The organism is Pontibacter brevis (genome assembly GCF_054779655.1).
In genome coordinates, this window is sequence record NZ_BAAGXV010000089.1 from 56115 (window position 1) to 112923 (window position 56809).

Genomic DNA, 56809 nt, shown 5'->3' on the forward strand with positions numbered 1-56809 from the left:
AGCTCCACCAGCATAGCGTTCGTTTTCTCGTCGGTAGTCCAGTTCTCCAGGATCAGATCCTTGAACATGTTAACCTCTTCCGGAACCGCATAATTGCTTTCGTCCTTGTAAGGGTTTTTCTCCGGGAACAGCGCTTCGATGATGTTCTTTCTGGAGAACTTCGATCCTTTTGTCAGGATTTCATCACCGAATTTATGTCTGATACCCTGAGATGTTTTGCCTTCCAGTAAAGCAACAAGCTTGTCAGCCATCACATTTTTGATGCTGGTCAGCTCTTTGCTGTATTTTACCTTCAGCTCTTCAACCTCTTTCTTAGACTTGGCACGCAGGTTCTTGTCTTTCTTAGGACGAGAGAACAGCTTTGTCTCGATGACCACACCATTCAGTGATGGCGGCGCTTTAAGCGATGCATCTTTCACATCACCGGCTTTGTCACCGAAGATGGCACGTAGCAGTTTCTCTTCTGGTGTTGGGTCTGTCTCTCCTTTCGGCGTGATTTTACCGATCAGGATATCTCCTTCACGTACTTCCGCACCGATACGGATGATACCGTTTTCATCCAGGTTTCTTACCGCTTCCTCGCTTACGTTCGGGATTTCAGAAGTTAATTCTTCCTCACCACGCTTCGTCTCACGAACCTCCAGTTCGAACTCCTCAATGTGGATAGACGTGAAAATATCATCACGCACTACCTTCTCAGAGATTACGATAGCATCCTCAAAGTTGTAACCCTGCCATGGCATGAAAGCCACCTGCATGTTACGTCCGATAGCCAGTTCTCCGTTGTTGGTAGCATATCCCTCGCAAAGAGGCTCACCTTTGGTTACACGGTCCCCTTTTCTCACAATCGGAGACAGGTTGATACAGGTATCCTGGTTCGTTCTTCTGAACTTCACCATGTTGTAAGTAACATACTCTGCGTCGAAAGAAACAAGCTTTTCTTCTTCGCTCAGGTCGTACTTCACTACAATTTTGGTAGAGTCAACATAGTCGATTACGCCGTCACCTTCTGCAATAACCAGGGCTCTGGAGTCGATGGCTGCTCTTCTTTCCAGACCAGTACCTACGATCGGAGCCTCAGGCTTCAACAATGGCACTGCCTGGCGCTGCATGTTCGAACCCATCAGGGCACGGTTGGCGTCATCATGCTCCAGGAACGGAATCATAGATGCCGCTACCGATACAATCTGGTTCGGCGCAACGTCCATATAAGAATATGTCTCAGGAGCTTCCACAGGGAAGTCACCTTCAAAACGTCCTTTCACGGTTGGGTTCACGAAGTTACCGCCCTCATCAATCACGGCATTTGCCTGTGCGATGTGGTGCGTGTCTTCTTCCTCAGCTGTCAGGTACTCTACAGAGCCATCTACAACTACTTTACCTTCTACCACCTTACGGTAAGGTGTTTCGATAAAGCCCATGTGGTTCACGCGGGCGTGCACGCACAGGGAAGAAATCAGACCAATGTTCGGACCTTCCGGTGTTTCAATGGTACATAGACGGCCGTAGTGCGTGTAGTGAACGTCACGTACTTCGAAACCGGCACGCTCTCTTGACAGACCGCCTGGTCCCAGTGCTGATACACGACGCTTGTGCGTCACTTCAGCCAGCGGGTTCGTCTGGTCCATGAACTGAGACAGCTGGTTTGTTCCGAAGAACGAGTTGATCACAGAAGACAAGGTACGCGCGTTGATAAGGTCAACAGGCTTGAAGTCTTCGTTGTCGCGCACGTTCATACGCTCTTTGATGGTACGGGCCATACGGGCCAGACCAACACCGAACTGTGCGTAAAGCTGCTCGCCTACCGTTCTTACACGGCGGTTGCTCAGGTGGTCAATGTCATCCACCACCGCTTTAGAGTTGATCAAACCAATCAGGTACTTCACGATGAGTACGATGTCCTCGTTTGTGAGTACTTTCGCTTCCCAGTTTGTGTCAAGACCAAGCTTCTTATTGATTCTGTAACGACCAACTTCGCCCAGGTCATAACGCTTGTCTGAGAAGAACAGCTTCTGGATAATGTCACGCGCAGTTTCAACGTCTGGAGCCTCTGTGTTACGCAGCTGGCGGTAGATTTGCTCTACTGCTTCCTGCTCAGAGTTCGAGTTGTCTTTCTGAAGCGTGTTATATATAATCGCATAATCTGCGATGTTTACATTCTCGCGGTGCAGGATAATTGATTTTACACCTGAGTCAACAATGATATCGATGTCTTCCGGAGTAAGTTCAGAGTCGCGCTCCAGAATTACTTCGTTACGGTCAATCGATACTACCTCACCTGTATCCTCATCAACGAAGTCCTCCGTCCATGTTCTTAAAACACGTGCAGCCAGTCTTCTTCCCACAGCGTTCTTCAGGGAGTTCTTATCTGCCGGTACTTCCTCAGAAAGGCCGAACAGATCCAGGATGTCCTTGTCAGTACCATAACCGATAGCACGCAGCAGGGTTGTAACCGGGAACTTCTTCTTTCGGTCGATGTAAGCGTACATCACGTTGTTCACGTCTGTCGCAAACTCCACCCAAGATCCTTTGAAAGGAATGATTCTGGCAGAATAAAGCTTCGTTCCGTTGGTGTGCTTGCTTTGCGCAAAGAACACACCTGGTGATCTGTGAAGCTGCGATACAATGACACGCTCAGCACCATTAATCACGAAAGAACCTTTCTCGGTCATGTATGGGATATTACCCAGGAACACTTCCTGCTCGATTGTTTCGAAGTCTTCGTTATCCTCATCGTTGCAGATAAGGCGAAGCTTTGCTTTAAGTGGTACAGAGTAAGTCAGGCCTCTGTCAATACTTTCATCAACAGAGTATTTGGGAGGATCTATATGATAGTCGATAAACTCCAGTACGAAGTTTTCTCTCGAATCTGATATCGGGAAGTTCTCGGCAAAAACCTTGAACAAACCTTCCTGAGCCCTATTCTCTGCCGGGGTTTCCAACTGAAAGAAGTCCTGAAATGACTGCAGCTGAACATCTAGGAAGTCAGGGTAGTCAATGACCGGATTAATAGAGGCGAAATTAATTCGCTCTGTCGTTCTATTGTTAGCCAAAGCTTTTGGAATTTAGTTTATTAAAAAGAAATACACACACAGAGTCCAAAACAACTGTGGGCAAAAAAGGATTCAAGAAAACTTGAATCCATCTACAAACAGGAAAAGACCTGACACTTTTGTCAGGTCTACCTGTTATCGGTATGTTGATATAGTGGGATTATTTAACCTCCACTTCAGCACCAGCTTCTTCCAAAGATTTCTTCAGTGAGTCAGCCTCGTCTTTCGCTACACCTTCTTTAAGTGCTTTAGGAGCGCCATCAACTAATTCTTTCGCCTCTTTCAGACCAAGACCAGTTAACTCTTTTACCAGTTTTACAACTGCTAATTTAGATGCACCTGCTGACTTCAGGATTACGTCAAAAGAAGTTTTTTCTTCTGCAGCGGCTCCTGCTTCAGCACCACCACCACCTGCTACCATTACTGGGGCTGCAGCAGCTGGCTCGATACCGTACTCATCCTTCAGAATTGTAGCTAGTTCACTAACTTCCTTAACAGTTAAGTTTACTAACTGCTCAGCGAATGCTTTTAAATCTGCCATTTTTATTGAAAATTAAAGTTACTTATTGATTACGTTTTTTATAGATTATTCTTTTTCCGATAAAGTTTTCAGGATACCGGCCAATTTACCACCACTGCTCTGAAGCGCAGAAACAACGTTCTTCGCAGGAGACTGTAGTAAACTGATAACATCACCGATGAGTTCATCCTTAGACTTAATCTGTGTCAGTGCGTCCAGCTGCTCGTCGCCAATGAAAAGGCCGGCATCAATGTAAGCACCTTTCAGAAGTGGAAGCGGGTTGCCTTTCTTTCTGAAGTCTTTCAGGAGTTTAGCAGGGGCATTGCCTGACTCAGCTGAGAACAGGATACCGGAAGCGCCTTTCAAAACACCCTCAAGTGCGGTTGTATCAGCCTCTAAAGTATCTAGAGCTTTCTGGATTAGTGAATTTTTATATACTTTGTACTCCAGACCGCGGTCAAAGCACATTCTCCTGAACTGGTTGATGCTGGCTACACTCATGGTAGAAGCATCTGTGATATAGAAGTAGTTCGTGTTCGCGAACTTCTCACTCAGTTCATTTACGATTATCTCTTTTTCTTCCCTGGTCATTTTTCTTAGATAGCTGAGTTCTTGTCTACGGTTACGGCAGGGCTCATCGTGCTAGACATGGTGATGCTCTTGATGTAGGTGCCCTTTGCAGAAGCTGGCTTCAAACGGTTCAGTGTCTGAATCACTTCGTGTGCGTTAGCAGCAAGTTGTTCGGCAGAGAAAGAAGACTTTCCTACACTGGTGTGGATAATTCCGAATTTATCTACTTTGAAGTCGATTTTACCGGCTTTTACTTCTTTTACCGCTTTCGCAACATCCTGCGTTACAGTACCTGATTTTGGGTTTGGCATCAGGTTACGTGGTCCTAGGATTCTACCTAAACGACCTACTTTCGCCATTACAGCAGGCATGGTGATGATAACATCAACGTCTGTCCAGCCTTTTTCGATTTTCTGGATATAATCATCCAGACCTACGTAGTCTGCACCAGCGTCTTTTGCTTCCTGCTCTTTGTCAGGAGTAACCAGAGCCAACACTTTTACATCTTTACCTGTACCGTGTGGCAATGTAACAATACCACGTACCATTTGGTCTGCCTTACGAGGGTCAACTCCTAAGCGCACATCTATATCAACAGAGGCGTCAAACTTGGTGAAGGTAATGTCCTTTACTACTGAAGCGGCATCTGCTAAAGAATACTCTTTTGTAAGGTCAGCTTTTTCTAAAGCAGCTTTCCTCTTTTTTGAAATCTTTGCCATTTTCCTTTAACTTGTTATTCGTTCCACGGAGCATTACCAGAAACTGTGATACCCATGCTTCTAGCTGTACCGGCTACTTGTTTCATAGCGGCTTCCACTTTGAATGCATTTAAATCAGGCATTTTTGTTTCTGCAATTTCTCTGATCTGATCCCATGTTACAGATCCTACCTTGTTTCTGTTCGGCTCTTTTGAACCGCCCTTAAGTTTAGCAGCATCTAACAACAATACCGGAGCAGGAGGCGTTTTGATAACGAAGTCAAAAGACTTGTCTGCATAGATTGTAATCAGTACTGGTAACACTTGTCCAGGCTTATCCTGAGTTCTAGCATTGAACTGCTTACAGAACTCCATGATGTTAAGACCTTTAGAACCAAGTGCAGGTCCAATCGGTGGCGATGGGTTCGCGGCACCTCCCTTTACCTGAAGTTTCAGGTAACCTTTAATTTCCTTTGCCATTATATAATTTTACTACGATTCTTTTTCTACTTGCATGTAATTCAGCTCAACCGGGGTGTTTCTTCCGAAGATTTTCACCATTACGTTCAGCTTCTTACGCTCTTCAAACACTTCTTCCACTGTACCTGAGAATCCGCTGAAAGGACCATCCATCACTTTCACTATCTCTCCAACTACAAACGGCGTGTCCAGTACTTCTGCCTGCTCTTCTGCTTCGTCTACAGTACCCAGAATCCTGTTTACCTCTGACTGGCGCAACGGAACCGCTTTCTTTGTGGCAGAACCATCGTTAGCACCAAGGAAGCCAATAACACCCGGTGTGCTGATGATAATATGTTCTGCTTCACCATGAGACAAGTCTGCATGAATCAGGACATATCCCGGAAAGAAGCTACGCTCCCTGATTCTTTTCTTGCCGCCCCGCATCTCGTATACTTTCTCCGCCGGTATCAGCACCTGCGGCACATACTCCTCGAGGCCCTGTCTCATTATCTCATGCTCCAGGTAAGCTTTCGCTTTTTTCTCCTGGCCACTTACTGCACGTACTACGTACCACTTTAAATCAGCCATATTCCTAATTTAAAACTGGTTGTAGAACCACGTCAGCCCTGAATCAAATACAAAGTCCATGGCACCGACTACGAGAGCAAATATCAAAGAACCTATCAACACTAATACAGAACTCCTTTGTAATTCTGAATAAGTTGGCCAAGAGACTCTGTCTCTCATCTCCTCAACTGTTTCGTTTATATAGGTTGTTACTTTGCTCATCGCTTGGCTATACTGAGATTAAAAATTGCACGGGTGGAGAGACTCGAACTCCCAGCCAATGGTTTTGGAGACCACTACTCTACCAATTGAGCTACACCCGTAAAAAAATGCACGCCACTTTTTTCAAATGGAGTGCAAATTTATTCATTTTATTTATGAAATCAAACCCGTTCTTAAAAAATCTTTCCAAGAACGGGTTTGAAACATATTATTAGTCAAGGATTTCAGTTACCTGACCGGCACCTACTGTTCTACCACCCTCACGGATAGCGAAACGCAGACCTTTTTCCATGGCTACCTTGTTGATCAACGACACAGTGATTGTGATGTTGTCACCTGGCATAACCATTTCTACTCCTTCAGGAAGTTTGATCTCGCCAGTAACGTCTGTTGTTCTCAGGTAGAACTGTGGACGGTATCTGTTGAAGAATGGCGTGTGACGCCCACCTTCTTCTTTAGAAAGAACGTAAACCTCAGCTTTGAACTCCTGGTGCGGCTTCACTGAACCTGGCTTACAGATAACCATACCACGACGGATATCAGTTTTCTCTATACCACGAAGAAGAAGACCTACGTTGTCACCAGCTTCACCTCTGTCAAGGATCTTACGGAACATTTCCACACCAGTAACTGTAGACTTCAAGCCTTCAGCACCCATACCCAGGATGTCAACCTGCTCACCAGAGTTGATTACACCACGCTCGATACGGCCAGTAGCCACAGTACCACGACCAGTGATGGAGAACACGTCTTCAACTGGCATCAGGAACGGAAGGTCAACAAGACGCTCTGGAAGCGGAATCCAAGAGTCAACAGCAGCCATCAGTTCTTCGATTGTAGCAACCCACTTGGCATCGCCATTCAGGCCACCAAGAGCAGAACCCTGAATAACTGGAATGTTATCGCCATCGAACTCATAGAAAGAAAGCAGTTCGCGGATTTCCATTTCAACTAGCTCAAGAAGCTCTGGGTCATCCACCATGTCCACTTTGTTCATGAACACTACCAGCTGAGGTACACCTACCTGACGGGCAAGAAGGATGTGCTCACGAGTTTGTGGCATAGGACCATCAGTAGCAGCAACCACAAGGATAGCACCGTCCATCTGGGCAGCACCTGTAACCATGTTCTTCACGTAGTCAGCGTGACCTGGGCAGTCAACGTGTGCATAGTGACGGTTTTCAGTTGCGTATTCTACGTGTGATGTATTGATAGTAATACCTCTTTCTTTTTCTTCAGGAGCGTTGTCAATTGAAGAGAAGTCACGAAGCTTAGCAAGACCTTTGTTAGCCAACACTGTAGTGATAGCGGCAGTCAAAGTAGTTTTGCCGTGGTCAACGTGACCAATAGTACCGATATTTACGTGCGGTTTGGAACGGTCAAATGTTTCTTTAGCCATTGTATGATATTAAATTAAGGTTAAAACGTTTAAGTTTATGTCGCGCTTTTTAATTACACGTAACGGACTTTGAGCCAACGATGGGAATTGAACCCACGACCTCTTCCTTACCAAGGAAGCACTCTACCCCTGAGCTACGTCGGCTTCTAAGTTCATCCAGAATATTACAACCCTATTTACAGTAAAAAGGAAGCTCATCTGCATGAATTTCCTTCTCCAGTTAATCCGTAAATTAATAAGTCGTATTACCTATAACTTAAATGAGCGGGAGACGAGGGTCGAACTCGCGGCCTATAGCTTGGAAGGCTATCGCTCTACCAACTGAGCTACTCCCGCTTATTTTAATTTTGAATGACCTAATTTTGAATGATTGAATAAAAAGAACAAAGTCAGATTCAGTTACTCACTCATTCAGTTATTCAAAATTAGTTGTGGGGAGAGCAGGATTCGAACCTGCGAAGTATCACTACAACGGAGTTACAGTCCGTCCCATTTGGCCGCTCTGGAATCTCCCCGATTTCACTAATCAACAATAAATCAGCAAAACTTTTTCCTTAGATGATATCTTTAAGATGCCTTGCTTGTTCTAAGGAGATGCAAAATTAAGCGCTTTTTCTTTCAAGTCAAATAATATCGAAAATAATTGCGAATTATTTTTTCCACCCCCTAGCTGCCGTACATCTGCAAAAGGCGCTCATCCTTCTCGTTCTGGCGTATTTGCTGCAACAGTTCCTGCACCTCTGCCCTGTCCGACATCACCATAAGTGCCTGATAAGCAGCGGCACGCACATAGTACTGGGAGTGGCTCTGTGCCAGATTTCCCAGAAGTGTTATTGCCTCTGGTGTGTTGGCCTCGCTGTTCACGGCTAAGTACGCACCCAGGCTCTGCAATAAATAATAAAGCTGTGCTCCGTTCGCCTGCTTTACCTTTTGCATAAACCAATCATACTTTTCCGGGCCTCCCTGCACGGCATAAAACGAAGCCAGTGCCAACACAATGTCTTCATTTTTTTCTTTCTCGAAAGCTGCCAGCCGTTGTTTTGTATCCGCTGCACCGGTGCCGGCATACGCCAGTATACCTGCTGCTGCTGCCAGGTAAGAGCTATCCTGCATGGCCTGTTCGTACACCTGCTTGTGCTTTTCGCCGCTCCAGCCTGCAAGTGCCAGTACCGCATCTGCCCTTACTTGCCCCTTTTTATCCTGTAGTGCCATCTGCCTGATAGTACTTTCAACCGCTGCTGCCTGTTCCGGCTCTAGGTTGCTCAGGCTGTTAATAGCTGCGCTACGTACGCGCCAGTAGTTATCTTTAAGAGCGGTCTGGTACATTTGCAGGACTTCCGGCTTCTGCATACTTTCTTCAAGCTTCACCAGTGCTTCCAGCTTGGGTCCCAGCTGCTGGGCATTCTGAAACTGGTACACCAGCTCCTGCTCTGATTTCTCATGGTTTACCACCCCTAACAGCTGCTGCTCTGCATCAAAAAGCACAAACTGCGGTTCCGTTGGCACATTAAAGGTGAAGGTTTGCTGCGCTTTGTTTATGGTAACCGGATAAACAGTTTTTTTACCTCCAACCCAAACAGCTACCTGCAGGGGCAGCCTGTATATCGGTGCATAAGCCGTATCCTGTGTTTGCGTTACCTGCAGGCTTAGTTGCCCGTTCTGGTAGCTATCCTCTACTCTCAGCTCCGGGTGGCCGGGCTGCATAAACCACTGGTCAAAGAACCACATCAGGTCTCTACCTGTCACGTCCTCGAAAGCCATTCGCAGCTCTGCCACCTCCACGTCTGAGAACTTGTTCTGCGTAAGGTAACGGTTCAGCGAAGCCCACCAGGCCTCATCACCCACCTCCTTGCGGAGCATGTGCAGCACCCGTCCTCCCTTGGCATAGGAGTGACTGTCGAACATGTCTTCCCTGTCTTTGTAATGGTAGCGGATGATGGGCTCCCGCTTTGTCTCCGCCTCGTCCAGGTACTGGCTTAACTCATCCATCTGCAGGTAAGCGGCTTCGTCTTTCCCGAACTTATGCTCAGCCCATAAATATTCTGAGTAATTGGCAAAAGCCTCGTTCAGCGGCAGGTTAGCCCAGGATTCTGTTGTTACATAGTCGCCAAACCACTGGTGAAACAGCTCATGCGCAATAATGCCATCCCAGTTCTTGTCCAGCAGCTCGCGCTCATTCAGTTGCAGCGCCTCCATGAAGATAGAAGCCGAGGTGTTTTCCATTGCCCCTGAAACATAGTCCCGTACAACTATCTGGGAGTACTTTGCCCACGGATACTCTACTCCCAGTTTAGTGGAGAAGAATTCCATCATCTCCGGCGTATTGCCAAATATCTTCTTTGCTGTGCCCTTAAACTCCGGCTCCACGTAGTAATTCACTTCTTTGCCGCGCCACTTATCTTTCACCACGGCAAACTCGCCAACCGTCATCATAGCTAAATAAGGAGCATGCGGCAGGTCCTGCTTCCAGTAGTCTGTCCGGGTACCATCGGCGTTCTGGCGCGAGTACACAAACTCACCGTTAGAGAGGGTGATGTACTTTGGGTCTACTGTGATATAGATTTCCTGGGTAGCGCGCTCGTTCGGTGAGTCAATTGTCGGGAACCAGGCTGAGTTCGCTTCCGTTTCGCCCTGCGTCCAGATTTGCTTGGGCTTGTTAGGTTCGGCACCCAGCGGGTTTATGAAGTACAAGCCCTTGTCTGATGTGATGGCATCGCTACCTCCTGCCGGCAGTTCATTCGGCTTGGCCGTATAGTTAATCTCCACCACGTACTCCTCTTTGCGGGTGTACTGCTTGTTCAGGTTGATGGTCAGTTTCTGGCCGTCATAACTGTACTTCAGGGGCGTGCCGTCCATGCCCTTCATCAGGTTTACGCTGTGTATGTCCATGCCTTTGGCGTCGAGCACCAGCGTGTCCTGCGGGTAAAAGTATGGCTTCAGGCGGAGCTCGGCGGTCCCGTTCAGGTATTGCTTCTCCCAGTCAAAGCGCACGCGCAACTTTGTGTGCAGCAGGTCGTGAACCTTTGTACGAGACGGGTTGAAGGCATGCTTTTTAGGTGCCCACACCGGCACAGTGTCGGCTGGAGGCGCCACAGCTTCAGCGGTAGCCTCTGCACCTGTACTTGTATCTATAACAGCTTTATTGGCACTGCAGCCACCTGTAAAAGCCATAGCGGCAGCCAGGCCCACAATGCTCAAAAACCTATAATTCATGGTAGAATGTTTTAATTTTGATGTCAAGTTCTAAAAATACTCTGAGAAATCAACTAACTTTAAAGTCAAAACCATACGAACAAAGATGCTCCAGGTAAAAACCGCTAACGACAAAACATGGCAGGTTGGTATCAAGAATGACACTGTGACGCTGAATGGTGCCCCCTTCAACTGGGACATTTCCCCTATTGGCCCCAACACATACCATATCATAAAAGACGCCCGTTCGTATACGGCAGAACTGGTTTCTGCGAACTACGAGGAAAAGACTTTCACCTTTAAAATCAACGGTGTTTCACAGACCGTTCGTGTAAAAGACCGCTTCGACCTGCTGCTCGACAAGCTGGGCATGAGCGACGCCAATGCTAAAAAGGTAAACGATGTGAAAGCGCCCATGCCCGGTCTTATTTTAGAAATAAAAGTGAAACCAGGACAGGAGGTGAAGAAAGGAGAGCCTATCATGATTCTGGAGGCCATGAAAATGGAGAACATCCTCAAGTCGCCGGGCGACGGGGTGGTAAAGGAAATAAAGGTAGAGGAGAAACAGAACGTGGAAAAGAACCAGGTGCTCATCCTGTTCTAAAGATACAATACTAGAGTAGAGCGGCTGCCACGGTGGTCGCTTTGTTATGTAAGCGAGAATCTAAAACTAATACAGATAAATACCGTGAAGTATAAACGAATTTTGCTTAAGCTCAGTGGCGAGGCCCTCATGGGTGATCAACAGTACGGAATAGACTCTAACAGGCTGCTGCAATATGCACAGGAGATAAAAGAGGTTTCCAGGCTCGGGGTGGAAGTAGCTGTAGTAATAGGCGGTGGCAATATCTTTAGGGGTGTGCAGGCCGAGCAGGTAGGCTTAGACAGGGTGCAGGGCGACTATATGGGTATGCTGGCCACTGTCATCAACAGCATGGCGCTGCAGAGCGCCCTCGAGAAACTGGGCGTTTATACCCGACTGCTATCCGGTATCAACATCCAGCAGGTATGTGAGCCATACATTCGCCGCCGTGCCGTACGCCACCTGGAAAAGGGCCGCGTGGTTATTTTCGGCGCCGGTACCGGCAACCCTTACTTCACGACAGATTCAGCGGCCGCACTGCGTGCCATCGAGATTGAGGCGGATGTAGTGCTGAAAGGTACGCGTGTGGACGGTATTTACTCTGCCGACCCTGAAAAAGATCCGAATGCCGTTTTCTACCGAAACATCTCGTTCAAGGATGTATTTGAAAAAGGACTGAACGTAATGGACATGACGGCCTTTACGCTCTGCAAAGAGAATAACCTACCGATTATTGTATTTGACATGAACACAGGGGGCAACCTGAAGCGCCTTGTAGACGGTGAGGAAATAGGTACGCTGGTCACGATGGATGATATTGCGGACTCCCTGAGAGAGACGGCAGAGCAGCTACGAAAGAATGAACCGAAGCAGCACCCTGATAAAAAATAAAAATTCAGTATTTTTGCCAAAAAATTTCAGAACTACATTAAGTTAATTAGATATGACGGAAGAAATTCAGTTTTACCTCAGCGAAGCAGAGGAGTCTATGGACAAGGCTGTCCAGCATACCGGCTCAGAGTTAACTAAAATACGTGCTGGCAAGGCTTCCCCTGCTATGGTGGAGGACCTGCGTGTGGATTATTACGGTGCTCCCACTCCTATCTCTCAGGTAGCCAATGTAACTGCCCCTGATGCACGCACCTTGCTGATTAAGCCCTGGGAAAAGAATATGCTGGGTGAAATCAACAAAGCAATCAAAAACAGCGACCTGAACCTGAACCCGCAGCAGGAAGCTGATGCTATCCGTCTGAATATCCCGGCCCTGACAGAGGAACGCCGCCGCGAGCTGGTGAAGCAAGCGAAGAATGAGACGGAGAATGGCAAAATCAGTGTCCGCAACATCCGCAAAGACGTAAACGACTCACTTAGAAAACTACAGAAAGAAGGCACATCTGAAGACGCCGTGCGTGACGCCGAAGGGAGAGTTCAAAAGTTAACAGACGCACATATTGTACAGCTGGACGAGCTGCTCTCAAAAAAAGAAGCAGAAATTATGACCATCTAGTACCAAACAAGCATAAACAAAATCAAAACGCCTTCCTGATGGCTTCAGGAAGGCGTTTTGATTTTGCTGTCACCCAACAATAGTAGAACCAGCTTAAGATGGTGGCATAAACAGCCAACCCTTTCTCCTACTACTCTTCTAAATTCACTGGCTCAAAAGAAGTAAAAGCACTTTCGGGCACCTCCTCCAGTACCTTGATGTCCGTTATTTTGGCCTGCCCCCGGTCTCCTGACAGCTTGATCTGGCCATACGACTGGTAGTCTTTCCAGGGCATCACAAAGGCCGGCTCCGAATCATTCGCATTCCGGAAGAAAGCCCACTGCGTAACCAGGTGGGTGTTCTTGTCTACATAGACCTTGTATTTATTTTCGGGCGTAACCCCTACATTCTCGTACGTTAGCTGCAGCACATCAGCCGGCTGCCCTTCCTGCGTTGTCTCTTCTCCCAGGTGTTTCAGGGTAACGCCAGAATCCTTTAGCTTATAGGGCATCACCAGCCAGTAGGAGTCATTTATCCAGGCTTCTTTTCCTTTTTGCAGGTATTTTGCCAGCGAGTCTGGCTGCGTAACCTCAGCTCCATCTTTATATACCCTGCCCTCTCCTGTATTGATATTGACAAGGATTTTAGTATCATCCTTCACATGCTCTACCCTTACGTTGCCGGTTTGCTTGTCCCAGAGCAGCTTGCGGTTCCCAAAGAAGTTCCAGGAGATATACCGTGTATCGTCCCAGTTTTTGCGCCCGCCCTGCGCTGCCATCACAGAATCGGCTATCTGCACCGCTTTTGGATCAGACGCAGCCATGTTAAAGCCCTCCATCGGTGGGTTTTCTTCCTGTCCGGCAGGCTGGCACATCTGGAATAACATGAGAGAGGCAAGCGCACTTGCTTTTAAGAGAACCAGCAGATTCTTTTTCATAAGGATTATCTTCTTTTACCCAGCTTTACAAAATGGAACAAGTTCAGCAATCTAAGTATAAGCATCTAAATATAACAGCCTTGCCACCACAATTAACAACAAGTTGAACAAGTTCTCTGTCGTTTGAACTCATAAAGAATAAAGCCTCTCTGAAAACTCAGAAAGGCTTTATTAAAAGTTAAATTCCAGGCCCCTCAATTAGCAGAAGGACTCAGATCAACATTATCAAGGCTGTCCAACGCATCCAGTTCATCTGTGTTTTCTTCTATCATCTGCTTCAGTTCTTCTTCAATGGGCGCACTCTCTAAGAGAGCGAAGTACACAAAATCATCATCGGCAGCCTCCGGAAGGGTTGCCATGTTAGAGGCAATCACTTTCCAGCCAGCCTGGGCTAACTCATTCAGGCTGGTTTCAAATGCTCCAGCCGAATGTACCTGTACTACTTTATACTTTTTCATCCTAGAGTTTACGTGCAAAATGGCATTTTGATAGGTAACCTGCTGTTTTCGCTGCAGCCAACTGTGCTGGCAAAATAGCTTTCTTCACTTCCTGCACAGCACTACCTGCCAAACAGATATAAAACAAAGACCCCTGCGGCAAGGTTTACCGCAGGGGTCTTATAAATTCTTATAGCTTAGATTTATCCTTCCTGTAAAGGCTACTGGTACAGTTTGTGCACCTTTATGTATTCTGCCACCGCTTCTGGCACCAGGTAACGGATGCTCTTTTCTTCTTTGATGCATTTACGAATGAATGTAGCCGAAATGTCAAGAACAGGCGCTTTCACAAAAGTGACACCAGGCATGTCGGGTAGCTCGGTGGTTATAGAACCGGACCGCGGGTACACGTATACCCGATGGTATTCCAGTATGCGGTCCGAGTTCTTCCATTTAGGAAACAGCGGCAGGTTATCTTCCCCCATAATCAGCACAAACTCGTAACTCGGGTACTTTTCCTGCAAATAGGTAAGCGTATCGATAGTATAGCTGGGCTTGGGCATACTGAACTCGATGTTGGACACCCCCAGGTTCGGATTATCTTCTATTGCCAGCGTCACCATCTGCAGCCGGTCGAACTCGTGCAGCAGGGTATTGCTTTGCTTAAACGGGTTCTGAGGCGACACTACCAGCCACACCGTATCTAAATCAGTGTTGGTGGCCATGAAATTGGCAAGTATCAGGTGGCCGATGTGTATGGGGTTGAAGGAGCCGAACAGAAGCCCTACCTTCATACAATAGCGGGTTCAGCGTTCAGGAATTGGTTTACCAGTTTTTCTGCTTCAGCGCATGCCTTTTCCAGGTTATCATTTACAATTACCCTGTCAAACTGATCTTCAAAGCCCAGCTCAAACTTTGCTTTAAACACTCTGCTGCTGATACTGGAGGCCGAATCGGTGTTGCGGGCGGTCAGGCGGTTTGCCAGTTCTTCAATTGAAGGGGGCTTTACAAAAACAGCCAGTGCGCGGTCTTTGTAAAAGTTCTTGATGCTTAAGCCACCTTTCACATCCACATCCAATATCACATGCTTGCCACTTTTCCAGATTCGTTCTATTTCTGATTTCAGCGTGCCATAGAAAGCGCCTTCATACACCTCTTCCCATTCCACGAATTCATCGTTCGCAATCTTTTTCTTGAACTCCTCAGGTGTGATGAAGTAATAGTCTTTCCCGTTTTCCTCAGAGCGGCCGCGCTTATCGCGGGTACAGGCCGAGATCGAAAAACTCAGGTTCGGGTTAATACTGAGCAGGTGCTTTACAATAGTGGTTTTGCCGGCACCGGACGGCGCCGAAAAGATGATGATCTTACCTTGCATTAGGGGGTTATAACGTTTCTTGAATCTTCGCTTTGATGGAATATGCCAGGCTTTCCGGCACAATCACGCGCTTGAGGTGACCGCTAACGAGTCCTTTGAGGAGTTTTTGTTTCTGATGGCTTTCGAAGCAGGTAATGCAGTCTTCGATGTGGTGGTTAAAGTAGGTCTGGTCTTCTGTCGTGGCTTCGCCGTCTATAACGAGATCCAGCAACTTTGATACTTTCTCACACTCGGTCTCTTTGCCCTCTACCGGTGCATTGTGGTAAACTTCTGTAAATTTCGATTCCATCTTCACTCAACTCTTTAAATTTCGTTACTATTATAACCCATTGTTTTGGCGTATTTCTCCAACTTCTCCTTCAAAGAGTTCCGGGCACGATGTAATCGTGAGCGTACAGTACCAATCGGTATATCCAATATCTTAGCCATTTCCTCGTAAGTGAACCCTTCCAGGTCGCAGAGTATGATTACGGTTCTGAAATCGACAGGCAGGGCGTTCAGGGCACTTGCCACCTCATCACCGATCAAATCCTGCACACTTTCGGTGCGCATGTCGGTAGTGGTTGCCACGCCACTCTCACCTTCCACGTCTTCAGAATTATAATAGCCTTCTACCTCGCTGTAGTCTACTTTGGCAGGCTGTTTGCTCTTTTTCCGGAACTCATTAATGAACGAGTTCTTCAGGATTCGGAACAGCCACGCTTTTGCATTAGTTCCTTGTTCGAAATAGTCAAAAAAGCGATATGCCTTTAAATAGGTCTCCTGTACCAGGTCGTTAGCATCATCTTCGTCTAAGGTGAGCCGGTAGGCAAAGTTGTACAGAGGGTCCAGCACAGGCAGCAGTTCGGCCTCGAACCGTGCATCCTTCTCCTCTTTACTTAGTTGTTTACCTGTTTGCTCGCTCATCTACTTGGATTTTGTACTTAAATATAATCCCCTCTCGCGTATTTATACGCAAATATAGAAATTTTAATTACATACCCCTGTTATCGCCTCAGGGTTGCAAGGCGGGGTTTTAGCTATACGAGTTTTTTGATAATAGGACTTGTAACCTTTCTGCTTTTTGTTTCAGAAAAAAACTGTGTGCAGTGATACGCTGGGGTAAAATGGCGCTTCAGGCATCCAATAGCAGTGCCCACAGCTTTCCTGCACCTCTGTGCTTCATTTAGGGCAAATGCTGAATTGTGACTTACTTTATAGTAATTTAGGGGCTTCAAGGATATAAATCGGGTATTATGCCAGGAGTAAGTGCTATCATTATCTGCAAGAACGAAGAGCAGTTTATAGCTGGGGCCATTGAGTCGCTGCTGTGGGCGGACGAAGTGCTGCTGGTGGATTCTTACAGTACCGACAGCACCTTAGAGATAGCCCGGCAGTACCCGGTAAAAATTCTCCAGCGCCCATTCGATAATTACTCCCGCCAGCGTAACTGGGCCATAGACCAGGCCACACAGCCCTGGGTACTGATGCTGGATGCAGATGAGCGCATACCCGCAGACCTCCAGCAGGAGATAGTGCAACTGCTGCAGGCAAACCCACCGCAGCCTGCTTACCAGATTTCCCGCAAAAACTTCTTTATGGGAGAGCGGGTGCGTTTTAGTGGCTGGCAAAACGACAGGGTGGTGCGTCTCTTTGATAAAGCACAGTGCCGCTACTCTGACAAGCAGGTGCACGAAGTGTTGCAGGTACCCGGCCGCACCGGTAAGCTAGGCCACCGGATGGAGCATCACACCTACAGGAGCCTCCCCCATTACCTCGACAAGTGGAACCAGTACAGTTGGCTGGCGGCAAAGGACAAAATCAAAAAAACGAAAAAGGTAACGCTCTTCCACCTGGCACTGAAGCCCGGAGTACGCTTTATGCGCCAGTACTTCCTGAAGCTGGGCGTGCTGGATGGCCGGGTGGGTTTTATTATCGCTTACCTGTCTGCCAGCAGCGTCTTTATGCGCTACCTTAAAATCTGGCGCATGCAGGAAGAGCAGAACATTCCACTTGATTAGATATGCGCGTATTACATATAGCCTCTGAGAAAGCATGGCGGGGCGGCGAGCAGCAAATTGCCTACCTGATAGAGGAGTTGCAGCAGCATGGGGTAGAAAGCTATGTGGCCTGCAGGCAGGGATCAGCTTTTGAAGCCTATTGCAGGCAGCACAACATTCCGCACCTCTCCCTTTCCTTTGCCAAACCGGCGCTTCTGGGTGCTGCCAGCAGGCTGAAGGCCTACGTGAACCAGCACCAGGTACAATTAATACACCTGCACTCCAGCCTGGCCCACACCTTAGGGGTGCTGACCCACATGCTGGGAGCCCGGGCAGCGCTTATCCTGAGCCGGCGCGTGGAGTTTGAGATTGGCAGCAACCCTTTGTCACGGTTCAAATACAACTACAGCGGCATCAGGCGTATCCTGTGCGTGTCAGATAATGTGCGCCGGCAGATGGCTGCCAGCATCAGGGATGGTAGCAAGTGCGTGACTGTGTACAGCGGCATCGACCTCCGAAAAACCTTACAGAATGTGAGATCCGGCTCAGATTACCTTCGCAGCACCTACCACGTACCGGCAAACCAGCAGCTTATCGGCAATGTTTCTGCCCTCGACAAGCATAAAGACTACTTCACCTTTCTGGATACTGCCAAGCTCCTGAAGGCAGCGGGTGTTCAGGCGAAGTACTTTGCTATTGGCAGCGGGCCACTGGAAGCAGAGATAAAAGCTTATGCCCAAAAGCTGGGGCTACAGGACGATGTTGTTTTCACGGGCTTTGTCAAGAACGCAAAAGAAATCCTGGCAGAGCTGGACGTCCTTTTATTTACAACTACAAAAGAAGGTTTTGGCAGTACGCTTTTAGACGCTTATGCCTGCCGGGTACCGGTGGTATCTACCAGCACAGGCGGCACGCCCGAGATTGTGCTGCATGGGCAGACAGGTTTTCTGGCTCCCGTAAAAGACGCTCCGGCCCTAGCAGCCAACGTACAGCAGTTGCTGTACAATCCTGAACTGCGTGAACGCTTGGTGCAAAATGCCTCCCAAAGGGTGCTTATGTTCACGAGAGAGCAGACTGCCTTGAAGACACTAGCTGTTTACAAAGAAGTTTTACAGCTTCGCTAAAACTTTAAAACTATTTTAAGCGTTCACTTTTTGCCTGCACATCCGTAAGCAAAAATATACCTTAAACCCTCTGGAAGGCGCACCCACCTGCTGTAGCCACAACAGGGGGTAAATGACACGTGTCCCTGATGTATTGCACCCGCTTTTTTGTTACGTTGTTTTTTTGCCTGCTCCTGATTGTCCGTGCCACGCTGGCACAGCAGTACAACTTCCGTAGCTGGACACTGGAGCAAGGTCTGCCACAGTCGCAGATAACGGCTCTGGCACAGGACCACCAGGGGTATTTGTGGATAGCTACACGCGGGGGCTTGAGCCGTTTCGATGGCATTAACTTCCAGACCTACACCAAAGAAAACGGGCTTAGCAGCCACAACATTACAAAGCTTTACCAGGACAGGCGGCAACAGCTTTGGATTGCAACCTCTGATGCGGGTTTAATGGTATATAATGGCTCCCGCTTTAAAACTGTCAGCAAAGCGCAAGGGCTACAGGCAAGCCAGGTAAATGACATTTCGGAAGATTCCCTTGGCCGCCTCTGGCTGGCAACAGACAAAGGTGTTTACTATCGCTCCGGTAATCAGCTTCAGAAATTCAGTACGCTGCCGGAGCAAACTTACACCTCCCTTAGCCACGCCAAAGATGGCACCTTATGGGCAGGCACCAGGGAGGTCGGGCTTTACAAGGTAAGCAACGGCCAGCTGAGCCATTTCACCTCAGACAACAGCAGGTTACCGGGTAACAACGTGACTGCACTGACCATAGCCAAAAACGGTTCCGTTTGGATTGGAACAGACAAAGGAGTTGCCCGGGTCAGGAACAACAATCTGGCCAGTCCATCCTTACCTGCCACCGTTTCTACCCCTACAGTTACCAGCTTCTCTCATGATAAACAGGGAAACCTGTGGATAGGATTGCTCCGCAACGGACTGCTCCGGTACAAAGACAACACCTTCATTCATATTACCCGCCGCAACGGCCTCCGCACCCCCCGTATCACGGCCCTCGCAAGCGACACAGAAGGTACGCTCTGGATTGGCACGAACGGATATGGTTTACAGCAGTACAAGTCGCCTTGGTTTGTGCACTTCTTTGATTTTGATAGTATGTCAGAGCCCCGGATCACGGCCCTTGCCCGCGATAGCAGTGGCCGCATGTGGCTGGGCACTGATGAGGGAGAAATGGCTAGCATGTATAAGTTAAGGCCTGACTGGCGTTCCGGCCTGCCGTGGCCCAAGGGCACAACCATCTATTGCATTTACCCGAAAAGCAGCCAGGAAACATGGGTCTGCAGCAGTAATGGCGTGTGGCTTATCCGGCCCGACACTGCCTATCAGTACACCACCGCCCATGGCCTGCCCTCCTTAGAAGTTTTCCAGGGCACCGCTGATACTGCAGGCAGCATGTTGTTTGCAACAGCCACCGGCTTGGCGCTTTTCAGGGATGGCATCTTTCTACCTGTACCGAACCCGCACGGCACTGAGACCAGGGCAAACTATATTTTCCGCGACAGCAAAAACAGGATCTGGGCAGGCACACAGGATGGCATTTACAACCTCAAGGACGGAAGGCTTGTGTCGCCGCCCGAACTGAAAAATGCACCTTTAACAGAAGTAGGCTCTATTGCGGAAGACAGCCAGGGCAATTTATACTTTGCGGGCTTCAACCAGGGCATCCTGATGCTGCACGAAAAAGGCACGAGGCTTTTTACATCCAAAGAGGGTTTGCCCAATGAAGCTATCAAAAGCCTGTTTGTTGATAAAAGCGACAACCTCTGGGTGGCCACAAGCCGCGATATATTAAAAATGAGCCTGCCGCAGTTGCGGCAAAATGGCAAACTGAGCTACAGAAGCTATGCCAGCCAGAATGGGTTCAGGGGATTGGAAGTCTGCGAAAATGCGATGGCACAGTCTCCTGATGGTACCATTTGGTTTGGTACCACCAAGGGCCTCACGCAATACCTACCTGCCCTGGACCGCCGCAACACCGAGTACCCAAAGGCGATGCTGACAGACGTGATGCTTTATTCAAAGCCCACTGACTGGCAGGCGCTCGGCTATACAACCGACAGCGCCACCGGCCTGCCAGAAAACCTTCGGCTTCCGCATACCCAGAACTACCTCTCCTTTGACTTCCATGCCATCTGCCTGTCAGGCCCGGAGCAGGTTAGGTATAAATACCGCCTGGTAGGCTTCGATGACCAGTGGTCGCCACCCGCGGAGCAATCCTTTACGACCTATGCCAACCTCTCGCCGGGCACCTATACATTTGAATTGCTGGCCCGCAATAACGATGGCATCTGGGCAGCGGAACCTGTTACCTACACCTTTTCTATTGTGCCTCCTATCTGGCGGCGCGAATGGTTTATAGGCGTGTTGCTGCTAGTGTTTGCTGTAACAGTGCTGAGTATTGTGCGGCTGCGCGAGCGTAGCCTGGTACAAATGAACTCGCTGCTGGAAATGCGCGTACACCACCGCACCCGTTTGCTCGAGCGCAAAAACCGCGAGAAGGAAATGCTGCTGCAGGAAATTCACCACCGGGTAAAAAACAACCTGCAGATTGTCATCAGTATGCTGAACCTGCAGGCACGCCATGTGCAGGACCCACAGGCAGTGGATGTAATGCAGGCTATCCGGAGCCGCGTGCGCTCTATGTCTATTCTGCATGAGCGCCTTTACCAGCACTCTGACTTAGACCGTATAGACCTGGAGGAGTATTTTGAGGAAATATGTGAAAGCCTATACGCTGCTTATGGGGTGAGTACCAAGCGCATAGCCCTTTCTATAGAAATGCCGCAGATAAAGGTAAACATTGATTCGGCTATTACGTTGGGGTTAATCGTAAACGAACTTGTTTCCAATACGTTAAAATATGCCTTTCCGGATGGGCGGCACGGCTGGCTGCGAATCGAGCTGATAAAACATGACGAGGTACAGTATACCTTAATTGTGCGTGACAACGGCCGTGGTATGCCCGAAGGCTTTGATCCGCTGTTAAGTCCCTCGTTCGGTCTGAAGTTGGTTACATCGCTTAGCAGAAAGCTGGAGGGAAATATTAAATTCTCAAACAAAAATGGCACTGAATCTATATTATATTTTGTTTTGGCACCATAATTTGCTTTTTTCACGTAAGAACCTAATGATATGACAAAACCCAAAATTCTAATTTCAGAAGACGAGGTCATCATTGCGGAGGATATTGCAGCCAGCCTTGAGGAATTAGGTTACGAGACGTGTGCAATAGACTCTGGAGAAGACACGATTGACATGATACGCGAGACCCAGCCGGACCTCGTGCTGCTGGATATTAATCTGCGTGGAGGTGCCGACGGCGTAGATATAGGCTCCCGCATCAAGGAAGAATTTAATATCCCTTTTATATACCTTACTGCCTATGCTGACCATGCCACGGTAGACAGAGCCAAGAAAACGGAGCCCGATGGATTCTTAGTAAAGCCCTTTGACGAAAAGAGCCTGCGTTCAGCTATTGAAATTGCGCTCTACAAGCATGACAACAGCCATAAGGAAGTAAATGGGGCAAACCTGAACCACAAAGAGCAGGAGGTAGCCGCCGATTACATCTTCGTAAAGGTAAAGCACCGTATCATCAAGGTACACTATAGCGATATTCTGTGGGTGGAAGCCTATGACAACTATTCGTTTATTGTAACGGCAGACCAGAAGTACCTCGTTAGCTCAACCCTGAAGGATATGGAGCAGAAGCTGCCTTCGCAAAACTTTGTGCGGGTGCACCGCTCCTACATTGCCAACCTCGATAAAATTGAGGCTCTTGAAGAAAACTCGGTGGTATTTGGCAAAGGCGATGTGCCTATCGGAAAGTCCTACAAGAAAACGCTAATGTCACGGTTCAACATTATATGACAAGACACTTACACTAGGTTCTTCTAACATAGGTTAGTGAAGCAAACATCATTTGGGAGCTTCTGAAATCAACAGAGGATCTTAAAGCCCCGGCGGGGCGACCTGTCGATAGAAAATATTGAAACCACTATAGCTCCGTAGGAGCGGCCTGTCTAGAATTTGTTTACAGGCCGCTCCTACGGAGCTATAGTGATTTATTGGCCACTGGGCTATCAACACAGAACGTCCCGCCGGAACAAAAATGATTAAACTGGCTTTGCACATCATCAAACAGACTCAGAAAAAATGAAAGGCCGATGCATTGCTGCACCGGCCTTTTATCATCTATCTACTTTCTTTACTATTAGTATCTGTAGTACTCCGGTTTAAACGGACCTTCTACCTCTACACCAATATAACGTGCCTGCTCCGGACGAAGTTCATCGAGTTCGGCACCAATTTTACCTAAGTGCAAGCGGGCAACCTTCTCATCCAGCTGCTTTGGCAGTGTATATACTTTGTTTTCGTAAGCCTCGGTATTTGTCCATAGCTCAATCTGTGCCAGTGTCTGGTTGGAGAAAGAGTTCGACATAACGAACGATGGGTGACCGGTGGCGCAACCAAGGTTTACAAGACGGCCTTCTGCAAGCACAATCACATCCTTGCCTTCAATGTTGTAAAGGTCAACCTGCGGCTTGATAACATCTTTGGTATGGCCATAGTTTTTGTTCAGCCAAGCCATATCAATCTCGTTGTCGAAGTGGCCAATGTTACAAACAATTGCTTTGTCCTTCAGCGCACGGAACTCCGCCTCACGGATAATATCTTTGTTACCTGTTGCAGTTACCACAATATCAGCCTCTTTGATAGCATTCTCCATCTTCTTGACAGCGAAGCCGTCCATAGCAGCCTGCAACGCGCAGATAGGGTCAATCTCTGTAACAATCACACGGGCACCGGCACCTCTAAGTGAGGCAGCAGAACCTTTTCCGACGTCACCATAACCAGCCACTACAGCTACTTTACCAGCCATCATTACGTCTGTTGCGCGGCGGATGGCATCCACCAAGGATTCTTTACAGCCGTACTTGTTATCAAACTTAGACTTGGTTACAGAGTCGTTTACGTTGATGGCAGGCATCAATAGAGTACCGTTCTTCATACGCTCGTACAGGCGGTGTACACCTGTAGTCGTTTCTTCAGACAGACCTTTGATACCAGCAGCAAGTTCAGGATAATTATCCAGCACCATATTGGTCAGGTCACCGCCATCGTCCAGAATCATATTCAGTGGCTTGCGGTCTTCACCGAAAAACAAAGTTTGCTCAATGCACCAGTCAAACTCCTCGGCTGTCATGCCTTTCCAGGCATACACAGATATACCGGCAGCGGCTATCGCAGCGGCAGCATGGTCCTGCGTAGAGAAAATGTTACAGGAAGACCAGGTTACCTCAGCACCCAGCTCTACCAGCGTCTCTATCAGAACAGCAGTCTGAATAGTCATGTGCAGACAGCCCGCAATACGGGCGCCAGCCAGTGGCTTGCTTTGGCCATATTCTTCACGGATGGCCATCAAACCAGGCATTTCAGCTTCCGCCAGTCTTATCTCTTTGCGGCCCCAGTCAGCCAGCGATATATCCTTTACTTTGTACTTGAGGTGTGTATCTATCATTGCTATTCGATTTTCAGTATTCAAACACAAAAATACGCAAATTGTTGCGCAACGCCAACATTAGTTAGTATATAGCCCTTTAGGCAGGGTAGCCTTAAAAGAAAAGGACCTGCCACTAAAGCAGGTCCCGGAAAGCAATTGGTCAACGCTTTCTTAGTTGTTCATGATTACCTGAGCACCCAGGGTGTTGCTGTTCCCCGCTGGCGGGCTCAGGAAACCCCGTGCGAAAATGGTGTAGATGTCATTATCACTTAGCGTTACATCCGGAATGGTAAGTACTGCAGTTGTTGAGCCTGCCGGGCGAACTTCCAGCGTATACGTTCCGGCCGGTACGGGTGCAAAATCAGTGACAGACCTGAGGCTTCTGTTGCTGAACAGCACGTCTCCTCCCTGCACTGCTACATCCACTGCAGGCGCATCCGGTGACAAGTGCACAAAACGCACATGGGCATTGTTTGCTGCGGGTTCTGTTAAATCGTCTTCCAGCACCAATGGCTCTATATCAGAGAGCGTATTGATGGCAAAAACAGAATAGCTCTACCCTGGCTCAAGGTCCAGGTCAGCTTCTATGACAGTAGTAGAAGTACCAGCAGCATTCACCTTGATATTCTGTGTGCCTGCAGGGATATTCAAGTATCCTGTATTGTTAGGGAAAGTAAGCGCAGCATTGTTGACTTTGGTATTATTTACAAGTAAATCTACACCAGGGGCAGCATCCGGCGATGCATGCACCACCATCACGTTGGCATCGTTCAGCACCACATCATCCTCCTCTTCATCGCAGCTCGTAAAGGCAAAAGCAGGTAGTATAACCAGCATGAGTAGTTTCATCCAATTTTTCATAGCAGTAAGTTTTTGGTTTGTAAAATGATTAAGAATACAGTTTTAACATGAGCAGGTCTTCTTTGTTTAATAAACATTTAAAAACATTAAACAAATATACCTACCATAGCCTCTCCCTAAATAATTGTACCTTTGCATGAAGAACACCCGGACCCATTAATTCACAACCAAACACCAGGTATGCGCACCTTTAGCCAGCAGGAAAGGCAGTTTATTCAGGAGCACCAGCACCAGGAGGCGGCCACAATCATGCTGCAGGCAAGCCGCTATTCGCACTTGCCTGTGCAGGAGCTGGTGCAGCAGATTCAGTCCCGCCAGAAGGCAGCGCAGAAGCTACCTGTATGGGTACAGCACCCGGAGGTGGTGTTTCCGGTGGCGGTGTCGGTGGAGCAGAGTTCCTCGGAAACAGCCGCACAGTTTAAGGCTTTTCTGGTAAGTGGGGCATTTTTAGTTGACCTGACAGGAGGATTCGGAGTGGATAGCTTCTACTTTGCCAGGCGCTTTGACAAAGTGGTCCACGTGGAACAAAACACAGAGCTTCAACAAATTGCACAGCACAACTTCCAGTTACTGCAGGCGCAGAATATCCAAAGCATCAATACCACTGCAGAAGATTTTCTAAAGGATTTTGAGGGCAAAGCCGATATCATTTACCTGGACCCTGCCCGACGGGGTGGTACTAATGAGAAACTGCACCAGCTGCAGGATTGCGCACCCGATGTGCTGCACCTGCTCCCCCTGCTGCTTTCCAAAGCAAAAGCAGTTATGCTGAAGGCATCCCCCATGCTGGACATTGACCTTGCCATGGAGCAGCTGCAGCATGTAACAAAGGTATGGGTGGTGGCTGTGCAGAACGAAGTGAAGGAAGTGCTGTACTTACTGGAACAGGACGCACTCCAACCAAACCAGGCAGAAAGAACCGCTGTAAACCTGTTGACGAGTGGAGAAGCACAGCAGCTGGCTTTTACAAAAGCAAGCGAGGAGGCAGCGCAGGTTACTTATGCAGATCCGGCAGACTTTGTATATGAACCGAACGCTGCCATTCTGAAAGCCGGTGCTTACCGCTACCTGAGCCAGCACCTCCTCTTAGGCAAGCTGCACCCCAACAGCCACCTCTATACCTCTCCTACCCTTTTGCCTGATTTTCCGGGCCGGAGTTTCCGGTGCCTGGGAGTTAGCCGCTACAACAAAAAAGAGCTCCTGCGCCAGCTGCCGGGGAAGCAGGCCAACATCACGGTCCGGAACTTTCCGGAGTCAGTAGCTGACATACGCCGCAAAACCGGTATCAGGGAAGGTGGCCACACTTACCTCTTCTTTACAACCGACATGCACCAGAAGCCTGTCGTCCTTATCTGCCAGAAAGCATAGCCAGCGCCTGCCCTTACTAACAAGCGCTGTTTCGTCTCGTAAATTAATTAATAAGCACTTCTTAAAGCGCCATATGTTCTACCAAAACAACAGCAGCTATGAAAGAAGAGAAGAAAAAGTCTGAACGGCCTAACCGCATGGAGCAGGATGTAGAAAACACATCGCGCACCATGAAGCCCGGCTCAGTACAGGGCAGCGAAGCGGCACAAGTGTGCCTAAAGGAAAGGGACGTGGCTGGCACGGCGACTCTGCGGGTCATGCCAGGGCAGCCAAAGCCATAAAAATAACGGCGAAAAAAAAGTATAACCCGGCATCGAAACAGGAGCACCTAAACAAGCACAGCAGGCATCCGTAGTATAATACAGAAGTGGTAACATATGTTATAACCGCTGTATACAATTCTCAATTAAACCTATGAAACAAATGGAAGAAAATAAAGATAAGAAGCACGAACAGCAAGGTTTCAGCAGTAACCCCCAAAAATCTTTTGAAGATGGAGAAAGAGGTGGAGCCGAGCCTGCACCTAAAGTAACAAGCCAGGGATCGCACAACGGTACCGGTGGTATGGGCGAAACAAGCTCCCGCACTCAAAACCCTAACAGGCCGTCGCAAGGTGGTAACTGGCAAAGTGACCCCGCTGGCAATGAGGATGAGAGTAAATAGAATTAACTGCAAAAACATTTTAAATAAACTTTTAACACGAGAACTATGAGCACAGATAAAGAAAATCAGAAAAACCAATCAGAACAGGCAGGCAAGAACAAGGACATTTCAAACAGCCTTGAAAACGATGCTGTAGGGAAAAAAGGCTCCCTGAACCAAACCCCACAGGGTCGTACTGACCAGGAGCAGAATAGTGAACAAAAAAAGCAGAAGTAAATAACTGTTTCAGATATATAGCAAGCAGCCACAGCAGATATGTTGTGGCTGCTTTTTTATGGGCATTTCTGTTTATTGGCCAGGTAGCACGGCTGCTGTACCTGCTGTCATTTAAATTACCGCTTTTTACTCACCCACTTGTTTTCCTTTAGCCAGAACCGCCAGGGCAGGCTGGCATCTTCTCCCGCGTAGTCAATACCAATGCGCGGGCCAGCGGAAATGCTTTCTGGAGGAGGTTGAATACCTTTATCTTCCAACCAGACAGTGTCGCCGGTCAGGTCGGCGCCGTAAAGTTTTTTGTCAATTCCCATCGCCATGCTCAGCACGCCCGGCCCGGCAGTCAGGTTAGGCTTTATAGCTGCCATGTTACGGCGCAGCAGCATTTCCTCCACTCCTACCTCCGGCTCAATAGCCCGCACCAGCACTGCATCGGCTTTATCTTTTTGGTTAGTGATGATGTTGAACAGGTAGTAGATGCCGTACACCAGGTATACATAAGCCACACCGCCTTCGTGGTACATGATTTCTGTTCGTTGGGTCCGGCGGTTGAGATGGGCGTGGCAGGCACGGTCGTTTTCCCCGGCATAAGCCTCTGTCTCCACAATCATCCCGCCAGCCAGGATGCCGTCTATGTTCGTGTACAGGTACTTGCCAACCAACTCCTGCGCCAGTTCTACTACATGCGGGCGGGTATAAAATTCCTTCGGTAGCTTCAAGTTCGTTGCTTGTTGTTTATTTTATGATTTGTTGGTACGGCACTATGGCCAGGGAGTTCAGGCGTGGGACCTAGGCTTTTGGAACAGCGCCTTCGTCTCAATTTTAGATTCTTAACCAGAATTCATATTTATCGCGTATCTTTGCGGTCAGATTGGTGGCTCTTACTACTGCCGTGGTAAAAGCCTTAAAAGGGAAACAGGTGCAAAACCTGTGCTGTTCCCGCAACTGTTATCTTCATAAAGAGAGTTAGCCTATACCAACGGCCACTGTGCGGCAACTGCCGCATGGGAAGGCGGGCTAACTGAAGAGAGCCAGGAGACCTGCCAGTCCGACACTGATTTGTCGTATGCTTTCGGGTAAAAAGCTGCACGGCCTTCGCTAAGCGCGCTTGCTGTTTCTGCTTCTTTTACCTTATCGCATGCTTCGGGATTTAAGCAACCGGGTACGTGGTATTATTTTCTTTCCGTATTTGTTTAACTTTGGCTGTCTGCTCATTGGGTTTGGCTATGCCTGCTTTGGCGCAACAGGATTCTGCGGCTCACAAGCTGCGTACGGTTGAGGTCTTCGGTAAGCCCGCCGAAGTGTATGCCGCTGGCAGCCGCGTGAGCACCGTAGACAGCAGCTACCTCAGCACCTACGCCTCCAGCTCCCTGGCCGACGCATTACAAGCCCGCACACCTATTTACTTTAAAACCTATGGCGTAAGCGGGCTTTCATCCGTTGCTTTCCGGGGTACCAATGCCTCTCAGACGGCTGTGCTCTGGAACGGCCTGAACATTGCCCCTGCTACCTTAGGCCAATCTGACTTCTCTACTTTGCCTGTTAGTGGCGTTGGAGAAGTAACAGTACAGTATGGTTCTGCTGCAGCTACCTATGGCAGCGGTGCCATTGGCGGAGCGGTGCTGCTGAATTCTCCTGAATATAAAGGCAAGGGCTTTGGAGTTGATTTGCAACAGGAGGCAGGGAGCTTCGGCCGCTACTTCAGCAGTGGTAGCCTCCGTTACAGCAACGCAAAGCTATTGGTAGGCGCCAGTGCTTACCTGCGGGTGGCAGAAAATAATTTTACCTACAGAGACCTGTCCCTTTCAGGAACACCGGAAGTGACACAGGAGCACGCAGCCCAGCAACTCCGTGGCCTTACACAGGATCTCACCTATCACCTGTCCTCCAAAACCAAGGTAGCACTGCACACCTGGTACACGTATGCCAACCGGGAGCTGCAGCCGGCCATGGGAGCAGCTTATAACGATGCAAAACAACTGGACCGCAACCTGCGCCTGATGGCTGCACTGGAGCACAACGGCCGCTGGGGACAGACCGACATAAAAGCTGCTTATTTTAAAGATTACCTGCACTACACCGACATCTCCATTAGTTCGGTGGCCGATGTAAAGACATACCAGTTACAGGCGGAACAAACGTTTACGCAGGGCCAGAACTGGAGCCTCCGCGGAGGCGTAAACCTGCAGCACTTTGTGGCTGAGAACACTGGCTATACCGGGCAGCAGGACGAGAACAGAGCCTCTGTCTTCGCGCTTTTCCGCTATAACCCAGTTGCCCCGCTTGCTTTAACACTCAATTTCCGGCAAGCCTTTGTAGAGAACTATAACCCGCTTCCAACACCTGCTCTTGGCTTTAACTGGAAGTTCTATAATAACAACAGGCACCAGCTTTCACTGAAAGGCAATGCCTCCGGCAGTTACCGTGTGCCCACCCTAAACGACCGCTTCTGGATTGGCGCTGGAAACCCTGACCTGAAGCCGGAGCAGGGCTGGAACTATGAAGGTGGCCTGCGTCACTTGCTGGTGCTGGGTAACTCCCTGCTGCTGGAAACAGAGGCCACCTTTTACCACATGCTGATTGACGACTGGATACAGTGGGCACCGGATTACACCGGAAACTGGCGTCCGACTAACCTGCAGAAAGTGCGCTCCCAAGGCCTGGAACTCAGCAGTACCGCTACTGCTACCCTTGGCGACATAAAGCTGAGTAGCACCGCCGGCTATACCTACACCTCCTCCAAGCAGGTAGCAGTGTATGAAGGCAGGGGCGACAAGGGTAAACAGCTGATGTACGTGCCGCTGCACAAAGCCATCTTTGCTACAGAGGCAAATCACCGCGGCTGGTCTGTGCTGGGCAATCTGAATTACACCGGCCTGCGCTACACCAGCAACTCCGAAACAACCAGCTTAGACGATTTTCTGCTGCTGCAACTGGCTCTGAGTAAAAAACTGCAGCTCCACCAGAATACCCTTATCCTGACGCTTCGCGCTGATAATGTAACCAATGCAGCGTACCAGACGATGATTTCCCGGGCCATGCCGCCCAGGGGGTACACCTTTAGCTTACGCTTTATTATTCCTTAAACTATATATTCTAAATGATTCAAATGAGAAAGTTCAACATGTTTCGCAGTCTAATTGTAGCTGCGTCTTTACTTACCAGCACCTTTGCCTTTACCAGTTGCGATAACGACAGCGATGGCCCAAGCGGAGCATATGCAGAGGATGGTGTATTTGTGACCAACGAAGGCAACTTTACACAGTCAAATGGCTCTGTCTCCTACTATAATACCAATTCACAGCAAGTACAAAACGGTATTTTCGCCAAAGAAAACAACGGACAGCTGCTAGGTGATGTCATTCAGGATATGGATATCCAGGGTGAGCGGGCGTTTATTGTGGCGAACAACAGCAATAAGATTGAGGTGGTGAACGCCAGTACTTTTAAGTCAGTTGGCGTGATAGAAGGCCTGCAGTTGCCCCGCTACTTCGAAGCACTTAACAACCAGAAGGGCTACGTTACGGAAACCGTGGATTACAGCGGTTCGACTGGCCGTGTATCAGTTATCGACCTGAGCACCTACACTGTTACTAACACAATTGAGGTGGGCATACAGCCAGAGCAACTCCTGATAGCAGGCGACAAGCTTTACGTAGCCAACAGCGGCAGCAACACTGTTATTGTTATCAACACGGCTACTGACGCGGTAGAGAGTACGATTCCTGTTTCAGATGTACCAAAAAGCCTTGCTCTAGACCGCAACAACAACATCTGGGTTCTGAGTGCTGGTAAAGTTTCCTATACCCCGGACTGGACAGCTATAGATTACTCGCAGACAACAGCTGGCGCACTAAGCATGATTACGGCAGGCACGCAAGACGTACAGACCTATACTTTCGGCAGCAACCAGAGCCAGCCGGGAAACCTGGCTATCAATGACAGCGGAGACAGGTTGTATTTTACTTACGATGGCGGCACCTTTGAGCAGAGCATCACCGCTACCAGCCTTCCCACTACCCCTATCATAGACCGCAGCTTTTATGGCTTGGGCGTAGATCCGGATAACGGTTATATCTATGGCGGTGATCCAAACGGTTTTACCGGCGATGGAACAGTATATATCTACAGACCGGACGGCACAAAAGTAGGTGAGTTTCGGGCAGGCATTGCCCCGAACGGCTTTGTCTTTAACTAGCCCTTATCTGACCTCATAAACCAGCAGCGCCTGCCCCTTTTCGGGAGCAGGCGCTGCTGGTTTATAAACTATGATTTTTACTGATCCACCTCGTCTCGTTCTACGCCACTGCCTTTCCCATCACCGGCATGCACGGCCCCCGTCTTATTGTCTCCGTGGTTTTCATGGTCGGCATGGTCATAATGGCGCTCCATATCAGCATGTGCGGTGTCATAACGGGAAACACCTTCATTTTCGTCCCCTATCATTGCCCCTTCCTTTCGTACGTCACTGCGCTCCACGTTTGTCTCACCCGGGTTTGTACCTGTATCACAGGCGGCCAGGCTGAAAGTGGTGATGGCAGTTACGGCTAAAGAGAGTATGGTTGTTTTTATCTTTTTCGTATTCATATAGTTCGTTGATTTCCGGTTAATAAATTAAAATCCGGTTGTTTTACGAACAGCCGGCCCTTTCATGTACGTCTGAAACCACCTTATTGTTAAAAACCCGACACCGCCGGGGCACGGGCACCGTACACCTTGTATAGTTAACCAAAAATAAAGATATGAAAGAGAACAAGCAGAATGCCCCTATGCAGGAAACAACGAAGGATGACTCGTCGGATGTAGAAAAGGTAAGACAGGACAAGCAAACGCCGCCTCCACAACCCGGCACAGAACAGGGTGCGGCTAAAAGTGGTCCACAGAAAGAGGAGGAAGAGGCCCAAAAAGGTCACTCCTGATTTCCGATTGTGGTACCTGGTGCTGTAAATTGCGCAGTTAATAAATAGTTTATGAGAAAACAGCTCCTGACACCGCAGCTTAAACGGCAGCTAATTATAATAGCCGCTGTCAGCCTTCTTTTGGCTTCAGCCTTAGAGATTTATGTCTTTGGTTTCACCTCCGATTTTATCTTCAGGTGGCTGCGCAGTTTCTTTGTGTTTTTTGTGATGATATCGGCCGCAAAGCTGGCGATTGTGCCTGCTGTAGATACCCTTGTGAACAGGGTAGCAAAGTGGTAGTCAGGAAGCAACAGCAATACACGGTAAGAAAAAAGCCTGCAGATAACATCCGCAGGCTTTTGTGTTTTAAAATACAGGGCTTTGGCAGAGCTGCCTACATATCTACCGTCATCAGGGCGTCGATACTTACCAGCAGGGTGGCAGCCAGGGGGCTGTTATTCGCAATGGCGTTCAGGCGGAAAGTAACAGGCGCACCCTGCTTTAAAAGCTGCGTCAGTTTTTCTTCTACTGCGCTTTCAGGCAAAATAATGGTGCTTTCCTGGTCGTGTTCCGCCATTTCCTTCAGGTGTAAACCAGTAATGGCGCTGAGCACAGTAAACTCACTGCTGCCGGTAGGAGCGAATTCAATTGTTCCGGAAACAAAAGGCTCTTCGCTTCCAACAAAGTCTTTTACCTTATAAGTTAGCTTCCTGATCACAAAGCTGTCCATATCATTGGCATATCTTCTTACTTCCGCTGTATTAGTGTCCACATCCTTCTGCACAGAAAACTGCAAGGCACCTTCAACAGGCTGATCGATGCGCAGCTCGAATTTTTGCTGCACCTCTATTTCCTGTTTAAAAAGTGAACAGGCAGCTGCCAGGCCCAGCAGGACAACTGTTATTATCATCTGTAAGTTTTTCCAGGAGTACATATCAAGGGTATATATGTGTTCTCTATAAGGTGTATCAGGGTAGTGCAACAATATGACTATTATACCATTTGTTTGGCTACAACAAATATAAACTATTTTCTATAATATAAAAGTTTTTATAATATATATTTAAATAAGTATATATTAGATTTATTATGCTATCCCTTTACATATTTTACACATGTTGAACCAGCCCGTAATACTGGCTGTTGGAGGTAAGCAGCAAGCACACAGATTTGCACTTTTATGTGTAGTTTTGCCATTGAAATTACATACCGCCTTTAAATTATAAAGCTGAATTTATTTTGGAGAAGCCATCCATCCTGCTCATTACCCCACCGCTTACGCAACTGAACACCCCTTATCCTGCCACAGCCTATTTAAAGGGCTTTCTAAACGGCCGCGGGTACCAGGTGACGCAGGCTGATATGGGCATTGAGCTTGTGTTACGGATGTTCACACGAAAGGGGCTGCAACAGATATTTGGAGCCATAGAGGGAGGCGACTATGAACTTTCTGATAACAGCCTGCGGATGCTGCGCCTCAAGCGTGAATATTTACAGACAATAGAACCTGTTATCCGCTTTTTGCAGAACAAGGATAACACACTAGCTCAACAGATTTCCTTCAGTCGCTTTTTACCGGAGGCATCGCGCTTCGACCAGGTAGAGGATATTGACTGGGCTTTCGGCAGCATGGGCATTACGGACAGGGCACGTTACCTGGCTACCCTGTACTTAGAGGACCTCGGCGACCTGATAAAGGAAACCGTGTGCCCCTATTTTGCCTTCAGCCGCTACGCTGATAGCCTGGCCATGTCGGCAACGCATTTTGATCCGCTGGAGGAGGCGCTTCAGGAAACTCCGAACCTGGTAGATGAGATACTACTGGCCCTTCTGGAAGAGCGGCTACAGGTGGTGCAACCTGATATAGTGGGCTTTTCTATTCCTTTCCCCGGCAACCTGTACGGCGGCCTGCGGATGGCACAATATATTAAGCAGAAGTACCCGCACATTAAAACGTCTATGGGGGGCGGCTACCCCAACACGGAGCTGCGCAGCCTGCGGGAGCCCCGCCTCTTTCAGTACATTGACTTTGTGACGCTGGATGACGGGGAAGGCCCATGGCTGAAACTGCTGGAGCACCTGCAGAGGCAGCGCCCGCAGGACCAGCTGCAGCGCACGTTCCTGCTACAGGAGGGCGAGGTGCAGTACATGAACAGCTGCACCGACCCGAACGTGCCACACACAGAAGTAGGCACCCCTGATTACAGCGACCTGCGCCTGCAGGACTACCTTTCGGTGATAGACGTGATTAACCCGATGCACCGCCTCTGGAGCGACGGCCGCTGGAATAAACTGACGATTGCCCATGGCTGCTACTGGAAGCGCTGCTCCTTCTGCGATATTACCCTCGATTACATTAACCGTTATGAAGTGGCCCCGGCTACCCTGCTGGTAGACCGCATAGAGCAGATTATTGCCCAGACCGGGCAAACCGGCTTCCACTTTGTAGACGAGGCAGCCCCTCCTGCCCCACTCCGCGACATGGCCATTGAGCTGATCCGGCGGGGCGTGAAAATATCGTGGTGGGGAAATATTCGCTTTGAGAAAACTTTCACGCCGGACCTCTGCCGCCTGCTTGCTGCCTCCGGCTGTATTGCCGTGTCAGGTGGCCTGGAAGTGGCTTCTGACAGGTTACTGGCGCTGATGGAAAAAGGGGTGAGCATTGACCAGGTGGCCCGTGTAACAGATGCTTTCACGCAGGCAGGCATTATGGTGCACGCCTACCTCATGTATGGCTTCCCGACGCAAACTGCCCAGGAAACCATCGATTCACTGGAGGTGGTGCGGCAGTTGTTTGTTAATAACGTCATTCAATCCGGCTACTGGCACCGCTTTAGCATGACGGCGCACAGCCCCGTGGGGAAGAACCCGGAGAAGTATGGCGTGGTGAAAGTAGGTCCGGAGGAAGGCCCTTTTGCAAAAAACGACCTCTGGCACGACGACCCAACCGGCACTGACCACGAGCTGTTCGGGCCGGGGCTGGCGAAAGCCATTTATAACTACATGCACGGCATTGGCCTGGAGCAGCCGCTTTCCTTCTGGTTCGATTTTAAAGTTCCACGTGTAAAGCTCCGCCCTGATGTTATTTACAAAGCGATTCAGCAGCCTCCGAAGCCTGACGCCGAGCGCCGTAACGCCCGCGTACTGTGGCTGGGCAACCAGCCGGAAATAGAATTTACCATGATGGCTAAAAAAGGCCAGACCATAGAGCGCTGTGTATTGACCTTCTATGAAAAGGGAGAGGATTTCCAGGTGAAGACAACCGCCAGCATCGGCCAGTGGGTGTTTGACGTGCTCCAGAAGGTTGGCACTGATAATACAGAAGCAGTACTCCTAAAGCAACTGGAGGAAAGCTTCCCGGCAGACGCACACCTCAGCTTTGCCGAGTTCCTGAGCTCCCCCAGCTGGTTTGAACTACGTGAAAAAGGACTGCTGCTCTTATAGCATTCGCGCAGCAGAGCAGGTGCGGTATGTAGTATTCCGAATAATTTACTTGAAGATGAGAGGTAAAGGGAATGAAGCTACTTCACCCCCTTTACTTTCATTTTTACCCCATAAACAGAATCCATCGCTGTTATAAATAATGTTTTGCGGTCTTTACCGCCGAAAGTTACGTTGGCCGTCCAGTTTTCATCAATGGGAATGTGGGCAATCTGTTCGCCCTCTTTGCTGAATACGGTGACGCCTTTTCCGGTGAGGTAAATGTTCCCTTTGTTGTCGATGGTCATGCCATCGGAACCCATGGGCGCAAAGAGGGTCTTGTTTGTAAGTGTACCATCTTTCATGATGTCGTACACATAGGTTTTGCCTGCTCCTATATCAGCTACATACAGCTTCTTCCCGTCCGGGGTACCTATAATGCCGTTTGGCTGCTTCAGGCTTTCATCCACCCTACGCATGCGGGTCCTGTCAGGGCTCAGGTAATACAGGTGCTGGCCATCCTGCTGCATTTGCGGGTCCCGGGTCCAATAATCCCGCTTGTACAGCGGGTCCGTAATATACATGCCGCCATCAGGTGCAATCCAGATGTCGTTTGGCCCGTTGAGTAACTTCCCTTCAAAGTCCTCAACCAGCACGGTTGGGTTTCCTGCCTTGTCAAAAGACCACAATTGGTTCTTCTCATCTGCAGCGGCAATCAGGTTACTCTTTTCGTCGAAGTACAGCCCGTTGGAGCGCCCGGTTTTATCTGAGAAAACGCTCAGTTCACCCGTACCCGCTGACCAGCGGATAATTTTATCATTAGGCTGATCTGTGAAATAAACATTGCCCTCCGTGTCTGCTGCCGGTCCCTCGGTAAAGGAGTACCCTTCCCCCAGCTTCTCCACTTGCGCTCCCTTTACCACAATAGAGGCTTTGTCCGTGATTTGTGCTGAAAGCAATGCAGGCAGAAACAGGATAAGTGCTGCGCTTAAGCATGTTGTTATGATGTTGTGTTGTTTCATATTGGATAGAAGTTTGAGATAGTTTTTACTGTAACGGCGATGTGTATGAGAAGTCCAGCAATAGCAAGGGTTACGGCTGAACCATGTTGCACATTTAATATGTAGGTCTTCTTCCTTTCAGCGCTTTGCCTATCATCGGAAGTAAGAAGATACAGGATTTGATAATGTACGAATCATCTGAACTTATACTTCTTGAAATTTTCTAAAAGGGCCAACTTGTGGATATACTTGTACATACGGCTATGGGCACTATGTATAGGGTTTCTTTGCCATTCTGCTAACATCGTCTGCGAGATAAAACTTAGAAACAGATAAGCTAAATACAATATAAGAAACTTAGGCAAATACCTGACATACAACCGCTGCCTTGCCTGCATGGAAGCTAAACCTCCCGTTGCATGTATAAATCGCGTTGCACGTCCTGCCCGAGCACAAACTCCAGTTCGCCTACTTCCCGGAAGCCGTACTTTTGATAGAACCGTTTGGCACGTTCGTTATGCTCCCACACGGTTAGCCACACCACATCGTGGTTTTGCTGACGGGCTTTTGCTATGCTCAGCTGCATGAGTTGGTCACCCAGGCCACGGCCTGTCCAGGCGCTGGTGATATAGAGGCGGTTAATCTGAAGCGGGCGAACTGCCTGTATGGCTGCTGGTGCCGGACTGCTGTTTAGTTTCAAGTAAGCTATGGCCTCCCCCGCCACTTCTACAAGAATAAATGCGGTTTCGGGATCGGCTAATTCGGCAGCCTGCAGCTCAGGGCTGTACATGGTAGGCCGGAAAGCAGCCATGTCTTCGGGCTTGTTGTAGGCGGCAAAGGTTTCTTCAAACGTGCGCCAGCCTAAATCAGCCAGCAAGGAGGCATCTTCGGGAGTACCGGCACGAAAAGTAAAATCATTTGAATCAGGATAAGGCATGTGCTTGGTATTTGCCGTGAAGATAACAGCCCAGAGGCAAGATATCCTGCTTTCTTTAAGCACTCAGGCTATTTGCCCGAAAATAAAAGCGGAGTGATGTACCTTGATGGCTCATCACTCCGCTTCCTGTTAATTAAGATAAAATCTACTGCTACTCCCGCTTTGTTTTCAGCAGGTTCCGAAGTTCTGTCAGCTCATCGCGGTACTTGGCTGCCTGCAGGAAGTCAAGGTCTTTGGCGGCAGCCTCCATCTGCTTTTCTGTTTTCTTGATAAGCTTCTCGAGTTCATCGCGCTTCATCATCTGTATCACAGGTTCGGCAGCAAGCGACACTTCCTCAGCACCGGCATACATCTTCACTTCTTTCTTCTTGGCATCGGCAACCGATGTCTGTTCAAATATTTCGTCTTTCGACTTCAGGATGGTGCGAGGCGTAATGCCATGCTCTTCGTTGTAAGCAATCTGCGTGGCGCGGCGGCGGTTTGTCTCGTCAATCGCCCGTTGCATCGAGCCTGTCATACGGTCGGCGTACATGATTACTTTGCCTTTCTCATTACGGGCTGCGCGACCCATGGTCTGTATCAGCGAGCGCTGGTCGCGCAGGAAGCCTTCTTTGTCGGCATCCAGTATCGCCACCAGGCTTACTTCCGGCAGGTCAAGTCCCTCACGCAGGAGGTTTACACCCACCAGCACATCGATAGTACCCATTCGTAGCTCCCGCAGAATCTCCACGCGGTCCAGCGTCTTTACCTCAGAGTGCAGGTACTTGGCCTTGATGTTGAGGCGGTCGAGGTACTTGGTCAGCTCTTCGGCCATGCGTTTTGTCAGCGTGGTCACCAGCACGCGCGCACCTTCTTTCACGCGCTCGTCTATTTCGTCCAGCAGGTCATCTACCTGGTTGGTGCTTGGCCGCACTTCTATTACAGGGTCCAGCAGACCGGTAGGGCGTATAATCTGCTCCACAATCACACCTTCTGATTTCTGAATCTCATAATCGCCGGGCGTGGCGCTTACAAACACCACCTGGTGCATCAGGCTCTCAAACTCATTAAAGGTGAGCGGGCGGTTGTCCATGGCGGCAGGCAAACGGAAGCCATATTCCACCAGGGCCACTTTGCGGGAACGGTCGCCGCCCCACATGGCCCGCACCTGCGGCACGGTTACGTGGCTCTCGTCAATCACCATCATAAAGTCGTCCGGGAAGTAATCGAGCAAACAGAAGGGCCGTGCACCCGGGGCGCGGCGGTCGAAATAGCGGGAGTAGTTCTCGATACCGGAGCAGTAGCCCAGTTCGCGTATCATCTCCAGGTCAAACTCGGTGCGCTCCTTGATACGCTTGGCTTCTGTAGGCCTGTCTTCTTTCAAGAAGTAATCGTGCTGCGCCACCATGTCGTACTGGATTTCATGGATGGCCTGGTTCAGCGTGTCCTTCCCAGTAACAAAAAGGTTGGCCGGGTACAGTGAAATTGCCTTCTCATCCGACAGCTTCTTACCAGACTGTGGGTCGATGCGGTGGATTGCCTCCAGCTCGTCTCCAAAGAAATACAGCCGGTAGGCAAAGTCGGCATAGGCCGGGAAAATATCCACAGTATCGCCCTTCACCCGGAATGTTCCACGTGTGAATTCCGCTTCGGTGCGGCTGTACAGGATCTGCACAAAAGTATACAGGAGGTTGTTGCGGCTGTAGCGCTGGCCGGGAGCGAGGTACAGCACGTTCTTTCCAAACTCTTCCGGGTTACCAATACCGTAGATGCAGGACACCGATGCCACCACCACAATGTCGCGGCGGCCCGAAAGCAGCGCAGAAGTAGTATGCAAACGAAGCTTCTCAATCTCTTCGTTAATAGCCAAGTCTTTTTCTATGAATACATCCGACGAAGCAATGTAGGCCTCCGGCTGGTAGTAGTCGTAGTAAGAGATAAAATACTCTACAGCATTGTTGGGGAAGAACTGCTTAAACTCGCCATATAGCTGCGCCGCCAGTGTTTTGTTGTGGCAAAGCACCAGCGTTGGCTTGCCCACGTTTTGGATAACGTTGGCCATGGTGAAGGTTTTACCGGTACCGGTGGCACCTAAGAGCACCTGGGCCGGCTCTCCGTTTAAGATGCCTTCGGTTAGTTGTTGTATCGCTTTCGGCTGATCGCCGGTTGGTTTAAATTCTGATGTTAACTGAAAATCCATTCGTCGTTATTACGGATAAGTATCGATATACTATAACATCAAAAGCAGGCAGTAAGTTTATGCTTTTGCGATAGTTGTACCCAAAGTACGTACGCCCTTTAAGAAGTGTAAAAACAGCAAAGCCTGCTCTCAGGGCAGGCTTTGCTGTTATACATATATTATAAGCAGTACTGCTTAATTACCACTTCTGGGGGCACCATACTGCCAGATTTGGCTGGACAGCACTGTACCGTTTCGCCCCAGACCAACATAGCCAAAGTCGTCGATAGCAAACGCTACTGCACTTTCTCTGCCTATGCGTGTAAAGTCATCGAGCCTGCGCCAGGTATCGGAGGCAGGGTCAAACTCCCATGCATCGGTCTGTGCAGACGCATTTGTTGGAGAGGACTGCAAATTCCCGCCACCTAAATCATTCACCTTTGTGCCTCCAATTAAATAGGCTCTGTTGTTTAGCACAAACACAGTGGCATTCATGCGCGGAGTAGGATAGTTTGTTCCTGAGCGCTCCGCCGAATTCAGGCTGCGCAGGTTGCGCCAGGTGTCTGTAGCAGGGTTGTACTCCATGATATCAGCTTCCAGGATACCATTGTTGAGTCCGCCTCCTATATACCCCTTACCGTTTACGGCAAAGGCATAACCATTTACACGTCTTGCACCAGAAAGCTCTGTTTTCTCTGTCCAGGCACCTGAAGCAGGATCATACTGCCAGAAATCTTTGCGGTAGCTACCGTCGTATCCAGCCGCTACATAGCCTTTGTTTTCCAGTGCCATGGCCACAGCACCATAGCGGGCAGTGCCAGGAAAGTCAGCAATCTGCGTCCATGTATTTGCAGCCGGATCATACTCCCAGAAGTCTTTCAGGTTACTGGATCCGTTATAGCCGGTACCTATATAACCTTTGCCGTTTGCTGCAAAACCAACTGCGCCGCTTCGGGCCACACCAGGGAAATCAGCCATTCTGTTCCATGTATCAGTATCCGGATTATACTGCCAAAAGTCGTTTAAGCGGTTCATGCCATCGAAGCCAGTACCCACATACGCTCTCCCGTTGATGGTGAAGGCTACGGCGCCGGTACGCGCTGCTCCGGCAAAATCAGACTGGCGTACCCAGTTACCAAGCAGTACTTCTTCGCTGTCACACGATGTAAACACACACACGGTTAACAAGAGAAAAAGGCTTGTTAGCAGGCGCATGTTCTTTAAAAGGTAAATCATAGCCCCGTAATTCTTATTTAATAGTAGTGTAATAGATTTTCAACTTAACGCTCTGTGGTCCGCCAACCACCAGCCTGCTCACATCCTTTAGGTAAGTAGCCGTGGGAGGTGCGAGAAACAAGGCGTTCCCTGTAGTGTTCTCTGTCTTTAGTTGCTGGATAACATAAGACGTAACATTAAACTCATACCGGTTATTCGCCTCAACATAGTTTGCCCCCAGCGGCACACTGTTTTCATCAAGGGTATTGCTTGGAACTGGCCTTAGCGGCACATTGGTCCTGTTTGTTCTGAAAAGCGACAGCGTTGCCGGAACAGGATAAGGGTGTTGTGTTGTATTTTGCAGCGGCTCCACCACCAGCACAGCATGATTGATCAGGTCTGGCGACAACTGCGTTCTGAGGTCGTTCAGGTATGGGAAGTCCAGCTTTATCATAAGGCCGGCACCAGCCTGCGTTACGCTTACATTGCCTGTTTGTGCTGCTGGAAGTGCGCTGCCACCTCTTTCCAGGCCTTCCAGTGCAGTACCCTCTACATCGGTTGCTATCTGGTTGTACTGTAGGGCTGCGGTGGATATAGGGAAATCTTTTGTTCTCGCTACTTTGTTGCCGTTCGATGTTTCAGAGTAATACAGGCGTACTTTTGCAGCGGGCACCGGGAAGCCAATAACAGCACTCCCTCCATTGCTCACAAGTTTCAGCCCCTTAAAATAGTTAAAAAAGCTGGTCGCATCTGTTAGCCTGCTGTCTCCTGCCTTCTTCAGGCTGATCCACTCCTGCCCTAACTCATCAGGCAGCGGGATGTTGAGCGTATCTTTGCTGACCGGCCTTGGTGTATAGGTAAAAGATACCAAGGGTTCTGGCGCGGCAACTGCCTTGCTGACGTTGTAAAGTGCATTTTCAGCATAAAAGAAAGAAGCAGGCTGTTCATTGAAGAAGTACGGGCTCAGCCTTCTGGCTCTTACATCGCTTTGAAGCCTGTACACCTCCAGAGTCTGGGCCTGCGTTGTATCTCCGTAGTAATAACCGCCCAGTGGCATAATCAGCTTCAGGGAGTCATAAGCAGCATCTTCTGCAACGGTCCATGTGCTGGGCAGGGTAAGCGGAAAAACACTGTTCGACTGGAGTGTTCCGCTATAAGGTGCAGTGTATTGCCCCACCAGCATGGTACCCTGGTTTGATGTTGCCAGCGAGTCCAGGTATACCGTAGATACATTTACAGTCAATGTGTCGATGTACCTTCCGGAAATATTATCATCTACCAGCCCCACACCCAGTTCGTTAGGGTCCTCGCAGGAGGCAAGCGCCAGGCAGCAGCAAAAGAACAGTGTTAGTTTATTTCGCAAGGGTGCGTTTTTACTTAAAAATTGCATAGTTTAATACTGTTGTAAACAGATTCATCCTCTAATTGGCTCGAAAGGTAGTGCGGCGTGTACTGAAACTTTATCTATTTCAGCCTCAGGCAATAGCCGCTGACAAACAGAAAAGGCGCTTTAACGAACTGCCACAAAACGCTTCTACAAAGAATGTACTTTTTTCAGCCCCAAATATAACACTATATTTTCGCTATCAGAAAGATAATGTCCTATACTAAACTTCTTTCCCTACCAGATATTGCACAGCATCCTCTTTAAAATTGATGTCAAATGCTGCTTATTTCACCTGTTTATAGTCTGCTGTACTCCCTCTGCCCTGCAAGGCTTTGCACAGGCACTCCTACCAGGCAAACATACCCTGAAAGCAGAAAAGCCTGCCAATAAATGACAGGCCTTCTGCTTAAATCAACCATTTAATCAACAAACAATAATCACTAATAATAAAACTGCAGGTATCATGCATCAAAAGTTCGCCTGCTCACACACGCGCACCACCCGGACGGCCGGATATATGACATAAATAGCGGGGCAAATCTGTGTCGGCCCCTCATCTAACTCCAACGTCAGCTTCAGCCGGTTTCCTTGCTCCCGATACTCCTCCGGCAGGTTTCTGGCCGTTACATAGCCCCCGTTCAGCTGCCCGATGTAATGGTTGCTTTTGCTTCCAGCCAGAGTAGCATCCTCCTCCAGCTTCAGGATATACCACCCGGTCTGGCAGTTATCCGGACCTATTACCTCTGCCTCCATACAGGTAGGAGCCGGTTCATTCTCCGTACAGCTCACTACCAGCACCGACAGGCAGAGGTAAAGAATCACGATACAGAGGAAGCTTTTCATAGTTTTATTTTGACTAAGGCAATCGGTACTATCTTAAGGCGTGGCACCCTTCCGGGCACCACAACCTCCAGACAGTTTTTTTCATAGCTTATAAAATGTAGAGCAGATTAAATTCAAATACTCTGGAAAAGCGCTTCTGCCTTTAGCCCAGCAGTGTAAAGGCCAGCAGCCCCAGGAGCACATACCAACCATACAGATTCTGTTGCATTACAATGTTCAGGGCTGTGAAAACATCGCGGATGGCATTCATGGCAGTAGCAGCTAGTTTGTTTTTATGTACCCATTTGTTGTTGTATCCTCATCCTGATGACCCGCCTTCTGTTAGAAGGGTTGCAAGCGCACAAAAAATTATCTTGCTTTTTTTCCGCTATTCAACTCGTAGTTCACAGCCATGTTCAGACCCACAGCATAAGGTTTACCTTGTGGTGCCTGGGCATTCTCCGGCTCAGCAAGAAGGGTGTTAAAATAACCCCTGAACTCTGGCCCCACCGTAACCGACATGTTGCCGGCCAACCGCTTACCTACTCCTCCGGACATATTTCCAGACCATTGTAGCTTGCGGAAGGGAGAATTGTCATTTAAATCATAATCCACATCTTTTACCTCCGAAGAAGAGGCAAGAATAGTGGTCTGCATGAGTATGTTTGCCGCAACGCCTGCGCCACCGTACCAGAACCAGTCTTTGCCTATGTTGCCTTCATACTGCAGGCCCACAGGAACCGTCAGGTAGCGGTAGCGGTGGTTTACCTTGTACTCCGGTGTTTTGGCTACATACAAAGAATCTGTGGCAAAGCTGGACCTGATGGAGGGAATGAACACGGTGGAAGGCCCGTTCGATTTGTACCCAGCGGCAAAAGTGTTCCCCCAGAACTGCTGTATAATGTAGCTGGAACTCGAACGTGCTGTGTTTTGCAGGAAGCCTAGTCCTGTCAGGAGCTTCAGCTTTCTGGCTAATTTAAAACCTGCCTTTGCTTCAAACCCGAAGGAAAAACCCGGATCTGTATTTTCTGCATATTCTTCGCGCGCTTCTTCCATATAAAGAGAGGAGATGGAGGTGGCGGAAGAACTGCGCATCAGGCTGAATTGGTCACTGGCGGCACCCATCATCTGGTTGGAGAGCCCAATATTCTGGTCGAAGTAGCCCGGCGCATAAGCCATCCCTAAAGACCAGCGGTTATCACCCTCCGCCTTTTCTTTTTTTGAATTTTGCTTACCTGCTGCGTCCTCATGAAGGGCAAGTAAGAGCGCTTTCTGCTCCTCTTCCACCCGCCTGGCTTGCGCCATGACCTGCTCATTCAGCTTTTTGAAATCGTCGGTAGCTTTGGTTTCGGCTCCTGTGGCAGCAACAGACTGCTGTAGTATGCCATTGTTACTGCCCGCCCTTTGTTCTGTGGCCGAAAGCGTCGCTATTGTCTGCCTCAAAGACCTGCCCAGGCTTAGCGGCTTTTCAATTTCCGCAGCTTCCGGTTTTTCAGTTGCTGCTAAAGGGAAGGAACCTGCAGCTGTTTCTGTAACAGGATCGCTCCCCGTATCAGCCTGAGGTACTGCTGCCCTGCCAGTTGCTGCACTGCCATTTATGTCTGCTGTGGTGTGGTTAAAAGTCCTTGCCGTCATGGCAGAAGCCGCTGGTGCCGGTGCCTCCGTGTCCAGGATTGTAGTGCCAGGAGCAGGCAAGGCCCCTTCTTCTCCCGCATTTGCTGTGGCTGTTACTGCGCCTGCTTCTCCGGCCGGGGCACTTAAATTAGTTGCCGGGCCTGGATCAGTGGCAGGTGCTACAGTAGCCAAACTTTGTTCAGTAGCAGCAGGACTGTTGAAGTACCATACCCCGACACCGCCTGCCAACAGCAGGAGCGTGATACAGGCAGCGGCCAGTTGGCGGTAAAATGCCGCGCGCTTCTTGTATGCACCATTTTCCTGCACCGTCAGTTCATGGTCGATGCGGTCCCAAAGATTCTGAGACGGAGACGCCTCAGCATCGTACATGCGGCCAGAAAACTCCTCTTCGAGTTTGCCGCGCTTATCGTTAGCTGCTGATGACATGTTCCTCATAGTTATTTTCCTGGCGGGAAATCATACCCTGCAGTATGGCCCTCGCACGTGAATACTGTGATTTAGAGGTACCCTCCGAGATGCCCAGCATCTCCCCTATCTCTTTATGGTTGTAGCCCTCTATGGCATACAGGTTAAACACCATTCGATAGCGGGGAGCAAGGCTCTGAATCATACTAAGCAGTTCGTCCAGAGTGTAGCCTGTCAGGCTGAAGCTTTCGGAAGGCAGGTTGCTCACTTCCTCCGCCTCATGCGACACTGTAAGCAGTTGCTTGCCGCGCAGGTGCTTCAGGGCTGTGTTCACCATTATCTTCCTTATCCAGAACTCCAGCGGGCAGTCCCGCTTGAAGTTGCCGATATTGGAAAACACCTTTACAAACGCCTCCTGCATAATGTCTTCAGCCTCAAATGTGGTAGGGGCATAGCGCAGGCAAACCGCCATCATTTTCTTTGAATAAAGGTCATACAGGAGCCGCTGCACCTCGCGTTTGCCCGCGATGCACCCCTCTATGAGCTTGTCCTCATCTGACTTAGGTTTACTGAATAGCTTCAAAAACTGCCTGTTATTTTGCCCTACACACTCACATGATTCCTGTGGAGAAGGAATGGTTGCAAGCCTCTGAAAATATTTTTTCTTCGCAGTTCATGGCCTGCGCATCTGTTATTCAGATAGCTTGGAATGTGTGGTAAAGATATGGCAAATTTTAACAGTTATAACATCATGTTGCTAAATATATTTATATCCTAACACACATTATTTATAACAAAGAAGTACATCTACAGGTAAGAAAACACAATACAGACAAAGGCAGCAGCAACAAGAAAAGGGGGGGGAAAGAAAAAAGCCTCCCAAACCGGGAGGCTTCTCTTAGCTTTATAACCTGGTATACTAGGTTACAGAGCATGCATATGCAGCAGTTTGTAGCAAAATACCAGCAGCAGTGAAAACAGCAGCAGCCAGGCATAACTCACTACTTTAAGTGCAACAGCCGACGTTGGTGTATGGCTGTTCATATCTTCATACGCTTTAAGCTGCGCCTCCTGCCGTACTTCTTTCGTCAGTAGCTGATAGGAAAACCTAAAGCCTGCAGCCACTATCACCACATCGTCCAGGTAACCGAAAACAGCTGTCATATCAGGCACGAAATCTACAGGGCTGATAGCATAGCCAATGGCCAGGGCTAACAGCACACGCACATACCACTTCACGCGGTTATCGAGGAATGAAAGGTACAAGGCGTAAATCTCTGTGTTGATAGCGTGTGTTTTCTGCTTTATAGCGTTTAACTGTGTCATCTCTCCAAATTCTTTCGTTGGACATTCTACGAGAACAACACTGTTCGGAGTTGCAGTAAATCAGCACTATAAAGAAAAATATATTTGCACTATTCCATGTCAAACATTCCAGATAGACCAGGCTGCATCGGCCTGCCGATACAGCATATTTAAGCCATTGTGTACCTGAGCGCCTACGATGGCCCCTTTTTCAAGAAAAAGCGTTTGCTCCGGATTATAAACTAAATCATATAGATAGTGCTGCTCCGTCAGTGCTTCGTAAGGCAGTTCAGGCAAAGATTCAGTATGCGGATGCATGCCCAGCGGGGTAGTGTTGATAATTAGATTATAATCCTGAAGCAAATCTGGCGTCAGCTGTCCATAGCTTAGCTCCTGCGCTGCCGGGTTGCGTGATACAGATCTGAAGGGAACTTGAAGCGCATCCAAGGCAGCCCAAACGGCCTTGGCGGCACCACCTGTACCCAACACAAGCGCCTGCTTTCGTTCAGCTTCGGGATAAAACTCCTCTAGGGTGCTCTTAAACCCGATATAGTCGGTATTGAAGCCTTTGGTTTTGCCCTCGCTTATCCTGATGGTATTGACAGCGCCTATCTTCGCAGCAGCTTCATCCAGTTCATCCAACAGCGGAATTACATCTTCTTTATAAGGCACTGTAACATTCAGGCCTACCAGTTCCGGCTCCTGCTGTAGCAGCAACTTCAGCTCCCGCGCCTCCGGCAGCTCATACAGTTCGTATTGGGCGTCCTGTATCCCCTCACGCTCAAACTTTTCTGTGAAGTACTTCTTAGAGAAGGAATGGCCAAGCTTTTTGCCAATAAGTCCGAATTTGCGCATGCTGTTATGCTTTTGAAGTATCGTCATCCGTGTAGCGGTCGACAAGGTACACGAGCAGGAAACCAAAAACTGCGAGCAGAATGGCATAAGGCAGGTAAGCGTCCTGCCAGGTCAGGGACTCGTAGGCCCCAGGCAGCACTTTTTCCTGCCCCAGCGGCTTTGGCAAACCATGACTGTCGATGTAAGTCTCCAGTGTTTTTTTCCAGGGCCACACTTTGTTCAGCGAGCCTACCATAAAACCTGTCAGCAGGGCTATCGTGGCGCTGTAGTAGTTCCGGAGAGCCCAGTTCAGCACGTGGGAAAAGGAAAGAATGCCCACCACACAACCCAAACCAAAAACGGCAATGATGCCTATCCGCAGTTCCTTCACCGCGTTCAATATAAACTCATACTTTACCAGCAGCACCAGCAGAAAAGAACCGGAGATACCCGGAAGAATCATGGCACAGATAGCGATGGCACCGGACAGGAAAACGAACCAGTAAGCTTCCGGTGTTTGCGTTGGCGTGGCCACGGTAACATAATAAGCAATAGCCGCCCCAACCAACCCGAATAGTATGACGCCAGGGGTCCAGCGGGTAATTTTTTTCCCCACCACCAAAGCCGAGGCTACTATAAGCCCAAAAAAGAACGACCAGAGCAGCTCCGGGTAGTTCTCCAGCAGGAACAGGATAACACGGGAAAGTGAGCCTACTGAAAAACCGATACCTGCCAGCAACACCACTAAGAAGGTGCCGTTGATGTGCCGCCAGAAGTCTGCCAACTGAAAGCGCAGCAGCAGCCGGATAGCCTCGCCGTTTACAGAACGAATGGAGCCCAGCAGCTCCTCATAGATACCTGTGATGAAGGCAATAGTACCTCCTGAAACCCCGGGCACTATGTCGGCGGCGCCCATGCCTACTCCTTTTGTGAAAAGCAAAAGGTACTCTCTTAAAGTTCGTCTTTGCATATAGTGATAACAACTTCAGGTGAGGCCTGAAAACAAAATTGCCCGTGCGGCCACACCGACGGGCAATTTATATAATTTTGAGCTTTGGCTTTATCTTTTTAGCAAGGCTTTTTAATATCCAGGAAATGGTTGAAGGTATCGCCACGCAGGCCTAACCGGATTGTTTCCAGCGGAATCACTTCACTTGGAGCAATGTTTCCCAGGTTCACGTTTGCGCCCAGCAGTTTAATAAACCATACCTGCTGTGCCTTCTGAGGCGCTTCCCAAAGAATCTTCTCAAACGGAATCTTTGTCAGAATTTCCTCTACCAGTCCGCTTCTCACCTCTCCGGTAGAGCGAAACAGGCCAACATTACCACCCTCACGGGCTTCGCCAATTACCTTCCAGGCACCGGCATCCAACTCCGCCTGCATTAGCCTTATCCACATGTAAGGCGGAATAATCTTCTGGTCGTCTTTAGAACCCACCTCCGAAAGCACCGTTACCTGCTCTGAAAGTGTCCTGATGTACGCGCACTTCTCTTCATGATTCATTTCAAGCGAACCATCTGATACTTCTGCAAACGTCATCTTGTACTTATCGAGCACACGGCGGTAGTCCTCAAACTGGTCACGCACAATGAAGGCCTCGAACAGGGTTCCTCCAAAGTATACCGGTATACCGGCGGCCCTGTAAACATCCAGCTTTTTCTGAAGGTTAGGCACCACGTAGGAGGTGGCCCAACCCAGCTTCACAATGTCTACATATTCTCCGGCTACTTCCAGGAAATCCTCGGTTTCCCTTATACTAAGGCCTTTGTCCATGGCCATAGTATAGCCACGCTCACGTGGCTTCGGCTCACGCTCCGGAATGCTATTCAGCGAATAATTCATCTACTTCTATTTGCGATACTGATCAATTAACCGGGATAAAGCGCGCTGCGACTCCAGTTCAGGAAAGAACTCGAAGAGCAGCTTGTGCTTGTCGAAGTCCAAAATTAACGCATTTTCCAGATAATTATAAGCTTCGCGGTATTTTCCTGCCGAAAGCATATAGGCGCATGCCCTGTAATACAGCTCAGCCTCATTAGGCTGTATTTCTATCGCATTTAAAATAATGTCTGTAGCTTCCTCAAAATTACCCTGTTCGTACAGGATGATAGACCAGTTCAGGTAGATATCCTTGTCATCGGGCCTGATTTCGGAAGCGCGCTCATAGCTTTCCAAAGCTGACACCACATGGCCCACATGGTACTCTGCCGCCGCAAGTGCCACCCAGTAGTCGGCGCTGTCGTCGTACATTTCCACAGCCTTTTTAAAGAAGTGCACCGCTTCGTACCACTTGCCCTGCGCATCCAGTATCATCCCGATGCCAAACCAGGCTTCGTCCATCTCCGGGTCCAGGTCCACGGATTTCTGGTAGTACCGGCGTGACAGGTCCCACTGCTGCAGCTTTTCGTAACACTCGCCAATGTTGCAATACGCCTCTGCCGTAGGTGTTCCGTGCTCTATCATGGCACTGAATGCTTCTATGGCTTTTGGAAAATCGCCCAGGAACACGAGCGCGTTAGCCATGTTATTATAAGCGGTGATAAAGTCTGGCGTAATAATGGTGGCGTACTCATACGCCGCAATGGCCTTGTCGTATGCCCCCATCTTGTTGTACACGTTCCCCAGGTTAAACCAGGCAACAGACGAGTAGGGCTCGTTATCAACAAACTGTTGAAAGAAGGGTACGTTTTCGCTGATTGTATTTGTCACCTCCAGGCAGTACAGCACTTCCTGCATCGCTGCCTCATTCTCCTGGTTCAGCTCAATACATTTCTTATAGTATTTAACAGCCGAGCTGAACTTGCCCCAGGTCTGGTAGGCCAGGCCGATATTAAAGTAAATATCATCCCGGTCATCCGATGCGAAAGCCAGGGCTTTCTTAAAATAATCAATCGCCTCCCGGAACTCTCCGCGCTGCGTAAAAATAATGCCGCGCGTCAGTTGCACGTCTGCATTCTCCGGGTCTACCTCCGCCACCTGGTTGATGAGCACCAATGCGTCCTCAAAGCTGCCAGCCATGGCCAGCAACTGTGCTTTGTCTATCTGCAGCTCTGTAGAAAAAGGGTACTGCGCAATGGCAGAATCACAGGCCGCCAGGGCCTTTTTATATTCAAAGTTGGCAGTATAATGATCTATAATATATTCAAAATCAGTCAGGTCGAAAAACACAGTCTCGTTGCTGCCGAGCATCCGCTCGAAGCGCTGTATTAATTCCAGTTCCTCGTTATGTTCTTCAAAATTTTCTTTCATCTCCAATATCCAACAAGCTGCTTATTTCAGCCTCTGTCATACTACATTTTAATGGTGCAAATAGTTTATTTATCGGGCTGGCTGTCCACTTCTGAAGCGGTCAGCCGCAGCTGTTCGCACACCCAAACTATTGACTCTGAAACCGGCCTGAATGCAAAGTTTATCTTCCTGCAGATTTTCTCGTTGCTGAACACATGACTCTTTGCCGCTACCCGCGCCGTATCTTTTGTGATGAGCGGACGGCTACCCGTAAGCCATGCGCGCGCATGCTCAAAACGCCACACCACCTCCGCCAGTGCCGGTGGCACTTTAGTTGAGGGGGCTTTTTTACTAAAGCAACGTGCCACCTGTTCGAAAAAGTCCTTAAAACTCAGGAGCTCGGCATTTAATATAAATCTTTCCCCTGATATATCCGAGAAGGCCAATCGCAGCACAGCCTCCACTACATCCCGCACGTCCACAAAGTTAGCACTGCCACCGGTATAGAATGGCCGCTCCTGGTAAACATACTTAAAGAGCTGGGTGCTGCTACGGTTCCAGTCGGCGGGACCAAGCACAACAGAGGGGTTCACAATTACGGCCTGCAGCCCTTCGGCTATGCCACGCCATACTTCCAGTTCGCCCCAATACTTGGAACTGGCGTAAGCGGAGTGATCTTCTGACGGGTCCCATTTGCTATCCTCTGTTAACACTGTAACACCCTTAGGACGGCCTACTGCACCAATAGAGCTTACGTGGCACAACCTGATACCCGGATATTCCAGGCATGCATCCACCATGTTGGCCGTGCCCTCTATGTTTACCTGCTTTAGCAGCTCCTCGTCCTGCGGTGCATAGGACACCAGGCCTGCGCTGTGGAAAACGTGAGTCACATCCTGCAGCGCCTTTCGCAGAAACAAAGAGTCCCTTACATCGCCCTCCAGCCACTGCACCTGTTCTGAACCAGGCATAGTGGGCACCTGTCCCCGGTACAGCGCTTTTACGCTGTACCCCTGCTTCAGAAGCGCTGGAATCAGGAAAGTGCCAATCAGGCCACTGCCGCCAGTTACAAATACCATGTCTGTAGGAAATTAAGGTAAGAAAGCTGATTATAATTGACTGTTGCGGATGGGTAAAGCCAGTGCTTTCGTCAGGTATTTACTGTTCAATACTTTCTGCAGGCTGTTCGTATGCTTCAGGCCGTGTGCGTCAGAACCAAGAAAGTCTACTAGGCCATTATCGATCAGGCGCTCCACGTACTCCTTTGCGCCAGGCGAGTAATAGCCTGTGAGCGAATTCAGGTTAGGCTGAAACAGCACGCCATTATCCCGCAGAGCCGCCAGGGCATCAAACTTGCCATAAAAGTAGGTATAGCGTTCCGGGTGGGCCAGCACCGGTTTGTATCCCTTGGAGCGCATCTTGAAAATTGCCTCCCGCAGATTCAGCGGCTCGTTAAGGAAGGAAGTTTCAAACAGCAGGTAATTGTCTCCGAATGTCAGCAGATCCTCCCCGTGCTCCAGCTTGTGCAGCAGGCCTTCGTCCAGGTAGTACTCTGCGGCACAGTCCAGTTCCATCTCTATGCCTGCCTCCGCTATTGCCTGCTTTAGCAAAGCCAGCTTTTCACGTATAATTTCCGGCGTATTCTTGTAGAAGTCGCTCATGATGTGAGGCGTCATGATCAGCTTGCGGTAGCCGAGCGACTGCATGACCTGCACCAACTCCACAGAGCGCTCTATATTCTCTGACCCGTCGTCGATACCGGGCAGGATGTGGGAGTGCATGTCAACGCTGAGGGCGCTGAATGACTCTTCCTTCGGAGCATCGTCTCCAAAAATCTTCTTCAAAAACTGTATCATCTCCTAAATCCTGGCTCTTATGGCAAATAGCTAAAGGCTTCCGCACAATAATCTTCAAAATAACGGAAATTAAGGCCACCTTCAAAATTAACCCCGTACCGCACGGCTTGCCATTAGTATTGCACTAAATATATATACTAATTCTGAACTTAACTATTCCTGCACTATCCCTTTACATACTGCAAGAGGTGAAACAGCCTGACAGAACAGGCAAACGCTGCACTTTATTTTATTACACTTCAGAAGGTGGCATAATTGCCATTTTAATAAATTAAAACTCAAAGTATTTAAAATAATTCAAAACTAAATCCTTAAACTAAATTCATTTTACGAAATCATAAAAAATAAGCTGAAATAGCGTTACATTTATATTGAATTGTAAACAACGGCTATCGAATACCCGTTATACGGCTACTGATATACCTGCAACGCTAAACTATAAATGGAACTAAAAACAACTGAAAATCAGCGTATGATTGCGGATATGGTCCGCGATTTTGGTGCGAAACACATCAAACCGAAGATGAGGGAATGGGACGAAAGCCAGGAGTTCCCGGTGGAGGTTTTCAAAAAGCTTGGGGAGCTAGGGTTGATGGGCGTGTTGGTACCTGCTGAATATGGCGGGTCAGGGTTCGGCTATGTGGAATATGTAACAGCTATAGCAGAACTGTCCAGAATCGATGGATCTATCGGCCTTTCCATGGCAGCACATAACTCCCTGTGCACCGGCCATATCTTACAGTTCGGCAACGAGGCCCAAATGCAGCAGTACCTTCCAAAACTTGCTTCAGCGGAATGGATTGGCGCCTGGGGATTAACAGAACCCAACACAGGCTCTGATGCAGGCAACATGCGTACGGTAGCCGTACAGGACGGCGATTATTGGGTAATTAACGGTGCCAAGAACTTTATCACGCACGGCAAGTCAGGCAATGTGGCTGTTGTGATAGTGCGCACTGGCGAGGTAGGCGACTCACATGGCATGACCGCCTTTATCATTGAAAAGGGAACTCCCGGCTTTAGCGCCGGCCGTAAAGAAGACAAGCTGGGCATGCGTGCCTCTGAAACAACAGAACTTATTTTTGAAGACTGCCGTGTGCACAAAGACCAGATTCTGGGCAATGTAGGCGAAGGCTTTATACAAGCCATGAAGGTGCTGGACGGCGGGCGCATTTCTATTGCCGCGCTGTCTTTAGGCATCGCACAGGGCGCCTTTGATGCAGCGCTGGCTTACTCAAAGGAGCGCAACCAATTCAACAAGCCAATTTCCAGCTTCCAGGGCATTGCCTTTAAACTAGCTGATATGGCCACTGAAATTGAGGCTGCCTCACTGTTAACCTATCAGGCGGCTGATATGAAAAACCGTGGTCTGAACGTAAACAAAGAATCTGCCATGGCAAAACTGTATGCCTCTGAGGTATCGGTGCGTGTGGCAAACGAGGCTGTCCAGATTTTTGGCGGCTATGGCTTTACCAAGGACTATCCTGCCGAAAAATATTACCGGGATGCAAAACTCTGCACGATTGGTGAGGGAACAAGTGAGATACAAAAACTTGTTATATCAAGAGCAGTACTAAAGTAACAGCCTCTAAGAGGCGCTTATACAGCCCTTTTACATGCTGTTAAAATAAAAAAACAGATTAGAGGTAAATATATTTAGCCAATCTGTTGATTTTTAGGTACAAGCTTAGTTAAATTTGCAACCCTAATTCAAAGAGAAAAGAGAGAAATATGATTATTATCAACGTAAAAGATAACGAGTCTGTAGATCGTGCATTAAAGAGATTCAAGAAGAAGTTCGAAAGAACTGGTGTTTTGAAAGAACTTCGTTCAAGAGCTTACTTTGAGAAACCATCAGTAGCAAGAAGAAAGCAGAAAGAAAGAGCCGTATACAAGCAGCAGCTCTTCGCTAACGAAAACTACTAGTCTTTCTAACAAGATACTTTATTTTTCCATAAATTAGTATACCTGATTCACAACATCAGGTATACTAATTTATGGATTTATTTTTCAAGTACCTCCAGTACGAAAAGCGGTACAGCCCGCACACCCTCACCTCCTATTATACTGATTTAGGTCAGTTTGCACAGTACCTGCAGCAAGTGTACGAAATCACAGATGCTGCCGAGGCGGACCATACCATTATCCGCTCCTGGTTACTGACACTGGTCCAGAACAACATACAACCCCGTTCTATTAACCGGAAGATTGCCTGCCTGCGCTCTTATTACCGCTTTTTGCTTGCACAGCAGCGCATCGAGGTAAACCCGATGCTACGCATCAAAGCTCCCAAAGCGTCTAAAAAGTTACCTGCCTTCGTTCCGGAAGAACCTTTCAACACCCTCCTCGACAGCTTTACCTTCGAAGAAAATTTTGAAGGCCAGCGCGAGCGCCTGATCCTGGAGTTTCTGTATGGCACCGGCATGCGCCTGGCCGAACTCATTGGCATAGAACACGCTGACGTTGACCGCAGTGCAAAAGTTGTGCGTGTATTAGGCAAGGGCAACAAGGAGCGCATAGTCCCCCTCAACGACTCGCTTTTAAACAGTATTGATACCTATGTAGCACAAAAGAAGCAGTATTTTACGGATAACAATTCCGCAAAATTGCTCGTTACTAATAAAGCTCGTCCCCTTTATCCCAAATTCGTTTATCGCGTTGTAAAAAAATACATTAGCTTGATCACGACTTCTGAACATAACAGCCCACACGTGTTGCGCCATTCTTTTGCGACACACCTGCTGAACAAAGGAGCGGATCTGAACGCAATAAAGGATTTACTGGGGCATGCGAGCCTTGCGGCAACGCAGGTATATACCCATAATTCAATTGAGAAGCTTAAATCGGTTTTCGAGAAAGCCCATCCAAAAGCGTAAGTTTAACTATTAAAAAGCAAGACTATGAAGCTACAAATGTATTCCGTCAACTTCGATGCCAGCGAGCAGCTGAATTCTTTTATTCAGCAGAGGGTGAATAAACTGGAGACGTTCTATGACAGGATAATAGACGGAGAAGTATTTATGAAAGACAATGGTAGCCAGGGCGGCACAGACAATAAAGAGGTGGAAATCCGTTTATTTGTGCCAGGCACTACGCTCTTTTCACAGGAAAATGCGTCGTCTTTTGAGGCTGCTGCTGATGCTGCAGTTGATGCGATGCGCCGCCAGTTAAAGAGGCACAAAGAGAAGCAAGCAACTCACTAACAGAGAACTGCTTGTTCAGTTAATTGATAACATGATTCCTCACAAAGGGTATGATATATAAACAGAACGGCCTGCTATTTCTATAGCAGGCCGTTCTGTTTATATGGTATATGTGGTCTCTTTTATTCCAGACCAAACTCAGCTTTGATCTTATTTACGTAATCCAGCTTTTCCCAGGTAAAGGTTTCAAACTCCTGTGTCTCCTTCTGTCCGTTCCTGCTAACTTCCACCTGCTTTACAGACGGTGTCCTACCCATGTGTCCGTAAGCCGCCGTTTCAGAGAAGATTGGGTTCTGCAGACCAAAACGCTGCACAATAGCATAAGGCCGCATATCAAACAGCTTGTTTACTTTTTCTGCGATCTCACCATCGCTCATGGTGTCGCCATTTGCGTCCTTCACGTTAGTGGAACTGTAGGTGGTTACATATAAGCCAACCGGCTTTGCCACGCCAATAGCATAGGCTACCTGCACCAGCGCCTGATCAGCCACACCGGCTGCTACCAGGTTCTTTGCAATATGGCGTGCAGCATAAGCCGCAGAGCGATCCACTTTAGACGAGTCTTTTCCGGAGAAAGCGCCACCACCGTGTGCTCCCTTGCCACCATAGGTATCTACAATGATTTTACGGCCTGTTAAGCCTGTATCACCGTGCGGTCCACCAATTACAAATTTGCCTGTTGGGTTAATATGGTACGTGATGTTGCTATTGAAAAGCTCCTGGATACGCTCCGGCAGCAACTTCAGCACGCGCGGTATCAGAATGCTGGCTACATCTTCTTTAATCCGCTGCACCATCTGCGCCTCTGCCCTGTTCTTGGCATCGTTACTTTCATCGGCAGCTTCTACAAATTCATCGTGCTGGGTAGAGATTACGATGGTGTCAATCTTCTCCGGCACGTGGTTGTCGCTGTATCGGATAGTCACCTGCGACTTGGCATCCGGGCGCAGGTACGTCATTTCTTTACCTTCTTTGCGGATAGCAGCAAGCTCCTGCAGCAGCAGGTGCGACACACTGAGTGCAAGCGGCATATAGTTATCTGTCTCGTTCGTGGCATAGCCGAACATCATTCCCTGGTCACCTGCCCCCTGGTCTTCCGGGTTCGTGCGCTCCACCCCCTGGTTAATGTCAGCTGACTGCTCATGAATAGCTGAAATCACGCCGCAGGCCTCTGCATCAAACTTATATTCAGACTTGGTGTATCCGATGCGCTTGATCACCTCCCGTGCTACCTTCTGCACGTCTACATAGGCTTCTGTTTTCACCTCTCCGCTCAGCACTACCAA

At 48.8% G+C, this 56809-nt stretch carries 55 protein-coding genes, 4 tRNA genes, 1 pseudogene and 1 riboswitch (2 of these 61 only partly in view); of the genes and pseudogenes, 20 read left to right on the plus strand and 40 right to left on the minus strand.

Features of this window, described 5'->3' with window-relative positions; all coding sequences use genetic code 11:
• From rpoB to ACYVB1_RS20400, 13 genes are all read right to left on the minus strand, one after another.
• Positions 1–3053 carry the 5' portion of a DNA-directed RNA polymerase subunit beta gene (gene rpoB, locus ACYVB1_RS20340; RefSeq protein ID WP_460925653.1) on the minus strand. It extends 820 nt beyond the left edge of the window, so only the first 3053 of its 3873 coding nucleotides appear in the window; the start codon lies at positions 3051–3053; its stop codon lies off the left edge, out of view.
• A 160-nt stretch (positions 3054–3213) separates the two neighbouring features.
• Positions 3214–3594, minus strand: coding sequence for a 50S ribosomal protein L7/L12 (rplL, locus tag ACYVB1_RS20345; protein WP_460925654.1), 381 nt, complete (start codon positions 3592–3594; stop codon positions 3214–3216).
• 45 nt (positions 3595–3639) lie between these two features.
• A complete protein-coding gene (gene rplJ / locus ACYVB1_RS20350; protein WP_460925655.1) occupies positions 3640–4164 on the minus strand; it encodes a 50S ribosomal protein L10 in 525 nt (174 codons plus the stop codon).
• 5 nt (positions 4165–4169) lie between these two features.
• A complete protein-coding gene (gene rplA / locus ACYVB1_RS20355) occupies positions 4170–4862 on the minus strand; it encodes a 50S ribosomal protein L1 (RefSeq protein WP_460925656.1) in 693 nt (230 codons plus the stop codon).
• Positions 4863–4876: 14 nt separating this feature from the next.
• Entirely contained in the window at positions 4877–5320 is a 444-nt protein-coding gene (gene rplK, locus ACYVB1_RS20360; protein ID WP_460925657.1) for a 50S ribosomal protein L11, read from the minus strand.
• A 12-nt stretch (positions 5321–5332) separates the two neighbouring features.
• Positions 5333–5890 carry a transcription termination/antitermination protein NusG gene (gene nusG, locus ACYVB1_RS20365; protein WP_377485059.1) on the minus strand — a complete coding sequence of 186 codons (558 nt, stop codon included), beginning with the start codon at positions 5888–5890 and terminating at the stop codon, positions 5333–5335.
• 9 nt (positions 5891–5899) lie between these two features.
• Positions 5900–6091 (minus strand): preprotein translocase subunit SecE, encoded by a 192-nt coding sequence (gene secE / locus ACYVB1_RS20370; RefSeq protein ID WP_377485057.1) that lies wholly within the window; start codon positions 6089–6091, stop codon positions 5900–5902.
• A gap of 28 nt (positions 6092–6119) precedes the next feature.
• Positions 6120–6192 (minus strand) — tRNA-Trp (locus ACYVB1_RS20375).
• 110 nt (positions 6193–6302) lie between these two features.
• Entirely contained in the window at positions 6303–7490 is a 1188-nt protein-coding gene (tuf, locus tag ACYVB1_RS20380) for an elongation factor Tu (protein ID WP_460925658.1), read from the minus strand.
• A gap of 72 nt (positions 7491–7562) precedes the next feature.
• A tRNA-Thr gene (locus ACYVB1_RS20385) sits at positions 7563–7634 on the minus strand.
• A gap of 119 nt (positions 7635–7753) precedes the next feature.
• Positions 7754–7826, minus strand: a tRNA-Gly gene (locus tag ACYVB1_RS20390).
• Positions 7827–7922: 96 nt separating this feature from the next.
• Positions 7923–8005: transfer RNA gene (locus ACYVB1_RS20395), tRNA-Tyr, on the minus strand.
• A gap of 151 nt (positions 8006–8156) precedes the next feature.
• Positions 8157–10703 carry a M1 family aminopeptidase gene (locus ACYVB1_RS20400; RefSeq protein ID WP_460925659.1) on the minus strand — a complete coding sequence of 849 codons (2547 nt, stop codon included), beginning with the start codon at positions 10701–10703 and terminating at the stop codon, positions 8157–8159.
• 85 nt (positions 10704–10788) lie between these two features.
• On the opposite strand from ACYVB1_RS20400, the gene ACYVB1_RS20405 reads away from it, so the two are divergent.
• The 3 genes from ACYVB1_RS20405 to frr all read left to right on the plus strand — a co-directional run bounded on the left by ACYVB1_RS20405 (position 10789) and on the right by frr (position 12772).
• A complete protein-coding gene (locus tag ACYVB1_RS20405; protein WP_460925660.1) occupies positions 10789–11286 on the plus strand; it encodes an acyl-CoA carboxylase biotin carboxyl carrier protein subunit in 498 nt (165 codons plus the stop codon).
• An 84-nt stretch (positions 11287–11370) separates the two neighbouring features.
• Positions 11371–12156, plus strand: coding sequence for a UMP kinase (pyrH, locus tag ACYVB1_RS20410; protein WP_460925661.1), 786 nt, complete (start codon positions 11371–11373; stop codon positions 12154–12156).
• A gap of 52 nt (positions 12157–12208) precedes the next feature.
• Complete coding sequence (gene frr, locus ACYVB1_RS20415; protein ID WP_460925662.1) at positions 12209–12772, plus strand: ribosome recycling factor; 564 nt, start codon at positions 12209–12211, stop codon at positions 12770–12772.
• A gap of 130 nt (positions 12773–12902) precedes the next feature.
• On the opposite strand, the gene ACYVB1_RS20420 is transcribed toward frr, so the two are convergent.
• The 6 genes from ACYVB1_RS20420 to ACYVB1_RS20445 form a co-directional block, all read right to left on the minus strand.
• The gene (locus ACYVB1_RS20420; protein WP_460925663.1) at positions 12903–13688 is read right to left on the minus strand and encodes a hypothetical protein; all 786 of its coding nucleotides are present in this window, start codon (positions 13686–13688) and stop codon (positions 12903–12905) included.
• Positions 13689–13882: 194 nt separating this feature from the next.
• Positions 13883–14146 carry a hypothetical protein gene (locus ACYVB1_RS20425; RefSeq protein WP_460925664.1) on the minus strand — a complete coding sequence of 88 codons (264 nt, stop codon included), beginning with the start codon at positions 14144–14146 and terminating at the stop codon, positions 13883–13885.
• Positions 14147–14346: 200 nt separating this feature from the next.
• The gene (gene nadD / locus ACYVB1_RS20430; protein WP_460925665.1) at positions 14347–14919 is read right to left on the minus strand and encodes a nicotinate (nicotinamide) nucleotide adenylyltransferase; all 573 of its coding nucleotides are present in this window, start codon (positions 14917–14919) and stop codon (positions 14347–14349) included.
• Positions 14916–15500, minus strand: a complete 585-nt coding sequence (gene gmk / locus ACYVB1_RS20435) for a guanylate kinase (RefSeq protein WP_460925666.1) — start codon at positions 15498–15500, stop codon at positions 14916–14918. The genes nadD and gmk overlap by 4 nt, the downstream gene beginning before the upstream one ends.
• Before the next feature lie 7 nt (positions 15501–15507).
• Complete coding sequence (locus ACYVB1_RS20440; protein WP_460925667.1) at positions 15508–15789, minus strand: zf-HC2 domain-containing protein; 282 nt, start codon at positions 15787–15789, stop codon at positions 15508–15510.
• Between the two features lie 14 nt (positions 15790–15803).
• Complete coding sequence (locus ACYVB1_RS20445; protein WP_377485035.1) at positions 15804–16406, minus strand: sigma-70 family RNA polymerase sigma factor; 603 nt, start codon at positions 16404–16406, stop codon at positions 15804–15806.
• Positions 16407–16735: 329 nt separating this feature from the next.
• Between ACYVB1_RS20445 and ACYVB1_RS20450 the strand changes: the two genes are divergently transcribed.
• The 4 genes from ACYVB1_RS20450 to ACYVB1_RS20465 all read left to right on the plus strand — a co-directional run bounded on the left by ACYVB1_RS20450 (position 16736) and on the right by ACYVB1_RS20465 (position 22481).
• The gene (locus ACYVB1_RS20450; RefSeq protein WP_460925668.1) at positions 16736–17500 is read left to right on the plus strand and encodes a glycosyltransferase family 2 protein; all 765 of its coding nucleotides are present in this window, start codon (positions 16736–16738) and stop codon (positions 17498–17500) included.
• Between the two features lie 2 nt (positions 17501–17502).
• The gene (locus tag ACYVB1_RS20455) at positions 17503–18603 is read left to right on the plus strand and encodes a glycosyltransferase family 4 protein (RefSeq protein WP_460925669.1); all 1101 of its coding nucleotides are present in this window, start codon (positions 17503–17505) and stop codon (positions 18601–18603) included.
• A 128-nt stretch (positions 18604–18731) separates the two neighbouring features.
• The gene (locus tag ACYVB1_RS20460; protein ID WP_460925759.1) at positions 18732–21713 is read left to right on the plus strand and encodes a two-component regulator propeller domain-containing protein; all 2982 of its coding nucleotides are present in this window, start codon (positions 18732–18734) and stop codon (positions 21711–21713) included.
• Positions 21714–21743: 30 nt separating this feature from the next.
• Positions 21744–22481, plus strand: coding sequence for a LytR/AlgR family response regulator transcription factor (locus ACYVB1_RS20465; RefSeq protein WP_460925670.1), 738 nt, complete (start codon positions 21744–21746; stop codon positions 22479–22481).
• 343 nt (positions 22482–22824) lie between these two features.
• Here ACYVB1_RS20465 and ahcY read toward each other — a convergent pair whose 3' ends face one another.
• A complete protein-coding gene (gene ahcY, locus ACYVB1_RS20470) occupies positions 22825–24132 on the minus strand; it encodes an adenosylhomocysteinase (RefSeq protein ID WP_460925671.1) in 1308 nt (435 codons plus the stop codon).
• Positions 24133–24285: 153 nt separating this feature from the next.
• A pseudogene (locus tag ACYVB1_RS20475) lies at positions 24286–24975 on the minus strand (DUF4397 domain-containing protein).
• 132 nt (positions 24976–25107) lie between these two features.
• On the opposite strand from ACYVB1_RS20475, the gene ACYVB1_RS20480 reads away from it, so the two are divergent.
• The 4 genes from ACYVB1_RS20480 (at position 25108) to ACYVB1_RS20495 (ending at position 27222) form a co-directional block, all read left to right on the plus strand.
• A complete protein-coding gene (locus tag ACYVB1_RS20480) occupies positions 25108–26343 on the plus strand; it encodes a THUMP-like domain-containing protein (RefSeq protein ID WP_460925672.1) in 1236 nt (411 codons plus the stop codon).
• A gap of 98 nt (positions 26344–26441) precedes the next feature.
• On the plus strand, positions 26442–26624 hold the full coding sequence (locus tag ACYVB1_RS20485) for a hypothetical protein (RefSeq protein WP_460925673.1): 183 nt from the start codon (positions 26442–26444) through the stop codon (positions 26622–26624).
• Positions 26625–26766: 142 nt separating this feature from the next.
• Complete coding sequence (locus tag ACYVB1_RS20490) at positions 26767–27006, plus strand: hypothetical protein (RefSeq protein ID WP_460925674.1); 240 nt, start codon at positions 26767–26769, stop codon at positions 27004–27006.
• A 45-nt stretch (positions 27007–27051) separates the two neighbouring features.
• Positions 27052–27222: a hypothetical protein gene (locus ACYVB1_RS20495; protein ID WP_460925675.1), complete on the plus strand. Its 171-nt coding sequence runs from the start codon at positions 27052–27054 to the stop codon at positions 27220–27222.
• A gap of 116 nt (positions 27223–27338) precedes the next feature.
• Here the strand turns inward: ACYVB1_RS20495 and ACYVB1_RS20500 are convergent, their stop codons facing one another.
• Positions 27339–27938 carry a DNA-3-methyladenine glycosylase gene (locus tag ACYVB1_RS20500; protein ID WP_460925676.1) on the minus strand — a complete coding sequence of 200 codons (600 nt, stop codon included), beginning with the start codon at positions 27936–27938 and terminating at the stop codon, positions 27339–27341.
• Positions 27939–28074: 136 nt separating this feature from the next.
• A riboswitch (cobalamin riboswitch) is annotated at positions 28075–28281 on the plus strand.
• Positions 28282–28418: 137 nt separating this feature from the next.
• On the opposite strand from ACYVB1_RS20500, the gene ACYVB1_RS20505 reads away from it, so the two are divergent.
• Together ACYVB1_RS20505 and ACYVB1_RS20510 are read left to right on the plus strand one after the other, a co-directional pair.
• Positions 28419–30305: a TonB-dependent receptor plug domain-containing protein gene (locus ACYVB1_RS20505; RefSeq protein WP_460925677.1), complete on the plus strand. Its 1887-nt coding sequence runs from the start codon at positions 28419–28421 to the stop codon at positions 30303–30305.
• Positions 30306–30343: 38 nt separating this feature from the next.
• Positions 30344–31417 carry a DUF5074 domain-containing protein gene (locus ACYVB1_RS20510; RefSeq protein WP_460925678.1) on the plus strand — a complete coding sequence of 358 codons (1074 nt, stop codon included), beginning with the start codon at positions 30344–30346 and terminating at the stop codon, positions 31415–31417.
• A 77-nt stretch (positions 31418–31494) separates the two neighbouring features.
• Here the strand turns inward: ACYVB1_RS20510 and ACYVB1_RS20515 are convergent, their stop codons facing one another.
• The gene (locus ACYVB1_RS20515) at positions 31495–31806 is read right to left on the minus strand and encodes a hypothetical protein (RefSeq protein ID WP_460925679.1); all 312 of its coding nucleotides are present in this window, start codon (positions 31804–31806) and stop codon (positions 31495–31497) included.
• A gap of 155 nt (positions 31807–31961) precedes the next feature.
• Between ACYVB1_RS20515 and ACYVB1_RS20520 the strand changes: the two genes are divergently transcribed.
• A complete protein-coding gene (locus ACYVB1_RS20520) occupies positions 31962–32138 on the plus strand; it encodes a hypothetical protein (protein WP_460925680.1) in 177 nt (58 codons plus the stop codon).
• 51 nt (positions 32139–32189) lie between these two features.
• A complete protein-coding gene (locus ACYVB1_RS20525; protein WP_460925681.1) occupies positions 32190–32417 on the plus strand; it encodes a DUF2798 domain-containing protein in 228 nt (75 codons plus the stop codon).
• A gap of 94 nt (positions 32418–32511) precedes the next feature.
• On the opposite strand, the gene ACYVB1_RS20530 is transcribed toward ACYVB1_RS20525, so the two are convergent.
• Positions 32512–33027 (minus strand): hypothetical protein, encoded by a 516-nt coding sequence (locus ACYVB1_RS20530; RefSeq protein ID WP_460925682.1) that lies wholly within the window; start codon positions 33025–33027, stop codon positions 32512–32514.
• 329 nt (positions 33028–33356) lie between these two features.
• Here ACYVB1_RS20530 and ACYVB1_RS20535 point away from each other — a divergent pair, with 329 nt between their 5' ends.
• On the plus strand, positions 33357–35561 hold the full coding sequence (locus ACYVB1_RS20535; protein WP_460925683.1) for a B12-binding domain-containing radical SAM protein: 2205 nt from the start codon (positions 33357–33359) through the stop codon (positions 35559–35561).
• A 77-nt stretch (positions 35562–35638) separates the two neighbouring features.
• On the opposite strand, the gene ACYVB1_RS20540 is transcribed toward ACYVB1_RS20535, so the two are convergent.
• The 15 genes from ACYVB1_RS20540 to ACYVB1_RS20610 all read right to left on the minus strand — a co-directional run bounded on the left by ACYVB1_RS20540 (position 35639) and on the right by ACYVB1_RS20610 (position 52320).
• Positions 35639–36559 (minus strand): SMP-30/gluconolactonase/LRE family protein, encoded by a 921-nt coding sequence (locus ACYVB1_RS20540; RefSeq protein ID WP_460925684.1) that lies wholly within the window; start codon positions 36557–36559, stop codon positions 35639–35641.
• Between the two features lie 382 nt (positions 36560–36941).
• On the minus strand, positions 36942–37475 hold the full coding sequence (locus ACYVB1_RS20545; RefSeq protein ID WP_460925685.1) for a GNAT family N-acetyltransferase: 534 nt from the start codon (positions 37473–37475) through the stop codon (positions 36942–36944).
• Between the two features lie 151 nt (positions 37476–37626).
• Positions 37627–39654, minus strand: coding sequence for an excinuclease ABC subunit UvrB (gene uvrB / locus ACYVB1_RS20550; RefSeq protein ID WP_460925686.1), 2028 nt, complete (start codon positions 39652–39654; stop codon positions 37627–37629).
• A 174-nt stretch (positions 39655–39828) separates the two neighbouring features.
• Positions 39829–40869 (minus strand): Kelch repeat-containing protein, encoded by a 1041-nt coding sequence (locus ACYVB1_RS20555; RefSeq protein WP_460925687.1) that lies wholly within the window; start codon positions 40867–40869, stop codon positions 39829–39831.
• A gap of 13 nt (positions 40870–40882) precedes the next feature.
• Positions 40883–42238, minus strand: coding sequence for a DUF4270 family protein (locus ACYVB1_RS20560; RefSeq protein WP_460925688.1), 1356 nt, complete (start codon positions 42236–42238; stop codon positions 40883–40885).
• Positions 42239–42703: 465 nt separating this feature from the next.
• Positions 42704–43078, minus strand: a complete 375-nt coding sequence (locus ACYVB1_RS20565; protein ID WP_460925689.1) for a hypothetical protein — start codon at positions 43076–43078, stop codon at positions 42704–42706.
• Positions 43079–43426: 348 nt separating this feature from the next.
• Complete coding sequence (locus tag ACYVB1_RS20570) at positions 43427–45118, minus strand: outer membrane beta-barrel protein (protein ID WP_460925690.1); 1692 nt, start codon at positions 45116–45118, stop codon at positions 43427–43429.
• Positions 45102–45680, minus strand: coding sequence for an RNA polymerase sigma factor (locus ACYVB1_RS20575; RefSeq protein WP_460925691.1), 579 nt, complete (start codon positions 45678–45680; stop codon positions 45102–45104). Before ACYVB1_RS20575 ends, ACYVB1_RS20570 begins: the two co-directional genes overlap by 17 nt.
• Before the next feature lie 341 nt (positions 45681–46021).
• Entirely contained in the window at positions 46022–46423 is a 402-nt protein-coding gene (locus ACYVB1_RS20580) for a YkvA family protein (protein WP_460925692.1), read from the minus strand.
• A 99-nt stretch (positions 46424–46522) separates the two neighbouring features.
• On the minus strand, positions 46523–47257 hold the full coding sequence (locus ACYVB1_RS20585; RefSeq protein WP_460925693.1) for a shikimate dehydrogenase family protein: 735 nt from the start codon (positions 47255–47257) through the stop codon (positions 46523–46525).
• Between the two features lie 4 nt (positions 47258–47261).
• Complete coding sequence (locus ACYVB1_RS20590) at positions 47262–48206, minus strand: polyprenyl-phosphate transporter (RefSeq protein WP_460925694.1); 945 nt, start codon at positions 48204–48206, stop codon at positions 47262–47264.
• Between the two features lie 98 nt (positions 48207–48304).
• Positions 48305–49078 (minus strand): phosphosulfolactate synthase, encoded by a 774-nt coding sequence (locus ACYVB1_RS20595; protein WP_460925695.1) that lies wholly within the window; start codon positions 49076–49078, stop codon positions 48305–48307.
• A 6-nt stretch (positions 49079–49084) separates the two neighbouring features.
• Positions 49085–50485: a tetratricopeptide repeat protein gene (locus ACYVB1_RS20600; protein ID WP_460925696.1), complete on the minus strand. Its 1401-nt coding sequence runs from the start codon at positions 50483–50485 to the stop codon at positions 49085–49087.
• 65 nt (positions 50486–50550) lie between these two features.
• Positions 50551–51543, minus strand: a complete 993-nt coding sequence (locus tag ACYVB1_RS20605; RefSeq protein WP_460925697.1) for an NAD-dependent epimerase/dehydratase family protein — start codon at positions 51541–51543, stop codon at positions 50551–50553.
• A gap of 30 nt (positions 51544–51573) precedes the next feature.
• A complete protein-coding gene (locus ACYVB1_RS20610) occupies positions 51574–52320 on the minus strand; it encodes a tyrosine-protein phosphatase (RefSeq protein ID WP_460925698.1) in 747 nt (248 codons plus the stop codon).
• A 442-nt stretch (positions 52321–52762) separates the two neighbouring features.
• Between ACYVB1_RS20610 and ACYVB1_RS20615 the strand changes: the two genes are divergently transcribed.
• From ACYVB1_RS20615 to hpf, 4 genes are all read left to right on the plus strand, one after another.
• Positions 52763–53902 carry an acyl-CoA dehydrogenase gene (locus tag ACYVB1_RS20615; RefSeq protein ID WP_460925699.1) on the plus strand — a complete coding sequence of 380 codons (1140 nt, stop codon included), beginning with the start codon at positions 52763–52765 and terminating at the stop codon, positions 53900–53902.
• Between the two features lie 149 nt (positions 53903–54051).
• The gene (rpsU, locus tag ACYVB1_RS20620) at positions 54052–54246 is read left to right on the plus strand and encodes a 30S ribosomal protein S21 (RefSeq protein WP_460925700.1); all 195 of its coding nucleotides are present in this window, start codon (positions 54052–54054) and stop codon (positions 54244–54246) included.
• A gap of 71 nt (positions 54247–54317) precedes the next feature.
• On the plus strand, positions 54318–55196 hold the full coding sequence (locus ACYVB1_RS20625) for a tyrosine-type recombinase/integrase (protein ID WP_460925701.1): 879 nt from the start codon (positions 54318–54320) through the stop codon (positions 55194–55196).
• Positions 55197–55220: 24 nt separating this feature from the next.
• The gene (gene hpf, locus ACYVB1_RS20630; RefSeq protein ID WP_460925702.1) at positions 55221–55523 is read left to right on the plus strand and encodes a ribosome hibernation-promoting factor, HPF/YfiA family; all 303 of its coding nucleotides are present in this window, start codon (positions 55221–55223) and stop codon (positions 55521–55523) included.
• A gap of 122 nt (positions 55524–55645) precedes the next feature.
• Here hpf and metK read toward each other — a convergent pair whose 3' ends face one another.
• On the minus strand, positions 55646–56809 hold the 3' portion of the coding sequence (gene metK, locus ACYVB1_RS20635; RefSeq protein ID WP_460925703.1) for a methionine adenosyltransferase. The gene runs 144 nt beyond the window's last position; only the last 1164 of its 1308 coding nucleotides appear in the window; its start codon lies beyond the right edge, outside the window; it ends in the stop codon at positions 55646–55648.

What these genes read in the sequence shown, in the direction of transcription:
- rplL (WP_460925654.1), bottom strand. Translation starts at nt 3,594, where the DNA reads ATGGCAGATTTAAAAGCATTCGCTGAGCAGTTAGTAAACTTAACTGTT.
- ACYVB1_RS20495 (WP_460925675.1), top strand. Translation starts at nt 27,052, where the DNA reads ATGAGCACAGATAAAGAAAATCAGAAAAACCAATCAGAACAGGCAGGC.
- ACYVB1_RS20445 (WP_377485035.1), bottom strand. Translation starts at nt 16,406, where the DNA reads ATGAGCGAGCAAACAGGTAAACAACTAAGTAAAGAGGAGAAGGATGCA.
- secE (WP_377485057.1), bottom strand. Translation starts at nt 6,091, where the DNA reads ATGAGCAAAGTAACAACCTATATAAACGAAACAGTTGAGGAGATGAGA.
- frr (WP_460925662.1), top strand. Translation starts at nt 12,209, where the DNA reads ATGACGGAAGAAATTCAGTTTTACCTCAGCGAAGCAGAGGAGTCTATG.
- ACYVB1_RS20515 (WP_460925679.1), bottom strand. Translation starts at nt 31,806, where the DNA reads ATGAATACGAAAAAGATAAAAACAACCATACTCTCTTTAGCCGTAACT.
- ACYVB1_RS20605 (WP_460925697.1), bottom strand. Translation starts at nt 51,543, where the DNA reads ATGGTATTTGTAACTGGCGGCAGTGGCCTGATTGGCACTTTCCTGATT.
- ACYVB1_RS20425 (WP_460925664.1), bottom strand. Translation starts at nt 14,146, where the DNA reads ATGAAAAAGTATAAAGTAGTACAGGTACATTCGGCTGGAGCATTTGAA.
- ACYVB1_RS20525 (WP_460925681.1), top strand. Translation starts at nt 32,190, where the DNA reads ATGAGAAAACAGCTCCTGACACCGCAGCTTAAACGGCAGCTAATTATA.
- ACYVB1_RS20570 (WP_460925690.1), bottom strand. Translation starts at nt 45,118, where the DNA reads ATGTCATCAGCAGCTAACGATAAGCGCGGCAAACTCGAAGAGGAGTTT.
- ahcY (WP_460925671.1), bottom strand. Translation starts at nt 24,132, where the DNA reads ATGATAGATACACACCTCAAGTACAAAGTAAAGGATATATCGCTGGCT.
- ACYVB1_RS20530 (WP_460925682.1), bottom strand. Translation starts at nt 33,027, where the DNA reads ATGATAATAACAGTTGTCCTGCTGGGCCTGGCAGCTGCCTGTTCACTT.
- ACYVB1_RS20490 (WP_460925674.1), top strand. Translation starts at nt 26,767, where the DNA reads ATGGAAGAAAATAAAGATAAGAAGCACGAACAGCAAGGTTTCAGCAGT.
- rplJ (WP_460925655.1), bottom strand. Translation starts at nt 4,164, where the DNA reads ATGACCAGGGAAGAAAAAGAGATAATCGTAAATGAACTGAGTGAGAAG.
- ACYVB1_RS20590 (WP_460925694.1), bottom strand. Translation starts at nt 48,206, where the DNA reads ATGCAAAGACGAACTTTAAGAGAGTACCTTTTGCTTTTCACAAAAGGA.
- ACYVB1_RS20450 (WP_460925668.1), top strand. Translation starts at nt 16,736, where the DNA reads ATGCCAGGAGTAAGTGCTATCATTATCTGCAAGAACGAAGAGCAGTTT.
- ACYVB1_RS20420 (WP_460925663.1), bottom strand. Translation starts at nt 13,688, where the DNA reads ATGAAAAAGAATCTGCTGGTTCTCTTAAAAGCAAGTGCGCTTGCCTCT.
- gmk (WP_460925666.1), bottom strand. Translation starts at nt 15,500, where the DNA reads ATGCAAGGTAAGATCATCATCTTTTCGGCGCCGTCCGGTGCCGGCAAA.
- nusG (WP_377485059.1), bottom strand. Translation starts at nt 5,890, where the DNA reads ATGGCTGATTTAAAGTGGTACGTAGTACGTGCAGTAAGTGGCCAGGAG.
- ACYVB1_RS20485 (WP_460925673.1), top strand. Translation starts at nt 26,442, where the DNA reads ATGAAAGAAGAGAAGAAAAAGTCTGAACGGCCTAACCGCATGGAGCAG.
- rplK (WP_460925657.1), bottom strand. Translation starts at nt 5,320, where the DNA reads ATGGCAAAGGAAATTAAAGGTTACCTGAAACTTCAGGTAAAGGGAGGT.
- ACYVB1_RS20580 (WP_460925692.1), bottom strand. Translation starts at nt 46,423, where the DNA reads ATGACACAGTTAAACGCTATAAAGCAGAAAACACACGCTATCAACACA.
- ACYVB1_RS20615 (WP_460925699.1), top strand. Translation starts at nt 52,763, where the DNA reads ATGGAACTAAAAACAACTGAAAATCAGCGTATGATTGCGGATATGGTC.
- ACYVB1_RS20520 (WP_460925680.1), top strand. Translation starts at nt 31,962, where the DNA reads ATGAAAGAGAACAAGCAGAATGCCCCTATGCAGGAAACAACGAAGGAT.
- ACYVB1_RS20440 (WP_460925667.1), bottom strand. Translation starts at nt 15,789, where the DNA reads ATGGAATCGAAATTTACAGAAGTTTACCACAATGCACCGGTAGAGGGC.
- ACYVB1_RS20455 (WP_460925669.1), top strand. Translation starts at nt 17,503, where the DNA reads ATGCGCGTATTACATATAGCCTCTGAGAAAGCATGGCGGGGCGGCGAG.
- ACYVB1_RS20585 (WP_460925693.1), bottom strand. Translation starts at nt 47,257, where the DNA reads ATGCGCAAATTCGGACTTATTGGCAAAAAGCTTGGCCATTCCTTCTCT.
- ACYVB1_RS20555 (WP_460925687.1), bottom strand. Translation starts at nt 40,869, where the DNA reads ATGATTTACCTTTTAAAGAACATGCGCCTGCTAACAAGCCTTTTTCTC.
- ACYVB1_RS20465 (WP_460925670.1), top strand. Translation starts at nt 21,744, where the DNA reads ATGACAAAACCCAAAATTCTAATTTCAGAAGACGAGGTCATCATTGCG.
- ACYVB1_RS20565 (WP_460925689.1), bottom strand. Translation starts at nt 43,078, where the DNA reads ATGAAAAGCTTCCTCTGTATCGTGATTCTTTACCTCTGCCTGTCGGTG.
- ACYVB1_RS20600 (WP_460925696.1), bottom strand. Translation starts at nt 50,485, where the DNA reads ATGAAAGAAAATTTTGAAGAACATAACGAGGAACTGGAATTAATACAG.
- uvrB (WP_460925686.1), bottom strand. Translation starts at nt 39,654, where the DNA reads ATGGATTTTCAGTTAACATCAGAATTTAAACCAACCGGCGATCAGCCG.
- rpsU (WP_460925700.1), top strand. Translation starts at nt 54,052, where the DNA reads ATGATTATTATCAACGTAAAAGATAACGAGTCTGTAGATCGTGCATTA.
- ACYVB1_RS20510 (WP_460925678.1), top strand. Translation starts at nt 30,344, where the DNA reads ATGTTTCGCAGTCTAATTGTAGCTGCGTCTTTACTTACCAGCACCTTT.
- ACYVB1_RS20625 (WP_460925701.1), top strand. Translation starts at nt 54,318, where the DNA reads ATGGATTTATTTTTCAAGTACCTCCAGTACGAAAAGCGGTACAGCCCG.
- ACYVB1_RS20460 (WP_460925759.1), top strand. Translation starts at nt 18,732, where the DNA reads ATGTATTGCACCCGCTTTTTTGTTACGTTGTTTTTTTGCCTGCTCCTG.
- ACYVB1_RS20595 (WP_460925695.1), bottom strand. Translation starts at nt 49,078, where the DNA reads ATGAATTATTCGCTGAATAGCATTCCGGAGCGTGAGCCGAAGCCACGT.
- ACYVB1_RS20545 (WP_460925685.1), bottom strand. Translation starts at nt 37,475, where the DNA reads ATGCCTTATCCTGATTCAAATGATTTTACTTTTCGTGCCGGTACTCCC.
- tuf (WP_460925658.1), bottom strand. Translation starts at nt 7,490, where the DNA reads ATGGCTAAAGAAACATTTGACCGTTCCAAACCGCACGTAAATATCGGT.
- rplA (WP_460925656.1), bottom strand. Translation starts at nt 4,862, where the DNA reads ATGGCAAAGATTTCAAAAAAGAGGAAAGCTGCTTTAGAAAAAGCTGAC.
- ACYVB1_RS20400 (WP_460925659.1), bottom strand. Translation starts at nt 10,703, where the DNA reads ATGAATTATAGGTTTTTGAGCATTGTGGGCCTGGCTGCCGCTATGGCT.
- ACYVB1_RS20560 (WP_460925688.1), bottom strand. Translation starts at nt 42,238, where the DNA reads ATGCAATTTTTAAGTAAAAACGCACCCTTGCGAAATAAACTAACACTG.
- nadD (WP_460925665.1), bottom strand. Translation starts at nt 14,919, where the DNA reads ATGAAGGTAGGGCTTCTGTTCGGCTCCTTCAACCCCATACACATCGGC.
- ACYVB1_RS20405 (WP_460925660.1), top strand. Translation starts at nt 10,789, where the DNA reads ATGCTCCAGGTAAAAACCGCTAACGACAAAACATGGCAGGTTGGTATC.
- hpf (WP_460925702.1), top strand. Translation starts at nt 55,221, where the DNA reads ATGAAGCTACAAATGTATTCCGTCAACTTCGATGCCAGCGAGCAGCTG.
- ACYVB1_RS20540 (WP_460925684.1), bottom strand. Translation starts at nt 36,559, where the DNA reads ATGAAACAACACAACATCATAACAACATGCTTAAGCGCAGCACTTATC.
- ACYVB1_RS20610 (WP_460925698.1), bottom strand. Translation starts at nt 52,320, where the DNA reads ATGATACAGTTTTTGAAGAAGATTTTTGGAGACGATGCTCCGAAGGAA.